Source organism: Kitasatospora griseola (assembly GCF_044999035.1).
Taxonomy (GTDB): domain Bacteria; phylum Actinomycetota; class Actinomycetes; order Streptomycetales; family Streptomycetaceae; genus Kitasatospora; species Kitasatospora griseola.
On the sequence record NZ_CP173360.1, the window covers coordinates 1622452 to 1678138 of the forward strand.

Sequence of the window (55687 nt, forward strand, 5' to 3'; positions counted from 1 at the left end):
TCGTTTCATGCGCGCACTCCTTCCGCTTTCGTGAAGGAACGTGTCGGCGCACGACGAGTAGAGCCCAACTCGCGGTCACCAACCAGGCGCATTCCGTGGTCCCGGAGTAGTCCCGCCCTCACGCGCAGTACGCTCACGGTCACCGTCGATGATGGGATTGGCCCGTGGACGACCAGATCCGACACCCCCTCGCATACGCCCGCGCGCTTCGCGGCTGGTCCCAGAGCGACCTCGCGGCCCGTATCCACCACGCCGCCAGAAACAGGCCCGAGGGCCTGCGCTCCGGCACCGACAAGGCCGCCGTCAGCAAGTGGGAGAACGGGCGCAAGACACCCAGCATCGAATCCCAGCTGCTGATGGCCGAAGCCTTCGACGTCCCGGCCGGCGACCTGGAAGCCTTCGAGTGGCCTCACTGGCTGCCCGGCCAGGACCAGCCGACGCCGCTCGGATCAGCGTTCACCGTCCACGCACTTCGAGACGCACAGAGGGCCGCAATGGACCATCGCCGCCGCACCTTCATGACCTTCAGCGCGCTCGCGCTGGCCGGGCTTTCAGCCCAGTGGGCCGCCCTCGAACCCGACCGGCTCACCACCGCCATGAACGGCAAACACGTCGACGGCGAACTGGTCGACTGGATGGAGGACACCAGCGCCAAGCTGACCGCCCTGCCCACCGAACAGCGACAGCACACTGCGAAGTTGATGGACGCCCAGTTGGAGACGGTCGCCGACCTGTTGGAACAGGGCCGGTACTCCGAACCCATCGGCCGACGGCTCCACCTGCTGGCCGCATCCCTGGCCGGCACCTGCGGCTGGCATCGCTTCGACCAGGGTCGGCACTACGCGGCGGGCAAGCTCTGGAACGCGGCCCTCACCAACGCGCACGCCGCCCGCGACCGCGACCTCGGTGCCGGCATCCTCTCCGACTTCGCCTACCAGTCGGTCTGGCTCGCCCAACCGGACGCCGCCGTCGAACCGCTCAGCCAGGCCCTCATCCACACCCGGCACCCCACCGCCCGCTCCTTGCTCCACCTCCGCCGGGCCCGCGCGCATGCCGCCCTCGGAGCCGCCGCCGACTGCCACCGCGACCTGGCCGCCGCCGAGGCTGCCCTGCTGACCGACAGTCCCGACCCGGCCCCCGACTGGTGCCGGTGGATGAGCACCGCGGACCTGGCCGTCGACTCCGGCCAGTGCATGCTCGACCTCGGCCGCACCAACGAAGCGCATGCCCGCATCAACCAGGGCGTGAGCCTGCTGCCCCGCTCCCGCGACAAGACCCGAGGGATCTTCCTGACCTACGAAGCCCGCAGCCTCCTGCAAGCCCGTGAGGTCGAACAGGCCGTCATCGTCGCGAACCAGTCACTCGACCTCGCCACCCGGATCGGTGCTGAACGCTGCGTCACCCTGGTACGCGAGCTCGCACCGGCGTTCAAGCACTACCGCCAGGTCGACGGCGTCCTCGATCTCATGGACCGCCTGAAGTCGGGCTGACCAGCGACCTGGTCGGTGTCTCCTGCGTCGCCGGCGGAGTGGACGAACTCCTACTGCCTGGGACGACCTGCCCGCCCGAGGCTCCGGCGGCACCGCAGATGTCGTCGCCTGTGCCAAGCAACGCGGCGTCCTGGTCCGGATCCAGCGGCCCGTCCCGGTAGTCACACCCGGCCAGGTCGCAACGCCGGGGGACCTCGACTTCGGTATGCGCCCGAACGCCTCCACGGAGACCACATGATCCTCGTCCGGCGGTCCGCGGATAGGCTCTGCGATCATGACACTCGTCCACGTGACCGGCCGAATGGCGCCGCGCGACAGCTTCGAGTCCCGCACACGGGACCGGACACCGGTCATCGTCGACTTGTCGATCAACTCGACGGACGGGAGCCCAGGAACCGAGTGCGGCCTCGGCGGGCCCACCGCGGTGGTGGCCGCGTGACCCGTCCGACCACCGGGATGCTGCACCACGTCGAGATCTGGGTACCCGACCTCGGCCGCGCCGTCGCCTCCTTCGGCCGGCTGCTGGAGGCCCTGGGCTACACGGTGTTCCAGACCTGGGACGGCGGCCGCAGCTGGCGGCTCGGGACGACCTATCTGGTCTTCGAACAGTCCCGGGCGCTCACCGCGGGCCAGCACGACCGGTGCCGGCCCGGGCTGAACCATCTGGCGTTCCACGTCCAGGGCCAGGGCACGGTGGACGCCTTGGTCACCAAGGCCCTGCGGCACGGCTGGACCCTGATGTTCCCCGACCGTCACCCGCACGCCGGCGGCGAACAGATCTACGCCGCCTACCTGGAGAACAGCGACGGGTTCGAAGTCGAACTCGTCGCCGTCAACCCGACCGAACTGGACTGACGACGCCCGACACTTGACCAGCCGGAGGAAGCTCGCGTCAGGCCAGGTCGAGGACGTCCGCGAGGCCCGCGGCGGCGAAGGCTGCGACGAGGGGCTCGCGGCCCTCCGTGAAGTGGGCCCAGCTGTCGAAGTGGACGGGGACGACGCGGCGGGCCCGGAGGAGGCGGGCGGCTTCGACGGCGCGGGCGCTGTCGAGGGTGAGGAGGGCGTTGTCGAAGAGGCCGCTGCGGGCCGCGCCGGCGAACAGGACGGCGGTGTCGACGGGGGCGTAGCGTCGGGCGATCCGTTCGACGACGTCGAGGGAGGCGTTGTCGCCGGAGACGTAGACGACGGGCAGGCCGGGGCCGGTCAGGACGAAGCCGATGACTTCGCCGATGACGGGCTCGCAGCCGTCGGGGCCGTGCTGGGCGGGGACGGCGGTGACGGTGATCGGGTCGCCGGTGGGGCCGGTCAACTCGACGCTCTGCCAAGGGGCGAGGCCCTTCGCGGTGCCGCCGAGGCGCTCCGCGCCGCCGCGGGTGGTGAGGGTGAGCGGGACGTCGGCGAGGAACTTCCGGCCGCTGTGGTCGAGGTTGTCGGGGTGCTCGTCGTGGGACAGCAGGACGGCGTCGATCAGGCCGAGGCCGGCGGGGTCGACGGCGCCGGGGTGGGTCTTGACCAGGGCGCCGCCGCGGGGGAGCGGGTACTCGCCGGGGGCGTCGAAGGTGGGGTCGGTGAGCAGGCGCAGCCCGCCGTACTCGATCAGTGCGGTGGGGCCTCCGAAGACCTGGACGGCGGGGCCAACAGCAGTCATGACGCACCTCACGGAAGAGAGAGTGATTTACCGTGAGAGGAATCTAACGGGTCATCACGAGGAACTGCAAGAGATTCCGTGAGAAGCGGCGGACGCAGCACTCCTCACCTGCGACGGAGGCCTCTACCATGAGGCCCATGAGCCAGCGCAGCACCGCCACCCCCGCCCACTCCCCCGCCCCGGGCGCCGAGCAGCACCCGGCGCTGGACTTCGCCAACTCGCTGCTCAGCCTGCCCACCGGCCCGCTCGACCTGATCGGCTCACCGGAGACGGCCACCACCTGGCTGATCAACCACGACCTCGCCCCGGTCGGCGGCCGGGTGTACCGGCCGTGCACCGACCGCATCCATCAACTCCGCACCGCGATAAGGGCGTTGATCAAGGCCAGGGCAGCAGGCCGACCGGCCCCCGCCGACGCCCTGGCCGCCGTCAACGCCGCGCTCACCGCCACCCCGTCCGCGCCGCTGCTGCATTGGGACGCCGAACGCGGCCTGCACCGCACCCTCCCCCATCCGGCGGACCGGATCGCCGACCATGCGATGGCCCAACTCGCCGCCGACGCAGCCGAGTTGCTCACCGGCCCGGACGCCGACCGGCTCGCGGCCTGCGGCGGCACCCCGTGCACCCGGTTCTTCGTCCGCACCCACGCCGCCCGCCACTGGTGCTCCACCCGCTGCGGCGACCGGGTCCGTGCGGCCCGCGCCTACGCCAAGAAGCGCGCCACCACCAGGGGTTGACGCGCAGTCGGAAGCCGAAAAGCACGGACCCCGCCCGGCCGGAAAGGCCGAACGGGGTCCGCGGGGAACCGCAGGGGGCAGCGTTACGCGGCCGGGCGGGGGAAGGTCGGGTACTCGACGCCGGAGACGTGCTGGACGACCCGGACGACCTGGCAGGAGTAGCCGAACTCGTTGTCGTACCACAGGTAGAGGATCGCGTTGTCGCCCTCGACCTTGGTCGCGCCCGCGTCCACGATGGAGGCGTGGCGGGAGCCGATGAAGTCGCTGGAGACCGCGTCGGGCGAGTCGATGAAGTCGATCTGCCGCTTCAGCGGGGAGGTCAGCGAGACGTCGCGCAGGTGGTCGAGGACGTCCTCGCGGGTGGTCTCGCGGGCCAGCTGCAGGTTCAGGATGGCGATCGAGACGTCCGGCACGGGGACGCGGATCGAGCTGCCGGTGATCTTCGCCTTGAGGTCCGGCAGGGCCTTCGCGACGGCGGAGGCGGCGCCGGTCTCGGTGATGACCATGTTGAGCGGCGCGGAACGGCCGCGACGGTCGGCCTTGTGGTAGTTGTCCAGCAGGTTCTGGTCGTTGGTGAACGAGTGGACGGTCTCCACGTGGCCGCGGAGCACGCCGTACTCGTCCTCCATCGCCTTCAGCGGCGGGACGATCGCGTTGGTGGTGCAGGACGCGCAGGAGATGATCTGCTCGTCGGGCTTGATCGTGTCGTGGTTGACGCCGTGCACGATGTTCGGGACGTCGCCCTTGCCCGGGGCGGTCAGCACGACCTTGGCGATGCCGGGGCGGAGGTGCTTCGACAGGCCCTCGCGGTCGCGCCAGCGGCCGGTGTTGTCGATCAGGATCGCGTCGTTGATCCCGTACGCGGTGTAGTCCACCTCGCTGGGGTCGTTCGAGTAGATCACCTGGATCGCGTTGCCGTTGGCGACGATGGTGTTGGTCGCCTCGTCCACGGTGATGGTGCCCTGGAACTGGCCGTGGATCGAGTCGCGCCGCAGCAGCGAGGCGCGCTTGACCAGGTCGTCGGCGCCGCCGCTGCGGACCACGATGGCGCGCAGCCGCAGGCCGCCGGCCTTCTCGACCAGCAGGCGGGCCAGCAGGCGGCCGATCCGGCCGAAGCCGTACAGGACCACGTCGCGGGGCGCCTGGCGCTCCAGCTTGCTCTCGCCGGTGGCGCCGGCCACGGCCTCGGCGGTGAACTCCTCGACGCTCAGGCCGCGGTCGTCCGCACGGTAGGCGGCGGCGAGCAGGCCCAGGTCGATCTGGGACGGGCCGAGGTCGAGGGCGGTGAGCGCCTGGAGGAACGGGAAGGTCTCGGTGATCGAGAGCTCCTCGCCGGCTATCTGCCGGGCGAAGCGGTGGGTCTTCAGGATGCTGACCACCGACTTGTTCACCAGGGAGCGGCTGTGCAGCAGGACGGTGACGTCCCGCTCGCGGTGCAGCCTCCCGATGATCGGGATCATCGACTCCGCGAGCTCCTCGCGGTTCTTCCAGTCCGTGAACACGTCGTCGTTGACAGTCACAATTCAACTTTCGAGGGTAGGCCGAGCTAGGCGCCCCCATGCTAGCTTCGGCCGACCGGTCGACGACGGGGTGGTCCCCTCGCTGACCAGCGGTGGTACGCCGGACGAGGCCGTTCGGACGTGATCACGGCCACACCCCTGACACTCTCCGCCCACTCCGGTGCAGCTCGGTACCGAATCTGACGGATCGTCAGCCCAATTCCGGCCCCGACCGGGCGTGACCAAGGTCACCCACGTCGAATTCATCACCCCCCGGGGTGATGTCTCGTCATTTTCGGCCACTTGGCACCTGTGGATGGAGGAGAGTGGGAGCCCCGGCCGGGCGGCCGCCCGTCACCGGGGTGCAGGTCCGGCCGTCCGAGGCCGGGCCGCCGCGAGGAAGGGACGGCCGTCCATGCCACACCTGGCCTACCAGCGGGCCGCGCTGGTGTTCACCCTGTTCGACGCCAACGACAACGGGGTGCTCGACGCCGAGGACTTCGACCTGATGACCGAACGCGTCCTGGAGGTCGCGACGGACTCATCGGAGGCCGACCGGCAGGCGCTGGCCGACAGCATCAGCAACTACTGGGAGGTGATGGCCAAGACGCTGGACGTCAACGGTGACGGCCTGGTCACCCCCACGGAGTTCCGCGGCTTCGTCCTCAACCCGGATCTGTTCGGCGCCAGCGCCGCCGTGTTCGCCGACGCGCTGGCCGCGCTCGGCGACCCGGACGGCGACGGCCTGATCGAACGGCCCCGCTTCCTCGCCCTGATGACCGCGATCGGCTTCGACGTGCCCAACATCGAGGCCCTGTTCGACGCCTTCGGCCCGGACGCCACCGATCGGATCACGGTGGCGGTATGGGCCCAGGGCATTCGCGACTACTACTCGCCCGAGAAGGTCGGCATCGCCGGCGACCGCCTGGTCCCGAATCCGGTCTGACCTCTCCACCCGCTGTGAAGGAGCCCGTTTTGACCGCACCGCTCATTGCCCTGGCCGTAGGCCGCGGCACCGGACCGGACCTCGCCCCCGTCTTCGAGCGGGTGCTCCACCGGATCACCCGACTGCACGGTGTGGAGGCCGAGTTGGTGCGGTCACCGCGGCTCTACCACTCGTACGTCTCGCTGCGCGCCGAGTGCGCCGACACCGCCGAGATCACCCGCCTGACGGCACAGGACGCCGCGCACTACGAGCAGTTCTGCCGCGAGCAGGCGGCGGCCGGCGTCCGGGCCGTGTTCCGCACCGCGATCAACGCCCAGTCGCTGTACTTGGTGCGCCAGCGCCTGGCCGCCGTCAAGGTCGAGCCGCTCGCCGCGGCCGGCGCCCGGCTGCTGCTGGTCCGCGACCAGGCCCAGGGGTTCTACACCGGCGAGAACCGGCACACCCCCGGCCGGGTGGTGCGCACCATGGAGTTCAGCCGCGCCGTCACCGAGCAGGTGGTGCGCTACGCGGTCCGCCGCGCCCGGGAGCTGTGGCCGGAGGGCCCCGCGCGGGTGCAGATGGCCTACAAGTTCCACCTGCTGGACGGCGCGCTGGACGACTGGGCCACCGCGCTGTCCGCCGAGCTCGGCATCGGGATCTCGCTGTTCCAGCCCGACACGGTCAACCGCAATCTGATCACCCACGGCCCCGAGGACCGCACCGTGCTGGTCGCGGGCAACGAATGGGCCGACATCATGCACGTGGTGCTGCTCGACCGGTACGGCTCGGAGCGGCAGGAGAATCGTTGCACCGAGAACGTGAACCTCCACCCGGAGCTGCACGGGCTGACGGAGTACCAGACCGTTCACGGCTCCGCCGACGACCTGGCGGGGCGCGATCTGGTCAACCCGGTCGCCACCGTCCGGGCCGCCGCCCGGATCGCCGAACGCCATGCCGGCTGTCCGGGTGCCGAGGCCGCCGTCGAGGCGGCGCTGGCCACCGCGCAGGCCCGCGGCGTCCTCACCCCCGACCTCGGCGGCGCCGCCGGGACCACCGAGGTGGTGGACGCGGTACTGGCCGAACTGAGCGTCGCGTTAAAGCCGTTCGTGCCCGCCGCCAGGTCGGCCTCGGCCCGGGTCGCCGCCGCTTCGGGCACCGATCGGGCGGGCGCCCGATGAGCACCGGCACCACCGCGACGGCGACGGCCCTGGTGGTCGTCGACCTGCAGAACGACTTCTGCGCCGGGCCGGTCGCCGCCGCCCGCTTCCCCGGCGATCCCGACCGGCTGGCCCGCGTCGCCGCCCGCACCGCCACCGCCGTCGACCGGGCCCGCGCGCTCGGCGTCGAGGTGCTGTTCGTCCGCTTCCTCGGCGACGTCGCCCTTCAGGGGCCGGCCTGGCAGCGGCGCGACGCGGTGCTCGGCAAGCGGCCCAAGTGCCTGGAGGGCAGCTGGGGCGCCGAGTTCCACGCCGCCGTGCCCCGCCCGGACGAGGCGGTGTTCACCAAGCAGGCCTGCTTCGACGCCTTCCTCGACCCGGCGTTCGAGCCGCACCTGCGCTCCCGAGGCATCCAGCACCTTGTGCTGACCGGCCTGTTCGCCGACGTGTGCGTGGACTCCACCGCCCGCACCGCCTTCCAGTTGGGCTTCCACCTCACCGTGCTGAGCGACTGCACCGCCGCACTCCACCTCGCCGACCAGGACGTCCTGCGTTTCATGGCCAAGGTGTACGGCGCCCGGATCACCGACCTCACCGACGGCCGGCCCTTCACCCTGCCGGAGCTGCCCGCACCGACCGCCGCGACCGACCGGGTGGGTCAGTCGTGCCTCTGACCGCCCCCGTCCTGGACGACCCCGGTGTCACCGCCGGCGTCGGCCGCACCGCTCTGCTGGTCGCGCACGCCCGCGCGCTGGAGGCCCGCCGGCCCGACGCGCTGGCCGTCGACGCGTTCGCCGAGCACTTCGTCCGCGCCGACCCCGGCTGCGCCGACTGGCCGCTGAACCCGGACGAGATCGCCCCGGGCGACCCGCTGTGGGGCCGGCTGGCCGCCTACTTCGCGCTGCGCACCCGGGTGCTGGACGCGCACCTGCTGACGGCCGTCCGGGCCGGGGTGCGCCAGGTGGTGCTGCTCGGCGCCGGGCTGGACTCCCGGGCGCACCGCCTGCCGTGGCCGCCCGGCACCACCGTGTGGGAGCTGGACCGGCCGGAGGTGCTGGCCTTCAAGCAGCGGGTGCTGGACGAGCTGGAGGCCGTCCCGACGGCCTGCCGCCGGACGGTGCCGGTGGATCTGCGCGGCCCGTGGCCGCAGGCGCTCACCGACGCCGGGCTGGACCCGCGGCAGCCGGTGGCCTGGCTCGCCGAGGGGCTGTTCCTGTACCTGCCCGCCGACGCCGAGCTGCGGGTGGCGGGCGAGCTGGACGAGCTCAGCGCGCCGGGCTCCACGCTGGCGTACGAGGTCAAGGTCGGCATGGAGGTCGCGAAGGTGCGCGCCAATCCGGTGTACACGGCCGCCCGGACCAGGATCGGCGTCGACCTGCTGTCGCTGTTCGCCCCGGGGCCCCGGCCGGACACCGCGGCGCACCTGGGCGCGCTCGGCTGGGCGACCACCGTCCGCACGCCGTTCGACCACGCGGCGGGCCTGCCGCGGGCGCCGCGCCCGGAGCGGGACGACGCGCTCGCCGCGAACCGCTGGGTCACCTGCGTCAAGGGCCGCTGACGTCGGGAGCGGGGCCGGGCAGTCGCTGCCCGGCCCCGCTCCCGTGCCGCCGGTCAGTACGGCTTGACCAGCACGTGCGCGGCGCCGGGGATGCCGATGGTGAGGAGCTCGTCCTCCTCCGGCGTGGTGGGCGTGCCGGTCTCCTGCTTGAGGATGGCCCGGGACAGCGACTGGACGAACATCGCGCGCGGGCGGCGGCGGTCCTCCCAGGCCTGCAGCGCGGCGGGCACCGAGTCGGCGGCGTCCAGCTCCTGGGCGAGCACCAGGGCGTCCTCGACGGCCATCGCTGCGCCCTGCGCCAGGTGCGGGGTGGAGGCGTGCGCGGCGTCGCCGGCCAGCGCCACCCGGCCGACGTGCCAGGGCGCGTCCACGGTGACCTGGGAGATCCGCGAGTAGACCACGGTGGACGGGTCGGTGATCTGCGCGAGCGCCTCGGCGATCGGGCCGGTGAAGTCGGCCAGCCGCTCGGCGAGCTGCTCGTGGGCGCGCTCCGGGTCGGGGCGGAAGTCCTCGGCCTCGGCGAACACCGAGCCCAGGTACATCAGCTCGTCGGTGATCGGGGTGAGCAGCGCCTTCGCGGCGAGGTTGCCGGTGCTCATCAGCACCCCCTGCAGGTCGGCCCGCCGGGGCAGGGTGACCCGCCAGTTGGCGAAGCCGGTGTACTCGGGGCGGAAGCGGTCGCCGTACAGGCGGGTGCGCAGCGGGGAGCCGATGCCGTCGAAGCCGACCACCAGGTCGTAGCGGCCGGTGCTGCCGTCGGAGAGCGTGACGTCGACGCCCTCGCCGTCGTCGGTGAGGTCCGCGATGGTGGTGCCGAACCGGACGGTCGCGCCGGCGTCGGCGACGGCCCGGCCGAGCACCTGGGCGAGCGCGGGGCGGGGTATGCCGTTGTTGGCGGGGGCCCCGTCCATCTGCGGCTGCGGGATCTTCGCGACGGGGTTGCCCGCCGGGTCGCAGATGGTCAGCACCTGCCATTCGAAGCCGACCGCGAGGCAGTCCTCCAGGAGGCCGATCTCGCGCATCACGTGCAGCGCGTTGGAGGGCTGGATGATGCCGACGCCGAGCGCGTCGAACTGCTCGCGGAGTTCGGCGACCTCGACGATGTGGCCGCGGCGGGCGAGCGCGACGGCGAGGGTGAGTCCGCCGATGCCGCCGCCGTGGACGAGGACACGCAGGGGTGTTGCCATGGTCTTCTCCGATGGTTCGGGGTTGGGGCGCGGGGCCCAGGGGTGTTTCAGCCGACGGGCAGCGCCATCAGGTGGTCGACCAGGGCGAGCAGCGCGTCCCGGCCGAAGGTCCGCTCGCGGACGTCGCCGACCATCATCGGCACGTGCGGGTCGAGGTCGAGCGCGGCGCGGATCTCCTCGTCGGTGCGGGTGTTGACGCCGTGGAAGCAGTTGATCGCGACCACGAACGGGATGCCGCGGCTCTCGAAGAAGTCGATGGACGCGAAGCTGGTCTCCAGCCGGCGGGTGTCGGCGATGACGACGCCGCCGAGTGCGCCGTTGACCAGGTCGTTCCACATGAACCAGAACCGCTCCTGGCCGGGCGTGCCGAACAGGTACACCACCAGCTCGGGGCTGACGGTGATCCGGCCGAAGTCCAGGGCGACGGTGGTGGTGGTCTTCTGGTCGACGCCGGCCAGGTCGTCCACGCCGACGCTGGCGGTGGTGAGGTACTCCTCGGTGCGCAGCGGGGCGACCTCGCTGACGGCGCCGACCATGGTGGTCTTGCCGACGCCGAAGCCGCCGGCGACCAGGATCTTGACCGCGGCGGCGCCCGCCTGAGTGATCGTCATCTCAAAGCCTCCTCAGTCCCTCACGTACGGCGGCCAGCAGGCCCCGGTCGGCGCCGCCCGCGGCCCGGGCCACCGAGATCGGGGCGCGGGCCGTCAGGAGGCCCTGCTCGACGAGGTCGCCGAGCAGGATCTTGGTCACGGACACCGGCAGGTCGAGGTCGGCGGCGACCTCGGCGACGGCTGCGGGGGTCCGGCACCGAACCAGGATCAGCCGGTGCTCGGGCTGCAGCCGGCCCGGCCGGATCGGCGTCCCGTAGGCGTCGACCGGCTCGGGCACGGCGGTGAGCAGGGTGATGAGGGTGAAGTCGTCCCGCTCGGGCGCGGTGCGGCCGGCGGTGATGGTGTACGGGCGGACCATGCTGTCCGCGCCGTCGTCGTCCTCGTCCTCGTCCCAGTAGCGGTTCACCCGCGCTGCCCGCTCCGGGCGGCGAACGCGTCGAAGTCGCCGCGCTGCGGGGTGCTGAGCTTCTGGCCGACCTGCTGGACCAGGTTGTGCATGGCCAGCGACATGACCTCGGCGTCGACGTCCTGGGAGGCGACGACGGCGAGGTGGGTGCCCTGGCCGGCCGCGATCACGAACAGCCACAGGTCGGCGAGTTCGACGATCACCTGGTGGACGGTGCCGCCGGTGAACAGCTGGCCGACGCCGCGGGCCAGGCTCTGCTGGCCGGTGGCGATGGCGGCGAGGCGCTCCGCGTCGGGGCGTTCGATGGTGCGGGAGTGGCTGACCACGAGACCGTCGTCGGAGAGCAGGACGGCGAGCCTCGTCCCGGCCACCGAGTCCACCAGGCCGTCCAGCAGCCAGTCGAGGTCCTGGTGGGTGGCGGTTGTGCGCGTCATGACCGGTCTTCTCTCGTCGGGATGATGTGGGTGTTCCAGGTGTCGCCGGGCTCGGGCCGCTCGCCGGGCTGCGGGGTGGTGTCCGCAGTCGACTTGGCGGCTTCGGCCCGCGCCTCTCTGGACCGCCGCTGGAACGCTCCGACCGCTGCCCCGGCCCGTCGGGGGGCCGGTCGGAACAGCGGGTTCTCGTCCCAGCGCGGCGGAGCGGGGGCGGCCGGCGCGGTGGCCGGGTCGATCCGCAGCTCGTCGGCCAGGCTGGCCTGGCGGACGCGGCGCGGCAGTGGCGGCTCGGCGCCGGGCAGTGCCGGGGTGAGCGGCACGTACGGGGCGGGGGCCGCCGGGGCGGGGTAGGTCTGGCCGGGGGCGGGGAACGGCGTGGCCGGCTCCGGCCGGTACGGCTCGGGCAGCCCGTACGGGGCGGGCGCGATCGGCGCGGGCGGCAGCTCGGTGGGGAACGGGTGTTCCTGGCCGGCCGCGGTGTGGTCCTCGCCCGGCCCGCCGAACAGCTCGTGCTGCGGGAACGGGTCGCCGGTGATGTACGGCGCCTCGATCGGCGTGGCCGGCCCGCCGACCGGCGGGTACGGGGTCTCGATCGGCGGGTACGGGTCGCCGAGCGGCGGGAACGGCGTCTCCTCGGGAGCCGCGTGCAGTTCCAGCAGCGCGTTCTCCTGGTCGGGCGTCCCGGCGAGCGCGGTGGCGGCGGCCAGCGCCTGGCCGCGGGCCCGGGTGGGCAGGCCGCCGGTCTGCGGGGCGGCGACCAGCGTCGGGCGGGTGTTCGGCGCGGGGACGATCAGCTCGTCGGGGATGAGCACCACGACGCGGGTGCCGCCGAACGCGGACTGGCGGAACTCGATCCGCAGGCCGTTCTGGTCGGCGAGCCGGGCGACCACGTAGAAGCCGAGGCGGATGTCGTCGCCGCGGGCCAGTACGTCGGCCTTGGGCGGACGGGTCATCAGCAGGTTGGCGTGGTCGATCTGCTCCTCGTCCATGCCGAGGCCGCGGTCCTCGATCTCGATGGCGACGCCGCGGCTGACCCGGCCGGCCCGGACCTCGACGGGGTTCGGCGGGCGGGAGAAGCTGAGCGCGTTCTCGATCAGCTCGGCGAGCACGTGGGCGACCGGGCCGACGACGCGTTCGGACACCCAGGGGCTGCCGTCCAGGTCGATGACGACCCGTCGGTAGTCCTGCACCTCGCCCTGGGCGGCGCGCATCACGTCCAGCAGCGGGACGGGCTTGCGCCAGCGCCGGTGCGGGGTGCCGCCGGCCAGGATGACCAGGTTCTCCTCGTAGCGGCGCAGGCGCGCGGTGAGGTGGTCGAGGTCGAACAGGCCGTCGAGGATCTCCGGGTCCTCGTGCTTGCGCTCCAGCTCGTCGAGCTTCTTCAGCTGCTGACCGATCAGCAGCTGGGTGCGGCGGGCGATGCGCTGCAGCAGCCGCTCGTAGGCGCGGTGCTGCTCGGCCTGGGCGACGGCGGCCTGCAGGGCGCTGGTGCGGGCCAGGTTGAACGCCTCGCCGAGCTTGGCGAGTTCGTCCTCGGTGTGGGCCCACGGGTCGGGCTCGATGGCGCGGGCCTGCGCCGCGACGTCGATCTGCTCGCCGTTGCCGAGCCGTTCGACCACGTCGGGCAGGGTGTTCTCCAGTTCCTCGGCCTGCTGCTGGAGGCCGCCGATGCGGCGGCGCAGCGTGCGGGTGAGGCGCCAGCTGGTGAGGCCGACCGAGACGAGGGCGATCAGGCTGGCGAGGGTGGTGAGGCCCAGCCGGACGGCGAGGTCGAGGGTGATGCGCTTGGCCTTCGCCAGGATGAATTCGGTGCGGTGCTCGATCAGGTCGACGAGCTGCGGGTTGACGGCGTCCATCGACTGGCGCCAGGCGTCCTTGTCGGTGGCGAGGACGATCCGGCCGCTGCGGTCGGGCGCGGCGGGCTTCAGCAGGTCCTGCTCGGCGCGGCTCTTGGCCTGCCAGGCGGGGCTGTCGACGATCTTCTGCCACATGGCGGCCTGGTCGGCCTCCAGGTTGGGCGTGACCTTGGTGCCGAACTGGAAGCCCTGTTCGGAGATGGCCTGCCGGACCTGCTGGTAGTCCTCGACGCTGAGCGAGCCGGTCGACCAGCCGCGGGCGAGCAGCGCGTCGGCGCGGGAGATCATCTCCTTGGCCCAGAACAGGTCGACGAGCGGCGCGGAGACGGTGGTGATCCGGCCGTCGTCGACGTGGCTGAGGGCGCCGAACAGCCGCAGGTCCACCGCGATCAGGTCGGTGTAGTAGCCGTACACCACGGCCTGCTGCTGGTCGCTGCCGCTGTCCACCAGCGCGCGCTGCGCGGGCAGCTGGTTGATCGCGGCCCGGGCGTCCCGGACGGCGTCGCGGACCTCCTGCGGCGCGCTGCCGGCCTCGGCGCCGGAGAGCTTCTGGAACGTGGCGACGGCCTGGTCGGTCTTGGTGCGCTGGCTGCGCAGCGCGTCGGTGACCCCGGCGCGGCCGGCCAGGGCTTCGGCGCTCAGGCGCCGTTCCTCCTGCAGGTTGTAGTACACGATGTTGGACGGCTGGCCGGCCTGTTCCGCGAGCATGCCCTGGGCGGCGAGTCGCTGGAAGGAGTACAGGAGCTGTCCGCTGGTGACCGCCCACAGGGCGGCCAGCGCCACCGCAGGAACGATGGCCAGCACGAGCAGGGTCGCCCGGAGCGACAGCCGGCCCTTGGTGATCCGCCGAGGCGCGCGCGTGCGCAGGACATTCTCCTTGGGGGCGACGCCAGTCGTTCAGAACTGGTCGAATCTGATGAGGACTCTGACGGAGGGATCTTAGTATCACCCCCATAACAGCCCAAAAGCCGCCATGGCGGCTCGGTGCCCGCACGGCACCGCGGCAGTTCCCCAACGCCCTTACCGGCCAGGCGCGATGGGCCGCCCGAGGATCAACTCAACGCTGCTCGGCGGCTGTTCACCGCCGACCCGTACCGGACCGCGCGAACTGCCTGCTCCCGCACCGGTCCTGAGGACCCGACCAGTGCCGGAGCGGCTCGCGGACCATCCGTCAGGGGCCGCCGGCCGAGCCGTTTCGGAGTCTAGCGTTCCCCTCAGCACACTGCGCAGTGACCCCGTCACAACTTCACGGAAACTGAACATGAACGGTCTGAATAGTCCCGAACCGTCCGGGAATCGCCGGTATCGGTCGGCGGCCCAGGTGTTGACGCCCGTTCATCTACCGACCGGTCAGGATCCGCTCCCGCCCCGGGTCGCCGGCCCGAGCTCGGCGATCAGCCGGCGGTAGGTCTCGAACGCGGCCTTGCGGGTGTGGTCGTCGCGCAGCAGGCCGAAGCCGTGGAACAGGGAGTCGCCGCGGCTGTCGGCGTCGCGCAGCGCGAACAGGGTGTAGCCGTCCAGGTTCAGTGCCGCCGCCTGCCCGGCGACCGCCCGGATCACCGTCTCCAGCACCCGGGCCTGGGACTGCTCCGACCGCCCGGGCCCGGTGGGCCAGCCGTTCTCGCAGATCCGGATCGGCACCGCCGCCGGGATGCCGGCCCTGGGCAGGTCGGTGCGCCGGAAGCCGTGCAGCACCCAGGCCACGGCGTCCGCCAACCGCTCCGCCGGGACGGGGGTGAACACGTCCGGGAAGAAGTCCAGGCCGACGTAGTCGAGGGCGTCCAGGAAGCGGGCGTCGGCGAGCGCGCCGAGCGCGTCCCAGAACGGTGCGGCCGGGCCGAAGGACGGCACCGCGTTGAAGCCGACCTCGACGGACAGGCCGAGCGCGCGCACCTCCTCCTTGGCGGCGACCACGCCCGCCACCAGCGCCTCCCGCACACCCGGGATGCTGCCGTCCAGCACCGGCAGGTCCGCGTTGGGCTCCTCGCAGATCTGCACCGAGCCGAGCCGCGCCCCGAGAGCGCGCACCTGCCCGCGCACGTACCGCTCCCAGCCGTCGCGGCTGCCGGTCGGCTCGCGGAACTGCAGCACCAGGTCGACCTTCCGCCCCGGCCGCCCGAGGTACGCCTCCCAGCCCTCCGGGGTCTGCCCCGGCGCGGTGACGGTGGACGCGAAGGACCGGTAGACCCGGACCAGGAACTCCGGCTCCGCGCCCTGCAGGTCGTCCAGCGCCTCCGCCACCCGCCGCGGGTCGTCGGGACTGACGGGGTGGAGGATCCCCTGCTCGTCGCCGAGCAGCGCCCCCGGGTAGATGCCGAACCTGAACTGCCGCCGCGCGTCGCTCATGTGGCCCCCTCGGGCGATATTTTTGGTGTGGCACCAATTTTTCAGTGACTCTACCATTCGGCCGGCCGGGCCCCGGGCCGGCCCTAGCATGGGCGGCATGGGCCTTCGTGAGACCAAGAAGCAGCAGACCCGGACCGCCATCGCGGACGCCGCGCTGCCGCTGTTCCTCGACCGCGGCTTCGACCAGGTCACCGTCGCGGAGGTCGCCCGGCACGCGAACGTCTCCACCAATACGGTCTTCAACTACTTCGCCACCAAGGAGGACCTGTTCTTCGACCGGCAGGCCGAGGTCGAGGCGCACCTCGCCACCGTGGTCCGCGAACGCCCTCCCGGCGCCTGCCCCGTGGCGGCCCTCCGCGACGACCTGCGCGCCACGCTGGCGGGCTCCGCCGCTCCCTCGCTCCGCCTGCACCCCGGCACGGCCGCGTTCTTCCGCGCCGTCGAGGCCAGCCCCGCGCTGCGCGCCCGCGAGCGCGAGATGGCCGAGCACGCCGAGGCCGCCCTGGCCTCCGCACTGCCGCCGTCCCCCGCCACGCCGTTCCTGGCCGCCGCGCTCGCCGCCACCCACCGCGCCGCGCTGCGCGAGCTGCGCCGCCGCGTCCTGGCCGGCGAATCGCCGCACACCGTCGCCGAGGACTTGGCGGCGACGAGCGCCACCGCCCACGACCTGCTCTGCCGCTGCCCCCAGCACCCCTGACAGGGATGCCGACCACCTCCACGGGCCCGGCCGGGGGGCCCGCCCAGGATCTCGGCCGTTGAACGGTCGGAATCGCCCCGAGCGGTCCGTTCCGTTCTTCCGTGCCGAGCTCGTGACACCGCTTCACCTGCCGACCGGTCGGCTCCCGTTCGCTCCGGGCGCAGGTCCGGCTACTGGTCGCGCGCGCCCAGCGCCTCGACCGGATCCCTGCGCAGCGCCAGCCGGCCGGTGAGCAGCACGGTGCCGACGCCCAGCACGGCGGCCCCGCCGAGCACCGCGGCCACCGGACCCGTGGGCAGCGACAGCGCGGCGGTGCCCGTGAGCGCGAGACTGACCGGGATCAGGACCGCGGCCGCGACCGCAGCGCCGAGGACGAGCGCCACGGCGACCGTGATCCCGCCCTCCCATGCCACCATCCGCAGCACCTGACGGTCCGTCGCCCCCACCAGCCGCAGCAGCGCGAACTCGCGCAGCCGCTCGACGGTGCTCATCACCAGCGTGTTGACCACCACGATGGCGGCGAACAGGCCGATCACCCCGAGCAGCAGCCGGCCGACCGCGGTGGCCGACTCCTGCTGCCGCCGGCGCTCCGCGTCGTACGCGGCCCGGTCGGTGGGCCGCGCCATCGGATAGTCGGCGCGCAGGCGCCGAAGCCCCTCGGCCAGCTGCCCGGGGTCGGCACCGGGCTCGGAGCGGACCAGCACGGTCGGCGCGAGCCGGTCCCGGGTGTGGGCGGCGGCGAACTCCGCGGGCAGCAGTGCGTCCGCGAACCGGACGTCCCGGTCGTAGACGGCGGCGACCGTGGCCGCGCTGCTGGTGCCGTCCTGCCACTCGACCCGGACGGTGCCGCCGAGGCGCGTGTCGAGCTTCTCGAACGCACGCCGTCCCAGGGCGACGGACTCGCCGCGCAGCTCGTGCAACGAGCCCGCGCTCACCCCCGGGTCGACCAGCTGCTCCAGGCTCTGCGGGTCGACGATCCGGGCGTCCGCCCAGGTGCCGGGGCTCCCGGCGCGGCCGGACACCACCACCTCGCCGGGCACCATCGCACCGACCGCCGCGATGCCCGGCAACTGCCGTACCGCACCGACGAATTCCGGCGGCAGGCCGACGCCGTCCGCCTGGACCACCTGGTCGGCCAGCAGCCGCCGGCCGTCCTCGGCCAGCTGGGCCTGCGCCTTGACCACCGGGACGAACAGCATCGTGCCGGTGAACGCCACCGCCAGCACCAGCGGGGTCACGGCGGCGGCGAAGCGTCGGTACTGGGACCGCAGCGCGGCGGAGGCGAGGAAGCCCGCGACCGGGAAGAGCCGGCCCACCGGCCCGCCGATCGCCACGCCGGCGACCCGGCCGATCAGCGGCCCGAGCAGCGCGACGCCGAGCAGCAGCGCCAGCACCATGCCCTCCGCCGTGCCCGCGCCGCCCCGGTCTCCGGCCGAGCCGGCCAGCACCGCGCCGCAAAGGAGTTGGGCCCGTCCCGGACGCCACCGTCGAGACCCTCGACGTCACCCCCTGGCTCCCCCGCAAACTCGCCGCCGTCCTCGCCCACCACTCCGAGGTCGTCCGCGGCGCCCTCCCCGGCCGCCTCGCCGCGGCCCCGTCGGGCGTCCGTGAGCGGCTGATGCGGACCGAGTGGTACCAGTCCCATCCGATCCCAACTCATCTGCTAGACAGTCGACATGCGGCATCCGCCCGCTGACCGCCGCCGTGAAGGAGCCTCGTGTCCGACCTCTCCCTCCGCCTCGCCGACACCGCCGACCGCCCCACCGTGGAACGACTCTGGCTGATGTTCAGCCACGACATGTCGGAGTTCCACGGCCACCTCCCCAACCCCGACGGCACCTTCCGCGACGAACGCCTCCACCAGGCCTTCGACGACCCCGACTGGGCGCCCTACCTCCTGACGACCGACACCGACCGCCCCGTCGGATTCGCCTTCGTCCGCGACCTGGCCGGTCCGACCCGCATCCTGAACAGCTTCTTCATCGCCCGCGGCGCAAGGCGTTCCGGCCTCGGGCTGCACGCCGTCCGCCAGGTCACCACCAGGCACCCGGGCCCCTGGCAGGTCGCCTTCCAGGACGCCAACACCCCCGCAGCCCACTTCTGGCGCACCGCCGCCACCCACCTCGCCGGCCCCACCTGGACCGAGACCCACAAGCCCGTCCCGGGCCGCCCCGACCTGCCCCCCGACGTCTGGATCTCCTTCACCACACCGCCCCAGACCTGACCCCCTCCCCCGGCCCCACACAGCAGACCCCGCCTCCACCCGCCCCCTCCCCGCCCTCGGGCCACGACGCGACACCGGCACCCCCCTCCGGCCTTGCGCAGCAAACGCATCGCCCCTCCCCATCCCCCTCCCCCACAACCCCACGCAGCGGACCCACCACCTCCCCTCAGACCCCGGATCCCCGACCTGACGCCCCATCCCCTCCTTCCAGCCCCACGCAGCGGACCCACCACCCGCTCAAACCCCCGGGCCCAGACGCACCCCCAATCCCCCTCCCTCAGCCCCGCGCAGCGGACCCGCCACCTCCCCTCGGACCCCCGGGCCTTGACGTGGCAGCGACGAGAAGCGAAGGTGAGCGGCACCATCTGACATGTTGCGTGTGAAATAACACCGGCAGCCCCACGTCACTCCGCGGCGTACTCGTGGCGGCCTGAACGCGAGGGGAGGGCCGGGCCCGTGGAGTTGGAGTTGCGGCACCTGCGAGTGCTGTGCGCGATCGCCGACACCGGCAGTGTCGGGCGGGCGGCGGCGGCCATCGGCGCGTCGCAGCCCGCGACCAGTACCCAACTGCGCAGGATCGAGCGCCACTTGGGCGCCGTCGTGTTCGAGCGGACGGCGACCGGTGTCGTGCCGACGACTTTCGGGGCGGAGGTCCTCGCCGCCGCCCGCGAGGTGCTCTCCCGGGTGGACCGTCTCGGTGACGCCGTCGCCGCCAACGGCGCGAGTCCGCACCGCGAACTGCGACTGGCCACCGACTGCCCGGCACTGCTGCCCGGCACCCTGGCCCGCGCCAGACAGCTCCGCCCGGAGCTCCGGTTCTCGCTTCCCACCGCCCCCGACGAGCCGTTCGATCTCGCGCTGGTCCTGGACCGCCCGGACTCCGGCCTGCGCCCCACGCCCGCTCTCGCCGCGCGCGTCCTCACCACCGAGCCGGTGTTCGTCGCGCTGCCCGCCGCCCACCCGCTCCGCCACCACGCGGAGCCGGCTCTCGCCGATCTGGCCGCCGAGAGCTGGCTGCTGCCGGTCGCCGACGGGGCGGTCCTCCGGGCGGCCCGCGACTCGGCGGCGTTTGCTCCGGCCACCGCCGTGCGTCAGCTCCCGTACGGGCGGCGGGAGGTGCTCGACCTGGTTGCGGCGGGGCTCGGGGCGACCCTGGTCCCGGCCAGCACACCGCCCGCTCCGGGCACGTTGATCAAGCCGCTGCTGGGCTCTCCGCTGTGGCTGCGGTACGTGCTGTTGTGGCGTCGAGCCGCTATCGGTCCGGCGCTCGCCGACACCGTGTTCGGTGCGGCCACCGCCGCCTATCGCGAACTCGCCGCCGAGGCACCGCACTTGCACGCCTGGGCGAGCCGGACGTTCCGTCCGCCCCGGGCCCGCTGACGTCCCGGCGGCCGGCCGGACGCCCAAGAAGTTCTCCTGGATGTTATGCCGCCGCAGTGCAATGTCATATGACCTGTGACATTGTTCTGACCCTCCCTCCGGTGTCACGATGCATGCGTTCGACCGCACCTCCCCCATCCCCTGCTCGGTGAACTCCCCCCAGCAACCCCCACCCCCACTCCCCCAGGAGAAGCAGTGCGCGTGCGCATGTCCCTCCCCGCGTTGGCAGCCGGTCTGCTGGCCGGTTGCGCCACGGCGGCCACCCTGCTGCCCGCCCCGGCCTTCGCGGCCACCGGCGGCCAGTCGAAGGCCGCCGCCACCCCGGCCACCTCCGCCGTCGCCTCCGCGATCGATGCGAACGCTCCCGGCGGCGCCGTCCCGAAGCCGCTCGGCCCGATCGTCGCGGCCGCCTCCCAGGACGCCCCGGCCCCGGTCTCGGCCAAGCTGCCGCCGGCCCTGCTCGGCCAGGTGGTGATGGGCCAGCCGGCCGGCACCACCGTCCAGACCACGCCCCGTCCGGCCGCCAAGCAGACCGGCCCGAAGGCGCTCAGCGGCCTGGCGGCCGCGCAGAGCTGCACCCCCGCCGACTTCGGCAGCCGCTCCGGCGCGGACCTGGTCGGCTTCGTCAAGGGGTCGACCACGGCCTGCATCGGCACGCTCTACAACGTGACGGGCAGTGACGCCGGGGCGATCTTCAAGCAGGCGAACATGCTGACCGTCGCGAACGCCTTCAAGGACCTGGCGGCTTCGTACGACGGCACCAACAACGCCAGCATCCTTCAGCTGGTGCAGTTCCTGCGGGCCGGCTACTACGTCCAGTCCTACAACTCGGGCGCGGTCGGCAGCTACGACTCGTCGCTGACCGCCGCCACCAAGGCCGGCCTGGACGCGTTCTTCGCCGGGCAGCGCTGGAAGGACGTCTCGGACGCCAACGGCATCGTGCTGTACGACGTGCTGGTGCTCACCGACAGCGCCAACGTGCAGGCGAGCTACCTGAACACGTACAAGCAGGTGCTGAACGGCTACAGCAACAGCTACAACGCGTACCCGAAGATGGTGAACGCGGTCAACGCGGTGCTGTTCGCCCCGCTGTGGCGCGCCAACTGGAACCCCGACTTCGTCAACGCGCTGAACGCCGACACCAGCCTGGTCACCACGCTCGGCAACTTCACGCTGAACCACAAGGACCTGCTGGGCACCGGCAACTCCTTCCTGGAGGTCAACGCGGGCAACGACCTGGCCCGGATGTCCGGCGTCAGCACCACCGTCGAGGCGGTGACCCGGCCGCTGATCAAGCAGATCCTCGACTCGACGCCGATCGTCGGCGCGACCGGGCCGCTGTACGTGCACACGGCGTTCCAGTCCAACGAGTTCAACCGCGCCCAGTGTTCGGGCTTCGGCATCTGCGACCTGCCGAACAAGCTGATCAACGCCGTCCTGCCGAACGTCCTCGTCTGCGACAACAAGACGCTGCGCGCCCAGGCGCTGACGGTGGCCCAGCTGGGGCCGGTGTGCGAGAGCCTGCGCGGCGAGGACGCGTACTTCCACAACCTGGTCAAGGACAACGGCCCGATCCCGGGCCAGTTCGGCTCCACCCTGGACCTGCCGGTGTTCGCCAGCGCGGCCGACTACCAGAACTACTCGTGGGCCATCTGGAACAACTCCACCGACAACGGCGGCGTCACCCTCATGGACCCGACCGACCCGACCAACAAGCCGGTGTCGATCATGTACCAGAAGTCGTGGAACGACGACTTCGCGGGCAACGTGTGGAACCTCAACCACGAGTACACGCACTACCTCGACAACATCTACGACATGAAGGGCAACTTCACCACCGAGACGTCCGTTCCGGACATCTGGTGGATCGAAGGCGTCGCCGAGTACGAGTCGTACGGGTACCGCGGTGTGACGGACACCCAGGCCATGACCGAGGCCGGCAAGCACACCTACAAGCTCAGCACGATCTTCCAGAACACCTACTACAACTCCGACTCCACCCGGGTCTACCCGTGGGGCTACCTCGCCGTCCGCTACATGATGGAGAAGCACCCGGCGGACGTCACCAACATGCTCGGCCACTTCCGCACCGGTGACTACCAGGGCGGGTACGCGGTCTACAACAACCTCGGCACCTCCTACGACGCCGACTTCGACGCCTGGCTGACCCAGTGCGCGGCCGGCGCGTGCTTCGCCACCGGCCCGACCGCGCTGTTCGACCAGTCGGTGAACGGCGCGACGGTGACCCTCACCGACCGCTCCGTGATCACCAACTCCCCGGCGCAGCTGACCTCCTGGCACTGGACCTTCGGTGACGGCAGCTCCTCCGACGAGCGCAACCCGTCGCACACCTACGCCACGGCCGGCACCTACACCGTCGCCCTGACCGTCACCGACTCCACCGGCCGCTCCACCGCGACCCCGGCGAGCGTCACCGTCAAGACCGGCAGCAACGGCGGCGGCACCACCCTGCCGACCTGCACCGACCCGCGGGCCGACGCGATGGCCCAGAACTGCCAGCGCACCGGCCGCACCCGCACCGCCGGCAACGTCGACTACCTGTACGTCTACCTGCCCGCCGGCACCAGCACCCTGAAGATCACCACCACCGGCGGCACCGGCACCGCCTACCTGTACTACAACGACGCCACCTGGGCCTCCCCCAGCGCCTTCACCGCGTCCTCCACCACCCCGAACAGCACCACCCAGACGATCACCGTCACCAACCCGCAGGCCGGCTACCGGTACCTGAGCCTGTACGCGGCCACCGACTTCACCAACGTCACCGTGGCCACGCAGTTCTAGCCCCCACCCCCCACCTGTTGACGGGCAGTCGCGGTCTCCCATCCGCGGCTGTCCGTCAACGGTTTCCGCCCGCGAGCCTCCGGGCGGCCGCCGCCCGCAGCTCCTCCGACTCCACCGGGCTCCCCTGCAACTCGGCGAGCCGGAACCGCAGTTCCGGCCCGTCGGGCGCATGCTTCACGGCGAACAGCCGGGACTCCTCCTCGCAGTCCCACAGCGACTCGGCCAGCTCGGCCCCCATCGCGCCGGGCCCGATCGCCGCCAACGCCCGCAGGTACGACGGCCGTTCACAGCTGTGCGGAGTCCGCTCCCAGAACCGCCGCAGCACCGGCGCAGCACCGACGGCCGCCGGGCCGAACCGGGCCAGGCCGTCCGCGAGGTCGTCCGACCCGCACCACTGCCCCGCCGCCCACTGCCGCTCCAACTCGGCCAGCAGCGGCGGGAGATCACGCACCTCGCCGTGTCGGGCCAGCACCGCAAGGCCGAGCCGGGCCAGCCAGGGCCGATCGGATGCGACCCACACCCGGGCGTCCCCCACCGCGAGCACTCCGAGGCGCTCCACCACGCGACCCAGCCGCGGCACCGGCCGCGCACCGAGTTCGGCGGGCACCGCGGTGAACAACTCCGGCACCAGTGGCAGGATTTCGGGCACGGGCGGCCGCCAGGCCAGCGCGCTCAGGGCCGCCGAACGCTCGGACACCGAACTTCCCCCGTCGGCCAGCACCGCAAGCAGCCGGACGTTCCCCGGGGCGAGCGCCTGCACGTGCCGCACCGACCGCCGCCGTTCGGGCACCAACTCCCGCCAGCTCAACCAGGGTTCACTACTCGGGTAGTCGGGCTCGGCCCCGTCGAGCCGACCCACCGCGACCTCGGCGAGATCGCCCCACCAGGGCGCGGGCCACCGCTCGCCGAGAGTGTCCAGCACGCCCTGCCACCACCGACCGCTCCGCACATACCGGCGCAGCACCTCCCGCGCCTCGACCGATCCCGTCAGCGCAAGGGCGGCGAGAATCTCCCGGGCCCGGTCGTGGTCGTCCTCGTCCGCACCGTCGAGCTGCTGCCGCAGCAGGTCGACCGGCAGCGCCAACTCCCGGACGAGCAGCGCATGGTAGTCATGGCGGGCATCGCACTGCCGGTCGTACCGGGTCTCCCGCCGCAGACAGTCCAGCACGGCCTCGGCCCCGGCCTCCCGGTCCTCCTTCACCCACAACCATCCCGCCCCGCGCCCGCGTTCGAGCAGCCCGAGCAGGGTGTCGACCGGTGCGTACTCCACGGGTTCGCTGCTCTCGTCCGTCACGACCGACGAGGATGCCTGCCCGACTCACCCGCCGCGAACGGTTTTCACCCGCCGCGAAGCTTCCCGGGCTCGGTCGCGGCCGCCGCCTTCTGCCGCCGGCGACGAAACGGGATGCCCCGCCGAGCCGCTCCGACGCCCCTGCTGCCGCCAACACCGAATCGCGGCGCTCGACTCGACTGCTGCGAGCGCCTTTTGACCCAAATCCGCCGGGGTGTTCAGGCGCGGCCGCGGACCAGGGGCAGGAACACCTCGTCGACGATCTCCCGCAGGATCTCGTCCGGGACGGCCGGGACGCCGCGCAGCAGGTATTCGGTGCGCAGCAGGGCCATGGGGGTGGCGGCGACCCGGGGGTGGACGGCGGCGGCGGGGGCCTCACCGCGAGTGGCGGCGCGGGTGAGGACGGCGAGCCAGGCTTCGTCGAGCGGGTCGGGGCGGTCGGGGTCGCGGAGTTCGGCGAGGAGTTCGGGTGCGCCGCCGGCGGCGGCGAGCAGGCCGCGCAGGATCTCGCCGTACGGGGAGGACCAGGTGCGGTTGGCGCGGCGCAGCAGGTCGAGGGCGTCGTCGCGGAGGCTGCCGGTGTCGGGGGGCCGGGTCTCGGCGGCGGCGAGGCGGCAGTACGCGGCGATGCCGAGCGCGGTGCGGTGGGGCCAACGCCGGTACAGGGCGTTCTTGTTGGTGCCGGCCCGGCGGGCGACTTCGTCCATGGTGAGTCCGGCCACGCCCTGTTCGAGCAGGAGTTCGCCGGCGGCGGTGAGGATCGCGTCCTCCAGTTCGGCGCCGCGCCGCCTGGTCGCCGCCACCTGCCACCTCCCGTCCGCTGCCCGCTGCTGGTCCCGGAGCGCATGCTACGCCCCTGCCGGAACAGGGTACCGGCCGTACCCAATTCGCCATAAGGTACGCCCCGTACCTTACTTCGCAAGGAGAGGACGGCTTCGCCGTGCGCGTTTTCGGCATCACCTACGACACCGGTTTCCGCAGCACCGCCGACACCACCACCCGGGAACCCTTCGACCCCGGGACGGTCCGCCGCGAGATGCTGGTGATCCGTCAGGAACTGCACTGCGACGCGGTGCGGATCACCGGCGCCGAGCCGGACCGGCTGGAGACCGCCGCCCGGTACGCCGCCGACGCCGGGCTGGAGGTCTGGTTCTCGCCGTTCACCAACGGACTCACCCAGCCCCAGCTGTTCGACCTGCTGGTCGACTGCGCCGAGCGCGCCGAGAAGCTGCGGGCGGGCGGCGCCGAGGTGGTGCTGCTCACCGGCTCCGAGATCTCGCTCTTCACGGACGGCTTCCTGCCCGGCGACGACCACCTCGCCCGGGCCGGCGTGCTCGCCGACCAGGACCGCTTCCGCGCCCTGCTGCCTTCGCTGCACCACTCGGTGAACGCTTTCCTCGCCCGCGTCCTGGCCGCGGTCCGGCCCCGCTTCGGCGGTCGGGTCGGCTACGCCTCACTGCCCTTCGAGGGCGTCGACTGGACGGCGTTCGACGTGGTCGCCACCGACGCCGGCTACCGCGACGCCACCAACGCCGACCGGCTCGCCCCCGGCCTGCGCGCCCTCACCGGCCAGGGCCGGCCCGCCGCCGTCACGGAGTTCGGCTGCGGCAGCTTCACCGGCGCCGCCGCGCTCGGCGCCCGCGGCGACCGCGCCGTGGCCTTCGACGAGGACGGCCGCGCCGTCCGGTTCGCCGAGCCGCTCGTCCGCGACGAGCAGGAGCAGGCCGCCTACCTGCTCGACCTGCTCGCCGCCTTCGAGCAGTCCGGCCTGGACGCCGCCTTCGTGCAGACCTTCGCCCACTACCACCTGCCCGGCTCCGACGACCCCGCCCGGGACTTCGACCGCGCCTCCTTCGGCATCGTCCGCCCCCTCCCGCCGGGCCGCCCCTCCACCACCCACCCCGGCCTGCCGTGGGAGCCGAAGGCCGCCTTCCACGCCCTCGCCGCCCACGGCCGCAACCGCCGGGCCCGCCTGACGCCCCGCCACGCCTGACACCCCGCCACCCCCGACGGCCGGACCTGCCGGTTCCCGTCCCGGTGGTCGGCCATGGCAGAAAAGGTGGGGCATGCGTCATTGCTGCCATCGCGGGCCGCTGCGAGGCTGGACGCATGACCGACCGCAGTGTGCTGTTCGTGCTCTTCGACGGGGTGCAGAGCCTCGATGTCACCGGCCCGTTGGAGGTGCTCGCGGCGGCCGGGTACCGGATCCGGACCGCCTCGCCGGGCGGGCTCGCGGTGCGAACGAGCAGCGGGCTGCGACTGATGCCGGACGAGGATCTGGCGGCCGCCGCGCCGCCGCACACGCTGCTCGTTCCGGGCGGGCCGGGCACCCGGGATCCTGCGGCCGAACTCGTCGGCCGGATCGCGGAGTTGGCCACGGGAGCGGAGAAGGTGGCGTCCGTCTGCACCGGGGCGTTCCTGCTCGCCGAGGCGGGCCTGCTGGCCGGGCGGCGGGCCACCACGCACTGGGCGCACTGCGAGGCGCTGGCCCGCCGGTTCCCGGACGTCACGGTCGACCCGGATCCGATCCACGTCCGGGACGGGCGGGTGACGACGTCCGCCGGGGTCACGGCCGGCATCGACCTGGCGCTCGCGCTGGTCGAGGAGGAGCTCGGCCGGGAACTCGCGCTGAGCATCGCCCAGCACCTGGTGATGTTCCTGCGCCGGCCGGGCGGCCAGGCCCAGTTCTCCACCCAGCTGGCCGCCCAGCTCGCCGTCCGTCGGCCGCTGCGCGACGTCCAGCGCTGGATCACCGACCACCCGGACGCCGACCTGTCCGTCGAAGCCCTGGCCCGTCGCGCCTCGCTGTCACCGCGCCAGTTCGCCCGGGTCTTCACCGCCGAGACCGGCACCACCCCCGGCCGCTACGTGGACGGCGTGCGGCTGGAGGTGGCCCGCCGTCGGCTGGAGGACAGCGACGACGGCATCGAACAGGTCGCCCGCCGCAGCGGCTACCGCAACCCGGAGGCCATGCGTCGCGCGTTCGCCCGCACGCTGGCCGTCAGCCCCGTCGACTACCGCCGCCGCTTCCGCACCGCGTCGTGACGGAGCGTCGGTCCCTGGAACGTCAACCCATCACGGAGAGGCACCCGATGAAGATCGCCATCCTGCTCTACGACCGGTTCACCGCCCTGGACGCCGTCGGCCCGTACGAGATCCTGGCCCGGATGCCCGACACCGAGGTGGTGTTCACCGCTGCGAAGCGCGGACCGGTCCGCGCCGACCTCGGCAGCCTCGCGCTCACCGCCGACGCCGCCCTCGACGAAGTCACCTCCGCCGACCTGGTGCTCGTCCCGGGCGGCCCGGGCTCGCGGGTGCAGCAGGAGCAGCCCGAGGTGCTCGACTGGCTGCGCGCCGTCGACGCCACCACCACCTGGACCACCTCGGTCTGCACCGGCTCGATCGTGCTGGCCGCCGCGGGTCTGCTCACCGGCCGCCGCGCCACCACCCACTGGTTCGTGCCGCAGGCGCTGGCCGCGTTCGGCGCCGAACCGGTGGACGAGCGGGTGGTGTTCGACGGCAAGTACGCGACCGCCGCGGGCGTCTCGTCCGGCATCGACCTCGCCCTGCACCTGGTCGGGCGGATCCACGGCGCCGAGACCGCCCAGGGCATCCAGCTGCTCACCGAGTACGACCCGCAGCCGCCCTACGCCGCCGGCTCCACGAAGACCGCCCCGCCCGCGGTGGTCGACGCCGTCCGCGCCCGGTTCGGAGCCGTCCCGAGCTGATCCGCCCGGGGTTCGACGTCGTCCCGCAGACCGGTCACCCCGCCACGGGGCCCCGTCCGGGCTGCGGGACGACGAAGAACTCGCTGACGAAGCCCACCACTCGGCCGTCCGCGGCGCGACCCACCCAGGTCGGGTAGTGGCCGTCGCCCCAGCCGGTGGTGAAGGCCGCCATGGTGTGGCCGGTCCCGGGGTCGGTGACGACGGCGGGGCGGTGGCGGGCGTCGTGTATGGCGTCGATGACGGGGTCGGCGTCCTGCTCGACCAGTTCGCCGATCGGGCCGACGGCGGAGGCGTCCAGGAAGCAGCCGGTGCCCGCGTCGACGCCGTACCCGAAGAAGTCGTCGGGGCCCAGTCGCTCCTCGTCCTGGCCTTCGCTCAGCGCCAGTTGCCACCGCACCGCCGCTTGCTCGCCGATCCGCAGCCGGGCGGCGGCGATCCGGGTGTCCGAGGAGCCTGGGCCGTACGCGTTGCGGACCTCGACCACGGCGAGCGTGACGGGGTAGCTGCCCGGGGGCACCACGGCGAGGAACGGCTCGTTCTCGTCCACCAGGCCCGCGACCGGGTCGCACGCCACCAACCGGCCGGTGGGCAGCGCCAGTTGCGCCTCGGGCAGGGCGAACACGGTGGCCGTGCGGTCGCCGCCCAGCTCGTACTGGCTGCCCGGGGTGAACAGTCGCGCCACATCGGGGGCCGCAAGGGGCATCAGGGGCTCGCTCTCGTCGCCGGCGTCGCTGCCGTCGCTTGTCGTCGCTGTCGTGACTCACGGGACCGGGGAAACGGACGGGCGTTCCGGACAGATCGTCGGACGAACACCACCCGTGCGCGGCCCCCACGGTAGCCCCCGGCCGGACCCCGCTCGGACACGGCCCCGTACCCGGCGGCCGGCGGCGGTGGGAGATCATTCTCGACATGACCCCCGTTCTGGTGTTCGGCATCGCCCTGCTGCTCTCGCTGCTGACCCGTCGGCGGTGGAACAACGGCGGGATCCCGGCGCCGGCACCGGCGCAACCGCCGACGGCCCCCACCCCCGACGGGTTCGATCCGGGGCGGTACGGGCTGGTGCCGAGCGCGGAGCTGGACCCCGGGCGCGCGGGACCGCCCCTGCCGCTGCTGCGGCGCAAGGAACTGGAGGCGCTGGCCGACTCCTGCCTGGCCGGCGGCTGGCGGGCGGCCGCGGCGTACGTGGCGGCGGCCGGCGAGGACTGGGACGAGCGGTGGTCCCGGCTGGACTTCCTGACCCGGGTGGCGGCCGAACGCGACGCCTGGCTGACCGAGTGGCGGGCGTCCGGCACCGAGGCGTGCGCCGCCGCCACCGTGTACGCCCGGCTGCTGGTGCAGCGGGCCTGGGAGGCCCGGGACAGCGCCCTCGCGCACCGCGCACCGGCCGGGCGGTCGAGCGACGCCGAGGGGCCGGCCGGGTTCAAGGCCGGGCTGGCCGAGGCGAACGCGGCCGCCCGGGAGGCCGCCGAGCTGGACCCGCGCGACCCCGGCCCCTGGGTGGTGCTGATCACCACGGCCCGCGGCGTCCCGCTGAGCCACCGCCGATTCCGCGCGCTGTGGCAGGAGTTGACGGCCCGCGCCCCGCACCACGTGGCCGGGCACTGGCAGGCCATGCAGTACTGGTGCGGCAAGTGGCACGGCAGCGACGCGCAGATGCTGCGCTTCGCCGAGCACGCGGTCCGCACCGCCCCGCCCGGCTCCGTGCTGCCCGGGCTGTACCTGCAGGCGCTGACCGAGCTGGAGCTGCGGCACGGCCCGCTCGGCCTGCCCGCTGCGGGCCGGTTGCACGAGCTGCTGCCCGCCGTGGCCTCGGCGCTGGCGGCCGTCCCGCCGCGGCACGACCAACTCCCGCTGTTGCGGCACCTGCTGGCGCACTTCGCGTTGGTCTCCCGGCAGCCCGCGCTGGCGCTGGAGCAGTTCCGCGAGCTCGGCCCCTGGTGCGGCGCCCACCCCTGGACCTCCACCCCGCACCCGGTGCGCGCCTTCGACCACGCCCGCGCTGTCGCCGCGACCCACGCCGCCATCGGCTGACGCCCGCCGGACCCCCGGCGCGCGCCGAGCGGTTCGCGCCCCCTCCGCCGCGCCCGCACGCCGCGCGCGGACGCCGAACCGGGCCGGACCGACGAGCGCCGTGACCGCCCCCGGGTTCGGTCGTTATCCCCGGACATGAGTGCCGACCCTCTGGCCCCGACGGGCGTTCGTGGCGAAACGATTCAGCAGGCCCCCCTCCATGCCGGGCCGGTGCCCCTCCGGCACCGGTCCAGTCGCACCACGCCCCCGGAACACGCCGCCGCACCCGCCACCCCGTCCGCGTCCGTCCACCCGAGGGAGACCCGGTGACCCGCCACTACACGTCGAGCACGTGGCTCCGCCCCGCCGACGGCCCGGACTGCGTCCTGCGGCTGGACGTCGTCGTCTCCCCGTGCCCAGGGCTGCAGGTCTCCGTCCCGGCCCGGCTGCGCTACCACCGGGCCGACCCGTACGCGGTGCACCTGGACTGCCACGCCGACCTGGACGAGCCGATCACCTGGCTGTTCGGCCGCGAGCTGCTCGCCGAGGGGCTGAGGGGGCGGGCGGGCATCGGCGATGTGACGGTCCGTCGGTCCGAGTCCGACCCGGAGCTGCTGGCGATCGCGCTCAACACGCCCGGCCACACCGTCGTCCTGCGCACCCCGGCCGCGCCCGTCCGTGACTTCCTACTGCTGTCGCAACTGCTGGTGCCGCCGGGGACGGAACACGAGCACCTGGACACCGGGGCGCTGCTGCGTCACCTGCTGGAGGACCGGCCCCGCCCCGAGTGAGCCCCGGTACCGCCGTCGCCGCACCGATTTCCGCTCCCGCGCGTTGAACAGGGGGCTTTCCGAAACCTGGTACTCGCCGCCGACGCCGACCGTACGACTTCCCGAGATCCGGGGGCCGGCCTCGCTGCGGTCCGCCCGAGGAGTTGTCGATGCCGCACGTCCGTGGACCCAATCTCGCGCTGCGCAGCCGCATGGCGGAGGCCGGATGGAACGGGCCCGCCCTGGCGGCGGCCCTCCAGAAGGTGGCCCGGGAGAGCGGGTTCAGCGTCGGCTACGACCGGACCACCGTCGCGCACTGGCTGTCGGGCACCCAGCCCCGGCACCCGGGTCCGCAGCTGCTGGAGGAGGCGTTCGCCCGGCGGCTGGGCCGTCCGGTGGCGCGGGCGGAGCTCGGCCTCCGGCCGGCCGACCCGACCGGCGGCGAGGACGGCGAGCCGGAGCCGGCGGACGTGCTGGCGGGGCTGCGCCGACTGCACTCCCGGCCGTATTCCGGCGACTGTTCGGACGAAACGTTTCAGCCTCCGCTGTTCCGAATCCGCCTGCTCCCCGCCCCCCGCAGCGCTCCCCCGTCGACGCCCTCCGGCGTCCCGGCCGGCCCCGCCGTGCCGCCCTCCCGGTTCGCGCCGGTGCTGCGCCGCTCCGGCCCGGAGCGGGTGGGGGCGCGGCAGGTGGAGGCGGTGCGGGAGATGACGGCGTTCGGGGCGCGGCACTACGACGGGTACGGCGGCGCGATCGCCCGCAGCCCGCTGCTGGGGTACCTGCGCGACCACGTGCTCCCCTGGCTGACCTCCTCGGCCGGCGATCTGCGGCACCGCGAACTCCTGGTCGCCGCCTCCCAGTTGGTGCGCCTGGTGGGGCGGACCTACACCGACGACAACCGGCACGGGGAGGCGCAGCGGCACTACCGGTTCGCGTACCGGCTGGCGGCGGAGGCGCAGGACGGGCAGGCGCAGGCGATGGCGCTGCGCGACCAGAGCACCCAGGCGGGGGCGCTGGGCCATCAGGCGTACGCGTCCCGGCTGGCGGACGCGGCCGCCGAGCACCTGCCGTCGGACGCGGCGCCGGGGGTGCGGGCGTTCGTGCTGGCGCAGCAGGCGGTGGCGGCGGCCCGGCTCCGGCAGTCGGACGAGGCGCTGCGGCTGCTGGAGGCGGCCCAGCAGTGGGCGACCCGGTCCGCGTCGGAGGGCGGCCCGCACCGGTACCCGGAGCCCGCGCTGCTGTACCAGGCCGCGCAGGTCCACCACTCGCTGCGGGCCACCGAGCTCTCGCTGTCCTACCTGCGGGCCTCGCTGCGGGCCCGGCCGACGGAGGAGCACCGGACCATCGGGGTGTCGCTGCTCCAGTTGGCCCACCTGGAACTGGACGCCGGCAACATCCACCAGGCCCGGCGGGCGTACACCAGCTTCCGGGAGCGGCACGACGCGCTGCGCTCGCCGGCCACCTCCGCGCAACTCTCCCGTCTGGAGGGCCGGTTCACCCGCCTGGGCGGGTAGCCGCGGGGCGGTGGCGGGCGGGGCCGGCGGGGTGAGCGGCCGAGCGGGTTGCTCGGCGGGCCGGGGCTGCCGCGTGGTCAATGGTGACATGAACGATCCTTCGTACTACCCGATGGTGACCCCGCCACCCCGTTCCCGGGCCGCGCCGCCACCCGCCGCGCCACCCCCTCCCGGCGCCGCGCCGCAGCCGACTGCGGCGCGCCGGTGGGGGCGGCCTCCGAACCTGGTCAGGCCCGATGCCGTGGGCCCCGCCGGCGGGCCGCCGGCCTCCTGCTGAAACCGGACCCGGCCCCGGGTCGGACGTCCTGCCCGGGGCCGGGTTCGGGCCGTTGCGCCATTCCCCGAGGGAGCAGAAAGGGTTTTCCCAATTTTTTCCTCGGGGATGGTCAGGAAGCGCGGCCGCCCATGGCGGGGACCCGGAGCCGGGCGGTGGCCGGGACGGGGACGCGGCCGACCGGGGCGACGGTGGAGAGCGGTCCGACGGGGCGGACCCGGTAGCGGTTCAGGTGCCGTCGTTCCGCGTCGCGCAGCGGTCGGCTGCGGCCGGTCCCGGCGTCGGTCGGCACGGTGACCGTGCGGGCCTCGAAGACCAGCTCGCCGTCGCGGCGCGCCTCGCAGGTGGTGCCGATGGACGCCCTGCCGAGACGTTCCACCCAGATCTGGACGGGGAGCGGGGCGGGACAGTGGTAGAGCGGCGTGCGGTAGTCGATCTCGTGACGGGCGATCATGAAGCCGTCCTCGAACAACCCCTGGCCCTCGCTCTCGTCGTACAGCAGGCAGTAGACGGCCTCCTGCACGTACTGCAGCACCTTCAGGTTGTTGATGTGCCCGAAGGCGTCCATGTCGCCCCAGCGGGTCCGGCACAGGTAGGTGTACAACGGTCAGCCGTCCGTTCGGTGTTCGGTCCCGAAGCCGAGAGTGCGGCGCAGGTAGCCGTAGGCGTACGGGGAGCGGTGCAGCGCGGCGTCGTCGCCCTGCTCGTAGACCTCGCTCGCGGTGTCCAGGACGGCGAGGCCGAGGATCTTCTCCGTCCGCCGGCAGAGGTGTTCGAGTTCGGTGAGTCGCTGGGATGCGGGCAGGCCCGCGAGGGCTGCGCACTCCTTCTCCACCTGATCGACCCCGCCACGGTACTCAGTCATCGGTTCCTCATTTCCTGTCGGACTTGATGTGTGTAGGGCCTCATCCGCCGAGGGGAAGGACAGGCGGATCCGTTGACGCCAAGGTCCTTCCGGTGATCAAACTCGGTCCCCCCGCAACCGGACATGGTGGGGCTCCCTGTGTTTGGTTGAAGATCGCTGCGTTGTCGGACTCTTTCAACACAGCCCTCCACCTGACCCTGTTTCAGCGGTGGCGAACCTCTTGAACCGTACGTACACCAACCCAGAGGATGCGGCCGACACCCGGGGCCGACCCGGAACGAACGACCATAGGGTGATCACATGACCGGGCGTCAGCCCCGCCGGGCGGCCGTCCAGTCGCCGGCGAGCAGCCCCAGCAGGACCTGGTCCAGGAACTCCCCCATCACCCAGGCCGAGGACCGCAGGATGCCCTCCCGGACGAACCCGTTGCGCTCGGCGGCCCGGATCATCGCGTGGTTGTCCGCCAGCGTGTCGACCTGGAGCCGCTGCAGCCCGCGCACCGTGAACCCGTACTCGCACAGCGCGGCGACCACATCCGTCCCGTACCCCTTGCCGCGGCAGGACGGCAGCAGCCCGAGCCCCAGGTGCGCCGACCGGTTGTGGTTGTCGATCCCCCAGACACTGGCCGTCCCGATCAACGCGCCGGTCTCCAGCTCCACCGCCGCGAAGACCACCGCGCTCGGATCGTCGTCCTTGATCCGCGGCTCCGGCCCCCCGACCGCGACGGGCCGCCACGGCCGGCCCTCGGCCCGCGCCGAGACCAGCACATCGTTGGAGAGCTCGCGCTGAAGGATCGGCTGGTCGTCCTCGTGCCGGGCCCGCAGCCCGATCTTCTCGCCTCGAAGCATCCAACCTTCCTATCCGACCGATCCGCCGCCCGGCAACCGTTCTGCCCGGGCTGTTGCGGAACACCGGGCGCTCCGCGATCCGTTGACCCGGAGTCCGACCTGATCACCCCACCCCGACGCGAGCGGAGCCCCCCGAGTGACGACCATCGAGCACGCCTGCTTCGGACGGCTGGAGACCGGCGCGCTCCGCGACCCGGACGTCGTCCGGCAGGGCACCGCACAGCTCCCGGACGGCGAGGTCGAGGTCCGCCTGTGGGCCGGCCCCTCCAGCGCGCCGGACGCCGAGGAACTGGACGCACTCGCCGCCCGCCTCACCGACCTGCCCGCCCTCGACACGGCGGCGCGCCACGCCCTACGGGCGCACCTGCACGAGGACCGCGGCTTCATCGACTTCCACCTCGACGAGCTCGACGACAGCGAGACGGTCGACCGCCTGGTCCGCGAGGCGGCAGGCGAGGAGGTCGGGGCGGACGCCTTCGTGGCGACCATGCGCCTGAACTCCGTCGGACTGCGGCTGAGCGACCCCTCCGGCGAACCTCCGGTCGTCCTGGACTACACGTTCGAACCCGATCTCGGCGACCAGATCCTCGCCGTCAGGGCCACCCGGGACGGGGCGGTCGCCTCGGTCGCCTGGGAGAGCTGACGAGACCTCGCCCGCCCCGGTCAGCAGGACGGCCGCTCACCGCCGCCCTCCGGCCGCCGCGCCTCCGCCATCACGGACATGGCCGCCAGCACCTCGGAGAACAACAGCGCCCCGAACACGAGCACCTGCACGTCCGGCGAACTGTCCGCGCAGTACTCCGCGACGAACAGGAACGCCGCCGTCGCGGCGCCGCCGAGAACGACCAGACCCAAGGTCAGCCGGACGGCGAGCGGGAGACGAACCGGCCCGGACGCCCCGGGCTCCTCCGGCAGGCCGATCACCCCGCCCTCCGCCCGGCCGCGCCGGCCCGGGTGTTGAATTCGCACCGGTGCAACGCCTCCGCCAGGTCGAAACTCCCCTCGGCCGCGCCGCCCGCAGGCGGGTCCGCCTCGTCGGACTCCACGGGCTCGGCGTCCGGCTGATGTTCCGTCATGATCACTGCTCCGCACTGCTGTTGCCGATCGAACGGCGGTCACCGTCCGTGCTCCAAGCGTCGCCGTCCGACGCTACGCTGAACAGCACCGGCATGTTGGGGACTGATCCCGCAACGTGCGGTCGCTTCGGTGCCGTTGCGCAGAACGTCCCGCAACATGGAGGAGCAGCCGTGGGCTGGCAGGAACGCGAGGTGGATCCGAGCAGAAGTGCGCGCCACTTCTACGGGGCCGAGACCAGGCGACGACGTACCGAGGTCGGCTGGTCGCTCGCCAGGCTCTCGGGTGAAGTCCACTTCTCCCAGAGCACGTTGTCGCGCGTGGAGAACGGCGACATCCGGGTCCCCGACGGCCTCTCGGAGGAACTGGACAGAGTGTTCGGGACCGGCGGGTTCTTCGTCCGCCTCCTCCCGCTCGTCCTGCGGGAGGCCCATCCGGCCAAGTACCGGGAGATCCTGACCACGGCGGACCGAGCCGTCGTCGACGAGTCCTACAGCCCCATCGTGCACGGCTTGCTCCAGACCGACCGGTACGCCCGGCACGCCCTGCGCATCGGACTTCCCTACGCGCCGGAGGGCGAGGTCGAGGAACGGGTTCGCGCCCGGCTGGGCCGGCAACTGCGCATGCGCAGCGCGGAGTGCCGGTACTGGTTCATCCTGGACGAGGGCGCTCTCCGCCGGGCGTACGGCGGTCCCGAAGTGATGGCCGAGCAGCTGCAGGTGATCCTCGACGCGGCGACCCTGCCCAACGTCGTCGTGCAGGTGCTGCCGTTCACCGCCGGAGGGCACTCGGAGACCTCATCGCTCTGGCTGCTGACGCTGGCCGACGGTCACCAGGTGGCGTACGAGGAGAGCAGCCGCGCCGGAACGATCTTCGAAGAAACCCAGGCCGTCGCGGAACGCCGGGCGCTCTACGATCTGCTGAGGGCTCAGGCGTTGTCCCGTCGGGAGTCTGTGCAACTGATCGGATCCGTACTGGAAGGACTGACCACCGATGTCTCATGACCACGAGAACCGCCGTTGGCGCAAGAGCAGTTACAGCAACACCGACGGCGGCGGCTGCATCGAGGTGGACGACGCCAACCCGGGCCACGTCCGCGACTCCAAGGACCCTGCCGGACCCGTCCTGACGTTCGCCCCCGAGGCGTGGGACGCGTTCGTCGGCGCTGCCGTCACGGGCGAGTTCGGCGAGGTCTGACAGGGGCTGGTCGTTGACGCGGCCCGTGGTGGTTCAGCGGGTGTCGCGGGCCGCGCGGAGGATGAGGTCGGCGACCGCGGCCGGGTGGGAGACGGCGACGGCGTGGGAGGCGTTGTCGATGGTGACGGTCTTGGCGTGGGCGCGGTCGGCCATCCACTGCTCGGCCTTCGGCGGGATGTTGTAGTCCTGGCCGGCCGCCGAGTTCCCCGGCAGCGCCCTGAGCGAGACCTTCAACAGCAGCTCCTGCCCACCACCCGTTCCCGCTCCGCCTGTGCCCGCAGCGCACGCGTTCCGGCCGGTCCGCGTAATCGTCGCCACCGCCCGCCACGTCTCATCGAGCCCCGCTCTCCTGGTCACCGACGAGGTGCTCCGCCGGCTGTGAGCTGTGCGCGGGCGACTTCCCGGGCATGGACAGGTACACCGGGACAGCGAGCACCGCCATCCCGGCCCCGTAGAGCAGGAAGGTGCCGGGGGTTCCGAGCCGGCTCTGGACGAGGGCTCCGATCGCCGCTCCGACGGGCATGGATCCCATGATGATCGTGCGGTACGCCCCGCCGACGGCGCCCCGGATCCCGGGCGGTGTGAGTCGTTGGCGCAGCGAGACGGTGACGACTCCCCACATGCCGCCGAGGCCGCTGCCCGCGGTCATGGCGACCCAGAGCCACGGGCCGCGGAACAGCACGGGCGCGACGAACATCAGGCCCCAGCCGATCCGGGAGGCGCACAGCACCGGCGCGCTGCCCAGCCGCCGTTCGGCGCGGTGCGCGGTCAGGGAGCCGAGGGCGGTGCCGACTCCGACGGAGCTGAGGAGGAATCCGTAGCCGGCGTCGCCGAGCTGCAGTGGACCCGAAGTCGCGTACACCACGAGCAGGGCGAGGAAGGAGGTGTTCGCGAGCGTGGTCAGCGCGCCCGTGAGGGTGATCATCCGGATGGTCCGGTGGCGGAGCACGAAGGCGACCCCGGTCCAGATCCTCGTGGGCTCCTTCTCGCGCGACGGTACGCGTCCGACGTCCTTCGGCAGCAGGGCGAGTTGGAGCATCGAGCCGAGGTAGCCCGCTCCGGCGCCCAGGAAGGTGAGGGGCATGGCGACGGCGGTCAGCCAGCCGGCGAGGGTGGGGGCGACGAACTGGCTGGTCACTCGCATGGAGGTGTTGAGTCGACCGTTGGCCTTGGTGAGGTCACCGGGCGCGACGATGGTGGGGAGCACGGTCTCGCTGCTGGTGTTGAACACCGTCTCGGCGATGCCGACGAGGAACGCCAGTACCAGCAGCACGGGCAGCGTCAGGACGTGGGCGACCGCGGCGATGCCGACCGTCGCGATGAGCGCGGCGCGGGCCCCGTCGGCGGCGACCATCGACACCTTGCGACTGGTCCGGTCGGCGAGCACGCCCGCGGGAACTCCGAAGATCAGCCACGGCAGCGTCGTCACCACCATCACCAGGGAGGACGCGCCGCTGGAATGCGTGAGCCGGGCCGCCACGAGAAGCAGCGCCATCCGGAAGACGCCGTCCGCCGTATTGGCCAGGACGGATGCACCGAGGACCGCGCGGAACGGCCCCGGCGCGAGCCGCTTCCGGCGGGCAGGAGGCCACGTGTCGGCCCTGCCCGCGCTCGCAATCTTGTTTGACATGCCCCGACCGTAGCGCCGCCGATCGACACACCGGACGACCCCGTCCGATTCGGGGACATCAGGGCAGGTCAGAGGCCCCGACGGCGGTTGCCGGTCGGGGTTGACGGGCTGCTGCGAGTTCCACCACCCTTCCACTAATTCATTAGTGGAAGGGTACTTTCGCGATGCCTTCAGCCGTCTCCACCCCCCTGCCTCCACCGGCCGCCGCCGCTCCCCCGCCCGTCGGCGTCCTGCGCCTGGTGCTCGCGCGGGTCTCACCCGCCGTGCTGGCGTGGGGACTTGGCGTCCTGTTCGCGGCGGTGTACTGCTGCGTCTCGCTGAATCGGCACCGCCGGTTGGAGAGTCAGGCGTACGACCTGGGGATCTTCGAGCAGGCGGTGCGGGCGTACGCGCACGGGCGGGCGCCGGTCGTGGCGTTGAAGGGGCCTGGCTACCACCTGCTCGGTGACCACTTCCATCCGATCCTGGCCACGCTCGCGCCCGTGTACCGGCTGTTCCCGGACGCCCGGACGCTGTTGGTGGCGCAGGCGGTGCTGATGGCGCTGGCGGTGGTGCCGGTGGCCCGCTGGGCGGGCGAGGTGGGCGGGCGCCGGCTCGGGGCGACGGTCGGCTGCCTGGCCGGGCTGTCCTGGGGAGTGGCCTCCGCGGTCGGCGACGATTTCCACGAAATCGCCTTCGCGGTACCGATGTCGGCGTTCGCGGCGGTGGCGCTGGGACGCCGCCGGCCGGTCGCGGCGGTGTGCTGGGCACTGCCGCTGGTGCTGGTGAAGGAGGACCTGGGGCTGACGCTCACGGCCGTCGCCCTGCTCGCGTTCCGGCGCGCGCCGGCCGGCAGTCGGGCCCGCGTACTGGCGGTGGGGGCGGCGCTGTTCGGCGTGGCGGCGACGGTGGTGACGGTCTGGCTGGTGGTGCCCGCGTTCAACCCGCACGGGGGCTTCGACTACGGCGGCCAGCTCTCCGCCGGGCAGGCCGCGTCCGCGCCGTGGACGGTGGTGCTGCGGCCGTTCTGGCCGCCGTTGAAGTGGCTGCTGCTGGGGCTGCTGGCGGCGACGGCCGGGTTCGCGGGCCTGCGTTCGCCGCTGGCGCTGATCTGCGCACCGACCCTGGCGTGGCGGCTGCTGGCCGACAACCAGCACTACTGGGGCGTCAGTTACCACTACAGCGCAGTGCTGATGCCGCCGCTGCTGGCCGGCCTGGTGGAGACCGTCACCCGGATGGAACGCCGCCGGGCGCGTCGCACGCTGGCCCTCGCCGCGCTCACCGCCGTCCTGACGCTGCCGCTGTACCCGCTGCGCGAGGCGGTGCTGCCCTCGGCCTGGGGGACGTCCGAGCGGGTGGTGAAGATCCGCGCCGCGCTGGCGCGGATACCGGACGGCGCGAGCGTGGTGGCGACCAATCACCTGGCGGCCCAGCTCGCCGGACGGACCGACGTCGCCCTGGTGTGCCGCGAGCCCGAGCCGCCGTTCGGCGCGCTGCGGCCGGACGGCGTCCGGGAGGGCGGCCCGCAGTGGGTGGCGGTCGACCTGGCCGACCCGAGCGTGCACGTGCCGTGCCCGGTCGCCGACACCTGGCGGATGCTGGTCGGCTACGAACAGCGCTTCGGGTACCGGGTGGTGGTCGACGACGGCGACCTGGTACTGCTGCACCACCCCTGACACCTCCCGAAGGTCTCGGCTTGACCGCCGCGCCCCCGTCCGCCACCATTCCACTAATCAACTAGTGAAAGGGTGGTGCGGCGTGATCGAGTACCGCCTCGATCGGCGCAGCGGCGTCCCCACGTACCAGCAGATCGTGCAGCAGACCAAGCAGGCGCTGCGGCTCGGCGCGCTGCAGCCCGGGGACAAGCTCCCGACGGCCCGGGAGGTGGTGGAGCGGACCGCGGTCAATCCCAACACGGTGCTCAAGGCGTACCGGGAGTTGGAGCGGGAGGGCCTGGTCGAGCCGCGTCCGGGGCTGGGCACCTTCGTGCTCCGTTCGCTGTCCCGGCCGGGCACGGCCGAGGACGGGCCGCTGCGGGCCGAGTTGACGGCCTGGGTGGACGGGGCGCGGCAGGCCGGGCTGGACCGGGAGGACATCAGCGCGCTGGTGGCCTCCGTACTGGATCAGCGCTTCGAGTCGGGGGTTCCCCCGGTGGCGCGGGAGACGAGGAGTGAAGGGGAGCGATGACCGAGGTCACGGGCCCCGCGCCCGCGGTGCATGCCGTGGGGCTGGGCAAGAGCTACCGTCGCGGCCAGTGGGCGCTGCGGCACTGCGGGTTCGCCGTTCCGGCGGGCCGGGTGTGCGGCGTGGTGGGTCCGAACGGTGCGGGCAAGAGCACGCTGTTCGGGCTGATGGCGCATCTGTTCGCGCCGTCGGAGGGCGAGTTGCGGGTGTTCGGCGAGCCCGCGGGCACGCCTGCGCTGCGGGCCCGGATCGGCAGCGTGACGCAGAGCAGGCCGCTGTACCCGTCGTTCACCGTCGAGGAGACGCTGCGGCTGGGCCGGGAGCTCAACCCGGGCTGGGACGAGGCCTGCGCACAGCGGGTGATCGAGCTGGGCGGGCTGTCTCCCCGCGCCCGGGTGGGGTCGCTGTCCGGCGGACAGCGCAGCCGGGTGGCGCTGGCGCTGGCCATGGCCAAGCGGCCCGAACTCCTGCTGCTGGACGAGCCGATGGCCGATCTGGACCCACTGGCCCGGCACGACCTGATGGGCCTGCTGCTGTCGGACGCCGCCGAGCGCGGCACCACCGTGATGATCTCCTCGCACCTGCTGGCCGAGCTCGACGGCGCGATCGACCACGTGCTGCTGGTGCAGTCCGGCCGGGTCCGGCTGGCCGGCGACCTGGACGAGATCCTCGACGGCCACCGGCTGGTGACGGGCCTCGCCGACGCGCCGCGCCCGCCCGGCGACGCGGTGGAGTGGCGGGTGACGGGCCGTCAGGTCACCGGCCTGCTGCGCACCGACTCCCCGGTGCCGGACGCGTGGGAGCCGAGCCGCCCGCAGCTGGAGCAACTGCTGCTCGGCTACCTGCGCAACCCCGACGCCCCCGTTCCGTCCGCCCCCAGCACCTGCGAGGCCGCCGCATGACCACCGTCGAGCTGTCCCGCGGGAGCGCCGCCCCGTCGCGGCTGTCCGTGCTGCGTCCGCGCGGCCCGTTCTGGCCGGCCTGGCGGCAGAGCCGTCCGCTGCGCCGGGTGGCGGTCGGGGTGCTGCTGGTCGCCGCGGTCGGCCTGGTGACGATGAATCTGCTGCTGCTGGACGCGGACCACGGCCTCGTCGGCAGCCGGTGCGCCCTCCCGAACCGCTGCGCGGATCTGAACTCCCGGATCTTCATGCTGAACACGGTGTTCACCAATGTGGTGCAGCCTGCGATGGTCGCCGTCCCGGTGCTGGTGGGCATGTTCGTGGGCGCGCCGCTGCTGGCCCAGGAGTACGAGCGGGGCACGGTGCAGCTGATCCGGGCGCAGTCGGTCTCGCCGGCGCGCTGGCTGACGGCCCGGCTGGTCGTTCCGGCGGTGGTGGTGGCGCTGTCGGCGGGCATCCTGTCGGCGCTCACCACCTGGGTGTGGCGCACCGGCATCGCCGGCCACCGGTTCTTCTTCGACTCGCCGTACCCGGGCTTCACGTACCACGCGCTCGACCTGGCCCCACTGGCCTGGTCGCTGTTCGGGCTGGCGCTGGGCACGGCGGTCGGCGTGCTGCTGCGGCGCACGATCGCGTCCATCCTGGTCAGCGGTGTGCTGCTGCTGCTCGCGGAGCTGCTGATGCGCTTCGCCCGGCCGTACTTCCTCCCGCTGGTGCACGGCTCGGCGCCGAACAGCCGCAACTACCTCGGCTTCTTCATCCAGCCGTCGCAGTCGTGGCTGGTGAACAGCGGCGCGGTGCTCGCGGACGGCACCCGGCTGTCCGCGGCCGACTGCTCCCGCAACTTCCAGGTCTGCCAGGACGCGCCGACGGTGTGGGGCGAGTACCACCCGGTGTCGCACTTCGTGCCGATGCAGCTGGTCGAGTCGGGCGTGCTGCTGGTGCTGACGGCCGCGCTGGTCGGGCTGGTGTACCGCCGCGTAACGCGTGCCGCGCTCTGAGCGCACCCGCTCCCCCGGCCCCGGACGGTCCTCGACCGCCCGGGGCCGACGCGCTATCCGACCAGGGCCGACGCGTCATCCGACCAGGGTGAGCGCGAGGACGGCTTCCGGCAGGGCGACGACCACCAGGCCGTCGGGGGTGACGGCGAGGGAGCGGACGGGCGCGCCGAGGCGGATGTCGGCGCCGCGGTGGCGTTCGCCCCAGCGACGCAGGCGGAGCAGGCCGTCGGACCACGCGGCGGCGAGCAGCAGGCCGCCGGGGGTGGCGCCGAGGGCGGTGGCGGTGACGGGGTGGGGACGCCGGTCGACGGGGGCGGGCAGCGGGGGGCGGCCGGGCATCCAGGTCCAGACCCGGCCGTCCTCGCCGCCGCTGACCACCAGGGTGCCGCCGTCCGCGTCGGTGACGCCGAGCGCGGTGACGGGGCCGTCGTGCAGCGGGGTCCCGGGGCGGTGGGTGACGCCCGTGGAGAGCGTGCGGTGGCTGGTGGATCCGTCGGGGTGGCCGAGCACCAGGGCGTCGTGGTGGCCGGCCACGGCCGTGCAGGGGCCGAGCGCGTCCAGGGCGCCGGGCGGTGCGCCGCCCGCGCCGTCCGCGGTGAGCGGGCGCAGGATGCCGGACGCGTCGAGCAGCAGCGCCCCGCCGAAGGGGGCGGCGGCGAGCGAGTGCGAGTGACGCTCCGTCAATTCGACTGTGGTGTCGACGATTTCTCCGGTGGCGGGGTCGGCGAGACCGAGGGCGGTCCCGTCGGCGAGCAGCAGCGAGCCGGCCGTCGGGCCGACGCCGAGCGCGGTCATGCAGGGGCCGGCGGCGGGGCGGTTCCAGACGGTGTGCCAGCGGGCGGCGGCGAGGTGGGCGCAGTGCGCGGCGGACTGGTCGTCGCGGCCGGTGAGCCAGGCGTGCAGGACGGCGGCGCGGTCGGCGGGGCGGGCCAGGGCGTGCCGGTCGGGGGCGGCGAGCCGCCATGCCTCGGCGAGGGCGGTGGCGGGTGCGCCGGCGTCCTCGGCGCGCTGGAACGCGGCGGTGACGGTGGCGGGTTCGGCGTGCAGCAGCAGGTCGAGTTCGTCCAGCATCGGCGTGGCCGGGTCCGCGGCGGCGGCGTGCCGCAGCAGCAGTGCGAGGCGTTCGGGGTCACTGCCCGCCAGGTCGGGTCCGCCGTCGGCGCGGACGGGGATGCCGCCGGCCACCTCCCACATCATCGCGCCGTGGTCGACGGGCAGCCGGTCGGCGGCGACCCGGTGGGCGACCTCGTCGGGGCGCAGCCGCCAGCGGTCGGCCATCGGCGGCGGGGGCAGCAGGTCGGCGGCGGACTTGACGACCTGTTCGCCGCCCGCGCCGGGGAGGGTGGCCCACAGTTCGGTGCTGAGCGGGCCGTCGGCGGTGGACAGGGCGGTCAGCGCGCCGCGTTCGGCCTCGGGCAGCGCGGTCCACCAGGTGTCGGCGAGGGCGGTGGCGCGTTCGGCGGGCGTCCGGGCCGGGTCGAGGACGGCGCCGGGGGTGCGGGCGGCAAGCTGGGCGAGCCCGGGGCTGGGGTGGGTGGTGGCCGGGTCGACCTGATGGCCGGTCAGCCGGGCGCACCAGGCGGCGTACTGCGCGGGGTCGGTCCACTGCGGCTGGTCGAGGTCGAGGACGGCGCCGCCGGGGGCGGCGGCGGTGAGCAGGTCGGCGGCGGGCCCGTGGGCGGCTTCGACGACCAGCAGCAGCCACGGCACGGACAGCAGCGGGGCGAGCAGTTCGGCGGCCACCCGCTCGGGGGTGCCGGGCAGGCCCGGTCCGCCGGCCCGGTCGAGGTCGGTGACGACGACGGTGCGCGGGGTGCCGTCCTGGAGCGCTTCGAGCAGGTCGGCGGGGGTGCCGGCGGTGAGGCCGAGCAGGTCGGCGAGCCGGGTGGCGGCCGAACGGACCGTCAGCCCCTCGACGTCCAGCAGCGCGTGGACCCGGCGTCCGGGCCGCGGATGGTCGGGCGGGCAGGCGGCGGCCAGCCAGGTCAGCAGGTGGGTGCGGCCGCTGCCGGAGGAGCCGGCCACCCGGCACAGGCGGGGGCCGCGGGCGTCCTCCAGCCAGGCGAGCAGGCCGCGGCCGGCGGGCCGGCGGCCGGCCCCGAGCGGAGGCAGGCCGGGCGGCGGGGCGTCGGCAGGGACGGGGTCGGCGAGCGGGCGGCCGTGGCGCGGGTGCGGCCGGTACGCGGCGTCCGCACCGGGCGGCCAACTGCCCTGCACCGCATGGACGGGGACCCGTCCGGCCGGGTCCGTTCCCTCGTCGAGGAGGTACCGCCAGGCGGCGCCGCCCCCGTCCTGCCCGTGGTCCTGGCCCTGCGTTCCGGTGTGCTGTTCGGCGCCGTTCACTGTTGCGCTGTCCTTCGCGTCCTGTCCGTCCCCGTGTGCCGGCCCCCACCCGCGGGGCGGCACGGCCCGGCGGCTCTCGCCCCGCGCGGCCCGTCCCCCCGGACGTCTCCGGCGGCCGTCAGCCTACTGGAGGTGCGGATACGTCCGTTCGACCGGAAACCGCTCCCCCGCGCGGCGCTCCGAACCCGCCGCACTGCGAGCTGGGCCACATTGCGCGCCGCCGTGTCACTTTTCGCGGTCCGGTGGTGCTCTCACCTCCGACACGACCAGCGGAGAGGAAACCCGGGATGACCGAGGAGCAGGCGACACAGGCGGCACGGACGGCCTCCGACGACGCCACGCGGGAGTACGCGGAGCACCGGGAGCTGCTGTTCTCCCTGGTCTACAACCTGCTCGGCAGCGTCGCCGACACCGAGGACGTGCTGCAGGACACCTGGCTGGCCTGGGTGGCGCGGCGCGCGGACGCGGCGGCGGAGCCGGTGGAGCAGCCGAAGGCGTACCTGGTGCGGGTGGCGGTGAACCGGGCGCTGGCGCAGCAGGCGGCGGTGAGCCGGCGGCGCGAGACGTACGTGGGGCCGTGGCTGCCGGAGCCGCTGGTGGGCCCGTCGGCGGAGCCGGGCGCGGTCGGGGACGGGCAGGCGGAGGTGGAGCGGGCCGAGTCGGTGTCGATGGCGCTGCTGGTGGTGCTGGAGACGCTGTCGCCGCTGGAGCGCAGCGCGTTCGTGCTGCACGAGGTGTTCGGGTACAGCGGCGCGGAGATCGCCGGCATCCTGGGCCGCAGCCCGGCGGCGGTGCGGCAGTTGACGAAACGGGCGCGGGAGCACGTGCAGGCCAGGCGGCCCCGGTACGAGCCGGAACCGGCGGTGCGGCGGCAGGTGACGGAGCGTTTCCTGGCGGCGGCCCTCGGCGGTGACCTGGCGGCGCTGCTGGAGCTGCTGTCGCCCGAGGTGACGCTGTGGGGCGACGGCGGCGGGAAGGCCCCCGGGGGGCTGCGTCCGCTCACCGGCCGGTCCAAGGTGGCGCGGCTGCTGGCGGGTCTGGCGCCGAGGACCGGCCGGGGCCTGGAGTTCGACTGGCGGACGGTCAACGGCGCGCCGGCCGTGGTGCTTTCGGCCTTCGGCCGGACGTTCGCGGTGCTGGTGCTGGACCTGGTGCCGGACGGCGACCGGATCTCCGGCATCTACGCGGTGTCGAACCCGGACAAGCTCGGAGGCGTGGCGTGAAGGGCACCGGTGCGAAGGGGTCCGACCTGCGCGGGTCCGGCCTGAAGGGCTCCGACGTGAACGGCTCCGGCGCGAAGGGGTCCGGCCCGAGCCGGGCCGCCGCGTGGTTGACGGTGCCCGCCGGTCGGCGCGGCAAGTGGGTGGTGCTGGCGCTGTGGGCGCTGCTGCTGATACCGGCCCTGCTGCTGGCGGGGCGGCTCGGCGAGGCGGAGCAGAACGACAACGCGGCATGGCTGCCGAGTGGAGCGGAGTCCACCGCCGTGGTGCAGCGGGCCGCCGCGTTCGGGGCGGCGGACACCGTTCCGGCGATCGTCCTGTACGACCGTCCGACCGGCATCACAGCCTCCGATCTGACGAAAGCACAGGCCGACGCTGCGGCGTTCGGCTCGGTCGAGGCCGTGGTCGGCGCCGTGCAGGGCCCGGTCGCCTCGCCGGACGGGAAGGCCCTGCAGACGGTCGTCCAGCTCCGCAAGGGCAAGGACGGCTGGGAGGGGCTGGGCCACAGCGTGGACGCGCTGACCGCGATCGGCGCCGCGCACGCGGACGGCCTCGGGTTCCACGTCACGGGGCCCGCCGGGTACGCCTCCGACTCGATCAAGGCGTTCGGCGCGGGCGGCAGCCTGACCACCATCACCGCGATCGTGGTGGTGGTGATCCTGCTGCTCACCTACCGCAGTCCGTGGCTGCCGCTGCTGTCGCTGGTCACCGTCGGCGGGGCGCTGGCGGTCGCCGAGGCGGCGGTGTTCCTGCTGGCCCGGTACGCCGGACTGGTCGTCAACAAGCAGACCGGGTTCATCCTGGTGGTGCTGGTGTTCGGCGCGGCCACCGACTACGCGCTGCTGCTGATCGCCCGCTACCGCGAGGAACTGGCGGTCCATCAGGATCCGCACGAGGCGATGGCCCGGGCGCTGCGCCGCTGCGCCCCGGCGATCACCGCCTCGGCGGCGACCGTCGCGGCGGGACTCCTGCTGCTGGTCCTGGCCGAGCTCAACTCCACCCGCGGCATGGGGCCGGCCTGTGCGATCGGCGTCCTGGTCGGCTGGCTGGCGATGCTCACCCTGATGCCCGCCCTGCTGGTCGCCTGCGGACGCCGCGCGTTCTGGCCGCGCCGCCCCGAGTTCGGCGCGGCCGCACCGGACGGCGGCCGGATCTGGACCCGCCTGGGCGACGCGATCGCCCGCCGCCCGCGCACCGTCTGGATCGGCACCGCGCTCGCCCTCGGCGCGCTCGCCCTCGGCTCCTTCTCGCTGCGCGCGGACGGCCTCGCCGACACCGAGCAGTTCACCGGACACCCGCAGACCGCCGTCGGCAAGCAGATCCAGTCCGCGCACTTCCCGGCCGGCGCGGGCGACCCGCTGTACGTGGTGGCCGGGGTGGACGCCGCCGAGCCGGTCCGCGCGGCACTGGCCGGCGTACCCGGTGTGCGGGCCGTCTCCCCGCCGCTCCCGGCCGGCTCGCAGATCCTCCTGTCGGCCGAACTGTCCGCGGACCCGAGCAGCCGGGACGCGATGCACACCGTCGCCCTCGCCCGCACCGCGGTGCACGCCGTACCCGGCGCGGACGCGCTGGTCGGCGGGACGACCGCGATCGCCCTGGACACCCGGGACGCGGCCGCCCACGACGACGCCCTGATCATCCCGGTGGTGCTGCTGACGGTCCTGCTGATCCTCGCCGTCCTGCTCAGGTCGGCCGTCGCCCCGCTGCTGCTGATCGGCACCGTGGTGCTCTCCTTCGGCGCGGCGCTCGGGGTCTCCGCCCTGGTCTTCCGCCACCTGTTCCACTTCGCCGGGACGGACGCCTCGTTCCCGCTCCTCGCCTTCGTCTTCCTGGTCGCCCTCGGCGTCGACTACAACATCTTCCTGGTCACCCGCATCCGCGAGGACGCCCGCACCCTCGGCACCCGCCGCGCCGCCCGCACCGCGCTCACCGCCACCGGCGGCGTCATCACCTCCGCCGGCCTGGTCCTCGCCGGCACGTTCGCCGCGATGGCCTCGCTCCCCCTGGTCTTCGCCGCCGAACTCGGCTTCACCGTCGCCTTCTGCGTCCTCCTCGACACCCTGATCGTCCGCTCCGTCCTCGTCACCGCCCTCACCCTCCACACCGGCCCCCGCCTCTGGTGGCCGGCCCGCCACCCCTGACCCACCCGCCCCGGCCGGCGTCGCGGCTCCTCGCCGCCCGCGCCGGCCGGCCTCCGGGCCTCAGCTCGCGGACTGCACGAAGACCTGTTCGCCCTCTCCGTCCGGTTCCTCGAAGTCGGCCACGTACCGGTTCGAAAAGTTTCTGATCCACCGTCACCGCATTGGCGCCCTCCTCGCCGTTGCGCACGGCGAGCCGGCGCTCCAGCGTCGTCCGGTCGGCCTTGAGATGGATCAACTCCCAGCAGCCGCCGTGGCTTTCGACCAAGGCCTTGTAGTCGTCACGGGCGGCGCGGCTCCAGAAGCTGTAGTCCACCACCACGTCGCGCCCGGCCCGCACCAGTTCGACCAGTTCGTCCCGCCGAATGCGGCGGACCTCGTCCTTGAGCCGGTCGTACGCATCGGCCTCCAGCGCCAGGCCGGCATCGCGCTCCCCGAGCCGCTGCCAGACCACTTCGTCGATCGACAGCCGGACGAAACCGCGCCGCACCAAATCCTGCGCGTAGGTGGTCTTCCCCGCTCCGGGAAGCCCGCACATCAGCACCACTGTGCTCGATCGACCTGTCATCCGGTCAGGTTAGAACCCGGAGTCTCATGGCAGCGTCGATCCGGGTTGTTTACCTGGGCTATGACGATCCGAAACCCCGCTCGCACCGTTCGTTCCTGCATGCGGTGGGCTGTTGCCCGAAAGTTCACCGATACGGGCGAACTGACGATTCGTCGGGAACGGCCCCGCCCGGCCGCGCCTGTGGTGTGGTGCGGTCGAACGGGGCCGTGGACGTCCGTCGGCCGGTGGGCCTATTGCCGTCAGACCAGGTGGTCGAAGGCGCCGGCCTTCGCGCCCTGAACCATGGCCCGGATCTCGTCGCGCGTGTAGACGAGCGGCGTCTGCTCCGGCCGCTTGGAGTCACGGACGGCGATGAACGCGCCGACCACGCCGAACTCCACGCAGTTGTCGTTGCCCCCGCTGAACGGGGACTTCTCCCAGACGACCGCTGAGTAGTCCAGTTCGGCGGGGACGGGCTTGGTGGTGCTCAACTCTTACAGCTCCTTGAGAATCTTGCTGATCCGGCTGCGGGTCTCGGGTGGGCCGAGGGCACGGGCCCGCAGATGGTCGAAGACCTCGGTGTAGCGCTCCACATCCTCAGATCCCTCGAAGTACACCGAGTTGGTGAGATTCTCCACCCAAACCACCTCCGGATTCGAATCCGGGAAACCCATCAGCATGAACGATCCGTACAGTCCGGGATGGAAACCGGCCGCGAACGGCAGCAGCTGAAGCGTGATGCCCGGACGCGGCGAGAGCTCGAGCAGGTGCTCCAACTGCCCTTTGAAAACAGTTCGGTTGCTCCCGATCCGCGCTATCGCGGCTTCGTCGATCACCGCCCAGAGCTTCGGAGCGCCTTCACGGTCCAGCAGCTTCTCCTGCCGCTCCATCCGCACCGCGACCAACGCGTCGATCTGGCGGTCCGTCAGATCCACCCGCATCTCGGCGATCACCCGGCGCGCGTAGTCCGCGGTCTGCAACAGGCCCGGCATCAGCTGCGGTTCGTACGACCGCAGGCTGGTCGCGCTGGACTCCAGCGCCAGATAGCCGCCGTACTGCGTGGTGTTGATGACCGCCGAGTACTTCTTCCACCACTGCTGACGCTGCGCCTGGTCGGCGCGGACCAGGTCGAGGATGTCCTCCCGCTCGGCCGGGTCGGTGACCTGGTAGCAGTCCAGCAGGGCCTTCACCAGCAGCGGGGTGGTGCCCCGGTCGCCGTTCTCGATCCGGCTCAGCGAGCTCTGGTTGACCTCCACCACCTCGGCGACATGACTTAGCGTCAGTTCCCGCTCGTCCCTCAACTCCTTGAGCTTGGAAGCGAGCTGACGACGGTAGACCGACTTGGGCGTGGGGTTTCTCTTCGCCATGGGCCGCAGTCTCCACCGAGCCGAGACCGCACAGCAACTAGATCGAGGGAAATCGGGCTGGGCATATTGCCCAGTCGGTAATCATGGAGGCATGCTGACTCCCGGTAGCGCGCAGTGACCTCATTGTCGCTCCTCGTGGCACCGAACGCCGCGTGCCCCGACGCCGACACGACCGCCGAACCCTTGAGCGAGCCATCACCCTTCGGTGGCCGACGACTCGCTCCACCGCCCGGGAGCCCGCCATCCGCGAAGACCTCGCCCCCTCACCGCACAAGTCCGGCTCCACCCAGGGCTTCTACCTCTCGCCGCGCCCCGACGGATTCGTCCTGCACATGAACGCCAGTGCCGCACACCTGGTCGACATGCGCGCCCACGTCCTCAAGACCGTCACCTCGGCCGGCGGCACCGAGGAACTCGCCGACGCCGCCCGGCTGGTGGCGAGCGAACTCGTCGGCAACGCGGTACGCCTGTGCGGCCCGCACGCACCCGTCGTCGTCCTCCTCGCCCACACCGAGCAGGACGTCGTCGTCCAGGTCCACGACCCCGAACCGGCGGCCCTCCCCTGCCGCTCCACCGAGCCCCCGGACAACCCCCGCGCCAACACCGGCCGCGGCCTCTGGATCCTCGACACCCTCGCCCCGGGATGGACCGTCACCCCCACCCCCCTCGGCAAACAGATCACCTGCACCCTCCCCCGCCACTGACGACCACCCACCCGGCCGCAGGCCGCTCTCACCAACTCCGGCGCGCTGCCAGCGGGTTGCGCAGGTGGTTGACCAACTCCCGGCGGAGCGCACGGTCCTGCGCGGTCTCGGTGGGCAGGTCGAGTTGCACGATGTCGACGCCGGCCGCGCGCAGGAGGTTGATGCGGGACGCGACGGTCGCGGGGGAGCCGGTGTAGGCGTTGGCGAGGTTGCGGCGGATGTAGGAGGCGATCTGGTCGGGGCCGGCGAGGCCCCGCTCGCGGTCGCGGTCGAGCGCGACGGCGTCGAGGTGACGGGCCGCTTCGGGCCCCGCCGCCAGGCGGATCGCGTCGCGGCGGAGGCGCCGCAGGTGCTGCTGCGCAGCGGTGTCGGTGTCGGCGAGGACGACGGTGACGTGCCGCCAGATGCGCAGGGTGCGCCCGTGGCGGGCGGCGACGGCGCGGGCTTCGGCGATCCGCCGCCGGGTGTCGGGCAGCGGCAGCGCTGGCACCGCGTACACCTGCGCGTACTTCGCGGCGAGTTCGACGCCCTGTGGCGACGATCCGCCGAAGGAGAGCAGTTCGCCGCGGGGCGCGGGCCGCAGGCCGGGTCTGGCGGCGCGCAGGGTGTAGTACTCGCCGTGGTGGTCGAGGTCGGTCTCGGTGGCGAGGTACCGGGTGAGGACCGAGAGGTACTCCTCGGCGCGTCGGTAGCGCTCCGCCTTGGGCAGGGTGTCGCCGTCCCGGGCGACGTCCGTGTCGCTGGAGCCGATGATCAGGTGGGCGCTGATCCGGCCGCCGGAGAGCCGGTCCAGGGTCGCGAGCGCGCGGGCGGCGGTGGTGGGCGAGGTGGTGCCGATGCGGTGGGCGGCGGCGATCCGCAGGCGGCTCGTGGCCGCGAGCGCCCAGCCGGCCACCAGCCACGGGTCGGGCCAGGAGGAGGACTGGACGACGAGCGCGCTGTCCAGGCCGTCCTCCTCCAACTCCCTTGCGGTGCGGCTGATGTGGGCGGGGTCGGCGGTGCGCTCGCGCGGGTCGGGCGCCCAGCGCAGGGCCTGCCGTTCGGCGGGGGTGTCGCCGAGCACGGGGGCGGCGCGGACGCCGCCGCGGAGTTCGAGTTCCATCGAGGGTCTCCAGGTCGGACGGATCGAGGTGGTGGGCGGGCCGCCGAGGCGCGGCCCGCCGCGGAACAGTCGGCGGTCACCTCGCGGTGGGCCCGAGCCGGGCGAGGGTGTCGAGCAGGCGGGTGCGGCTGGTGAACACCTCGGGCGGCAGCGAGACGTACAGCTGGATGGCGGTGACGCCGGGCTGCTGGTAGCGCAGGATCTGTTCGCGGCACTCCTCGGGCGAGCCGCTGAGGAACAGCGTGTCGACGACCTCGTCCGGCAGCGCGCGCTGCGCGCCCTCGTGGTCGCCGTCGGCCCACCGCTTGTGCGTCTCGGCGAGCAACTCGCCGTTGCCGAGCCACTGGTGGAACTTGCGGTAGGGCTCCCGGTTGAGGATCCAGGCGAGGAACGGCCGGCTGGCGCGGTGCGCGTACGCGGTGTCCTCGGTGGGGCAGACGAACACCTTGACGACGAGTTCCTTGCCGGGCGGCTGCGGTCCGACCGCGTCGAGCACCTTCGGCAGGTCCTGGGCGCCGAGCAGGTTGGTGATCGCCCCGTCACCCTCGGTGAAGCCGAGCCGGAGCATGCCGGGTCGCAGCGCGCCGAGGATGACCTTGACCGGCTCGGTGGGCGGGTGCGGCAGGCGGTAGCCGGTGATGGAGAAGGTGTCGAACTCCCCGGCGACGTGCTCTCCGCGCAGCGCGGCGGTGAGGAAGCGCAGGACGTCGCGGGTGCGCTTGAACGGCTCGTCGAACGGGATGCCGTTGATGTCGGTGACGTGCGCGGGCACCGACGCCCCGATGCCCAGCAGGACGCGCCCGGGCGCGAGTTGGGCGAGCGTGGCGGCGGTCTGGGCGAGCACGGCGGGCCCGCGGGTGTGCACGGGGACGATGCCGGTGGCGATCCGCAGGTGCGGCGACCAGGCGGCGGTGGCGGCGAGCGGCGTGAACGCGTCGGTGCCGCCGCCCTCCGCGCTCCACACGTCGCTGTAGCCGAGCTCCGGCAGCCGTTCCACCAGGAAGCGGTGCCGGTCGATGGTGAGTCCGGGCAGCGGCAGGGTGATGCCCCAGGCCGGCGCGGACCGGTGGTTCTGCATGGTCGATCAACTACCTTTCTGTCTCGCTGGCCTGACTGCCAGTCACTTCCCGACCCGGACGGTGGTGAGGTCGAGGAACCAGGACTGCGGCTGGACGAGTCCGTGGACGGTCGGCGCGAGGGCGCGCGGGTTGCGGTCGTTGACCACGAACAGCCACGGGGCGTCCTCGGTGACCTTCCGCAGCGCGCTGCGGTAGTCGGTCTGCCGGGCCGCCCGGTCCGGCTCGGCAGCGGCGGCGGCGATCAGGCCGTCGACCGCCGGGCTGGCGTAGTGCCCGGTCCAGAACGGGCTGTTGGAGCCGACGAACAGCGGCAGCAGCGCCTCGGACTGGAACAGCGTGGTGGACTGGGCGATGGCGTCGGAGCCGAGCGCGACCTGCCCCTTGGCCTCGGCGCCGATCAGGGTGGTCCAGTCGGTGGTGCGGATCTCCACCTTGATGCCGACGGCGGCGAGGTCGCGCTGCAGCGCCTCGGTGATCGGGACGGGCAGCAGGTTGCCGGAACCGCCGGTGGGCACCGTGACCGAGGTGCTGAACCCGTTCGGGTAGCCGGCCTCGGCGAGCAACTTCCGCGCCTTGTCCGGGTCGTGGGAGTACCGGTTGCCCGCCGGGTCGTAGGCGGCGGTGGCCCGCGGCGCGGCCTGGTACGCGGGGTCGGCGGTGCCGTGCAGCAGCTTGTCCGCGACGGCCTGCCGGTCGATCGCGAAGTTCGCGGCCTGCCGGACGCGCACGTCCGCCCACGGCCCCTTGGCGGTGTCGAGGATCCAGTACCACAGGTGGTCGTAGCTGTTGGTGAGGATCTGCGCGCCGGAGGCCTTCAGGCTGTCCAGGTCGTCGGGGTTCGGGTACTCGATCCAGTTCACGCCGCCGGAGCGCAGCGCGGCGGTGCGGGCCGCCGCGTCGGGCAGCGCCTTGACGATCAGCCGGTCGAGCTTGGGCGCGCCGCGCCAGTACGTCCGGTTGGCGGCGAGTTCGACCTGCTGGCCCTCGGTCTGCGAGACGAACCCGAACGGGCCGGTGCCGACCGGGTGTTGGGCGAAGTCAGCGCCGCTCTTGCGCACGGCGGTGGGGCTGGCGATCAGCACGTGTGCGAGGTCCTCCGGGAAGTGCCCGTTGGGTGCGGTGGTGACCAGTTCGATGTGGGTGTCGTCGGTCTTGCGGTACGAGGCGATGTCGCCCGCGTACTCCTTGGCGGCCGCGCCGAGCGCGTCGGTGTACTCGGGGCTGGACCTGTCCAGGTAGCGGTGCAGGTTGAACAGCACCGCGTCGGCGTCGAACGGCGTGCCGTCCTGGAAGGTGACGCCCTGGCGGAGGGCGAACGTCCAGGTCAGCCGGTCCGGCGCGACCTGCCAGGACTCGGCGAGCGCGCCCGTCACCTGCGGCGGCCGGTCGGTGTCCTTCAACAGCTCGTACCGGGTGAGTCCTTCGTAGATCTGGAAGCTCAGCAGGCGCTTGCCCTCGAACCCGGCGCCGCCGATCACGGTGTCCAGGTTGGGCAGCTTCCCGGTGGCCCCGATCACCAGCGTGCCGCCACCGGCTCCGCCGGCCCCGTCCCCCGCCCCGCCGTCCGCGGTGGCGCAGCCGGCGCTCGCCAGCAGGACGGCGGTCGCGGCAAGTGCGGCGGCTCTGGAACGGGTACGGGCGTAGGTGCTCATGACGGTCCTTCGTTCGGTTCGACGGTGGTGCGGACGTTCGGGTCGCGCAGCGCGACTTCGGGGCCGGAGGCGGCCAACAGGGCTTGGGTGTAGGGGTGTTGTGGTGCGCTCCAGAGGGTGTCGGTGGGGCCCTGCTCGACCACTCGGCCGGCCCGCAGCACCAACGTGCGGTGCGCGAACCGGGCGACGGCGGCCAGGTCGTGCGAGACGAACAGGTAGGCGGTGCCGGTGCGTTCGCGCAGTTCGGTCAGCAGGTCCAGCAGCCGCCGCTGGGTGGCGGGGTCGAGCGCGGACGTCGGCTCGTCGCACACCACCAGGGCCGGTCCGGTCGCCAACGCGCGCGCCACCGCGACGCGTTGCAGCTGCCCGCCGGAGAGCTCCCGGGGGAACCGGCGGGCCAGCTCCGGTGCGAGACCCACCTGCCGGAACAACTCTCCGATCCGGTCGGCCCGTTGACGCCTGGGCACGCCGTGCGCCCGCAGCGCGAACCCGACTGCCTCGCCGGCCCGCAGCGCCGGGTTCAACGAGCCGCGCGGATGCTGCGGCACGAACTGCAGCCGCCCCCGCACCTCCCGGTCGGCCCGCGCCCGCAGCCGCGCCGGATCCCGCCCCTCGAACGCCACCGCCCCGCCGTCCGGCCGCAGCAGCCCCAGCGCGAGCCGCGCCAGCGTCGACTTCCCCGACCCCGACTCCCCCACCAACGCGACGGCCTCCCCGGCGCGCACCTCCAGACTCACCCCGCTGACGGCGGGGCGCCCGGCCCAACTCTTGGAGACCTCGTCGAGTCGGAGGAGTGGGACGTCGTCCGGGGACGGCTCGGTGGGCGTGTCGGTCACCGGTGGGCTCCTGTCGGGCTGGTGCCGGTCGGGACCAGGAGGGTCTCGACCGGGCCGGTGACGGTGAGTCGGCCGTGCCGGAGGACGGCGAGGGTGCCGCCGATCCGGACGGCGGCGGAGAGGTCGTGCGTGACCAGCAGCAGCGCGAGGCCCTGCTCGGTGCGCAGCGTGCTGAACAGGTCGAGGATGTGGGTCCGGACCAGGGCGTCCAGGGCGGTGGTCGGCTCGTCGGCGATCAGCAACTCGGGCCCGCACGCCACCGCGAGAGCGATCGCGGCACGCTGCCGCAGCCCCCCGGACAGTTCGTGCGGGTACGCGGCAGCCACCCGCGACGGCTCCGGCAGCCCGGCCGCGGCGAGCACCGGCAGCGCGGCCGCCCGGGCGGCCTTCCGGCTCTCGGCGAGGCCGTGCCGGCGCAGCACCTCGGCCAGCTGGGCGCCGATCCGCCGCAACGGGTCGAGCGTCGCGGACGGGT

General features: G+C 73.2%; 55 protein-coding genes (1 of these 55 cut by a window edge). 27 read left to right on the forward strand and 28 right to left on the reverse strand.

The window, feature by feature from the left end:
• The first annotated feature begins 164 nt into the window (after positions 1 to 164).
• Both ACI1MP_RS07580 and ACI1MP_RS07585 read left to right on the forward strand, forming a co-directional pair.
• Positions 165 to 1490: a helix-turn-helix transcriptional regulator gene (locus ACI1MP_RS07580; protein WP_404868119.1), complete on the forward strand. Its 1326-nt coding sequence runs from the start codon at positions 165 to 167 to the stop codon at positions 1488 to 1490.
• A 456-nt stretch (positions 1491 to 1946) separates the two neighbouring features.
• A complete protein-coding gene (locus ACI1MP_RS07585; RefSeq protein ID WP_380333213.1) occupies positions 1947 to 2345 on the forward strand; it encodes a VOC family protein in 399 nt (132 codons plus the stop codon).
• 37 nt (positions 2346 to 2382) lie between these two features.
• Here ACI1MP_RS07585 and ACI1MP_RS07590 read toward each other — a convergent pair whose 3' ends face one another.
• A complete protein-coding gene (locus ACI1MP_RS07590) occupies positions 2383 to 3138 on the reverse strand; it encodes an MBL fold metallo-hydrolase (protein WP_404868120.1) in 756 nt (251 codons plus the stop codon).
• Positions 3139 to 3275: 137 nt separating this feature from the next.
• On the opposite strand from ACI1MP_RS07590, the gene ACI1MP_RS07595 reads away from it, so the two are divergent.
• Positions 3276 to 3875: an ABATE domain-containing protein gene (locus ACI1MP_RS07595; protein ID WP_404868121.1), complete on the forward strand. Its 600-nt coding sequence runs from the start codon at positions 3276 to 3278 to the stop codon at positions 3873 to 3875.
• A gap of 83 nt (positions 3876 to 3958) precedes the next feature.
• Here the strand turns inward: ACI1MP_RS07595 and ACI1MP_RS07600 are convergent, their stop codons facing one another.
• Positions 3959 to 5395 (reverse strand): glyceraldehyde-3-phosphate dehydrogenase, encoded by a 1437-nt coding sequence (locus tag ACI1MP_RS07600; RefSeq protein WP_100586368.1) that lies wholly within the window; start codon positions 5393 to 5395, stop codon positions 3959 to 3961.
• A gap of 394 nt (positions 5396 to 5789) precedes the next feature.
• Between ACI1MP_RS07600 and ACI1MP_RS07605 the strand changes: the two genes are divergently transcribed.
• From ACI1MP_RS07605 to ACI1MP_RS07620, 4 genes are read left to right on the forward strand one after another with little or no spacing between them, the layout of a single operon-like run.
• Positions 5790 to 6320, forward strand: coding sequence for an EF-hand domain-containing protein (locus tag ACI1MP_RS07605; protein ID WP_043910738.1), 531 nt, complete (start codon positions 5790 to 5792; stop codon positions 6318 to 6320).
• A gap of 29 nt (positions 6321 to 6349) precedes the next feature.
• On the forward strand, positions 6350 to 7477 hold the full coding sequence (locus tag ACI1MP_RS07610; protein WP_404868122.1) for an isocitrate/isopropylmalate family dehydrogenase: 1128 nt from the start codon (positions 6350 to 6352) through the stop codon (positions 7475 to 7477).
• Positions 7474 to 8130: a cysteine hydrolase family protein gene (locus tag ACI1MP_RS07615; RefSeq protein WP_404868123.1), complete on the forward strand. Its 657-nt coding sequence runs from the start codon at positions 7474 to 7476 to the stop codon at positions 8128 to 8130. The genes ACI1MP_RS07610 and ACI1MP_RS07615 overlap by 4 nt, the downstream gene beginning before the upstream one ends.
• Entirely contained in the window at positions 8121 to 9014 is an 894-nt protein-coding gene (locus ACI1MP_RS07620; protein ID WP_380333163.1) for an SAM-dependent methyltransferase, read from the forward strand. Before ACI1MP_RS07615 ends, ACI1MP_RS07620 begins: the two co-directional genes overlap by 10 nt.
• A gap of 53 nt (positions 9015 to 9067) precedes the next feature.
• On the opposite strand, the gene ACI1MP_RS07625 is transcribed toward ACI1MP_RS07620, so the two are convergent.
• The 6 genes from ACI1MP_RS07625 to ACI1MP_RS07650 all read right to left on the reverse strand — a co-directional run bounded on the left by ACI1MP_RS07625 (position 9068) and on the right by ACI1MP_RS07650 (position 15854).
• Positions 9068 to 10201, reverse strand: a complete 1134-nt coding sequence (locus ACI1MP_RS07625; RefSeq protein WP_404868124.1) for an FAD-dependent monooxygenase — start codon at positions 10199 to 10201, stop codon at positions 9068 to 9070.
• A gap of 47 nt (positions 10202 to 10248) precedes the next feature.
• A complete protein-coding gene (locus tag ACI1MP_RS07630; protein WP_043910733.1) occupies positions 10249 to 10812 on the reverse strand; it encodes an ATP/GTP-binding protein in 564 nt (187 codons plus the stop codon).
• A gap of 1 nt (position 10813) precedes the next feature.
• Entirely contained in the window at positions 10814 to 11170 is a 357-nt protein-coding gene (locus ACI1MP_RS07635; protein ID WP_404870772.1) for a DUF742 domain-containing protein, read from the reverse strand.
• A 44-nt stretch (positions 11171 to 11214) separates the two neighbouring features.
• On the reverse strand, positions 11215 to 11652 hold the full coding sequence (locus ACI1MP_RS07640) for a roadblock/LC7 domain-containing protein (RefSeq protein WP_043910731.1): 438 nt from the start codon (positions 11650 to 11652) through the stop codon (positions 11215 to 11217).
• Positions 11649 to 14312 carry a nitrate- and nitrite sensing domain-containing protein gene (locus ACI1MP_RS07645; RefSeq protein WP_404868125.1) on the reverse strand — a complete coding sequence of 888 codons (2664 nt, stop codon included), beginning with the start codon at positions 14310 to 14312 and terminating at the stop codon, positions 11649 to 11651. The genes ACI1MP_RS07640 and ACI1MP_RS07645 overlap by 4 nt, the downstream gene beginning before the upstream one ends.
• A gap of 546 nt (positions 14313 to 14858) precedes the next feature.
• Positions 14859 to 15854: a hypothetical protein gene (locus ACI1MP_RS07650; protein WP_380333166.1), complete on the reverse strand. Its 996-nt coding sequence runs from the start codon at positions 15852 to 15854 to the stop codon at positions 14859 to 14861.
• Positions 15855 to 15951: 97 nt separating this feature from the next.
• On the opposite strand from ACI1MP_RS07650, the gene ACI1MP_RS07655 reads away from it, so the two are divergent.
• The gene (locus tag ACI1MP_RS07655) at positions 15952 to 16551 is read left to right on the forward strand and encodes a TetR/AcrR family transcriptional regulator (RefSeq protein ID WP_404868126.1); all 600 of its coding nucleotides are present in this window, start codon (positions 15952 to 15954) and stop codon (positions 16549 to 16551) included.
• A gap of 170 nt (positions 16552 to 16721) precedes the next feature.
• On the opposite strand, the gene ACI1MP_RS07660 is transcribed toward ACI1MP_RS07655, so the two are convergent.
• The gene (locus tag ACI1MP_RS07660) at positions 16722 to 17999 is read right to left on the reverse strand and encodes an ABC transporter permease (protein WP_404868127.1); all 1278 of its coding nucleotides are present in this window, start codon (positions 17997 to 17999) and stop codon (positions 16722 to 16724) included.
• 269 nt (positions 18000 to 18268) lie between these two features.
• Here ACI1MP_RS07660 and ACI1MP_RS07665 point away from each other — a divergent pair, with 269 nt between their 5' ends.
• From ACI1MP_RS07665 to ACI1MP_RS07675, 3 genes are all read left to right on the forward strand, one after another.
• Entirely contained in the window at positions 18269 to 18775 is a 507-nt protein-coding gene (locus ACI1MP_RS07665) for a GNAT family N-acetyltransferase (RefSeq protein WP_404868128.1), read from the forward strand.
• A 456-nt stretch (positions 18776 to 19231) separates the two neighbouring features.
• Complete coding sequence (locus ACI1MP_RS07670; RefSeq protein ID WP_380333171.1) at positions 19232 to 20155, forward strand: LysR family transcriptional regulator; 924 nt, start codon at positions 19232 to 19234, stop codon at positions 20153 to 20155.
• A 195-nt stretch (positions 20156 to 20350) separates the two neighbouring features.
• A complete protein-coding gene (locus tag ACI1MP_RS07675; RefSeq protein WP_404868129.1) occupies positions 20351 to 22960 on the forward strand; it encodes a collagenase in 2610 nt (869 codons plus the stop codon).
• 55 nt (positions 22961 to 23015) lie between these two features.
• Here ACI1MP_RS07675 and ACI1MP_RS07680 read toward each other — a convergent pair whose 3' ends face one another.
• Positions 23016 to 24254, reverse strand: coding sequence for a hypothetical protein (locus ACI1MP_RS07680; RefSeq protein WP_404868130.1), 1239 nt, complete (start codon positions 24252 to 24254; stop codon positions 23016 to 23018).
• Between the two features lie 215 nt (positions 24255 to 24469).
• Positions 24470 to 25054: a TetR/AcrR family transcriptional regulator gene (locus ACI1MP_RS07685; RefSeq protein ID WP_404868131.1), complete on the reverse strand. Its 585-nt coding sequence runs from the start codon at positions 25052 to 25054 to the stop codon at positions 24470 to 24472.
• Positions 25055 to 25191: 137 nt separating this feature from the next.
• Between ACI1MP_RS07685 and ACI1MP_RS07690 the strand changes: the two genes are divergently transcribed.
• The 3 genes from ACI1MP_RS07690 (at position 25192) to ACI1MP_RS07700 (ending at position 27979) form a co-directional block, all read left to right on the forward strand.
• Entirely contained in the window at positions 25192 to 26244 is a 1053-nt protein-coding gene (locus tag ACI1MP_RS07690; protein WP_404868132.1) for a hypothetical protein, read from the forward strand.
• 116 nt (positions 26245 to 26360) lie between these two features.
• On the forward strand, positions 26361 to 27296 hold the full coding sequence (locus ACI1MP_RS07695) for a GlxA family transcriptional regulator (protein WP_404868133.1): 936 nt from the start codon (positions 26361 to 26363) through the stop codon (positions 27294 to 27296).
• Between the two features lie 47 nt (positions 27297 to 27343).
• On the forward strand, positions 27344 to 27979 hold the full coding sequence (locus ACI1MP_RS07700) for a DJ-1/PfpI family protein (protein ID WP_100586352.1): 636 nt from the start codon (positions 27344 to 27346) through the stop codon (positions 27977 to 27979).
• Between the two features lie 34 nt (positions 27980 to 28013).
• On the opposite strand, the gene ACI1MP_RS07705 is transcribed toward ACI1MP_RS07700, so the two are convergent.
• Positions 28014 to 28682, reverse strand: a complete 669-nt coding sequence (locus tag ACI1MP_RS07705; protein WP_043910711.1) for a DUF4241 domain-containing protein — start codon at positions 28680 to 28682, stop codon at positions 28014 to 28016.
• Positions 28683 to 28888: 206 nt separating this feature from the next.
• Here ACI1MP_RS07705 and ACI1MP_RS07710 point away from each other — a divergent pair, with 206 nt between their 5' ends.
• The 3 genes from ACI1MP_RS07710 to ACI1MP_RS07720 all read left to right on the forward strand — a co-directional run bounded on the left by ACI1MP_RS07710 (position 28889) and on the right by ACI1MP_RS07720 (position 32273).
• Positions 28889 to 30010 carry a hypothetical protein gene (locus ACI1MP_RS07710; protein WP_404868134.1) on the forward strand — a complete coding sequence of 374 codons (1122 nt, stop codon included), beginning with the start codon at positions 28889 to 28891 and terminating at the stop codon, positions 30008 to 30010.
• Between the two features lie 305 nt (positions 30011 to 30315).
• Positions 30316 to 30780, forward strand: coding sequence for an SsgA family sporulation/cell division regulator (locus ACI1MP_RS07715; protein WP_380333178.1), 465 nt, complete (start codon positions 30316 to 30318; stop codon positions 30778 to 30780).
• Between the two features lie 149 nt (positions 30781 to 30929).
• Entirely contained in the window at positions 30930 to 32273 is a 1344-nt protein-coding gene (locus ACI1MP_RS07720; protein ID WP_100586348.1) for a hypothetical protein, read from the forward strand.
• A 386-nt stretch (positions 32274 to 32659) separates the two neighbouring features.
• Here ACI1MP_RS07720 and ACI1MP_RS07725 read toward each other — a convergent pair whose 3' ends face one another.
• From ACI1MP_RS07725 to ACI1MP_RS07735, 3 genes are all read right to left on the reverse strand, one after another.
• Entirely contained in the window at positions 32660 to 33151 is a 492-nt protein-coding gene (locus ACI1MP_RS07725; RefSeq protein ID WP_380333179.1) for an acyl-CoA thioesterase, read from the reverse strand.
• A gap of 3 nt (positions 33152 to 33154) precedes the next feature.
• The gene (locus ACI1MP_RS07730; RefSeq protein WP_043910708.1) at positions 33155 to 33412 is read right to left on the reverse strand and encodes a hypothetical protein; all 258 of its coding nucleotides are present in this window, start codon (positions 33410 to 33412) and stop codon (positions 33155 to 33157) included.
• 311 nt (positions 33413 to 33723) lie between these two features.
• Complete coding sequence (locus tag ACI1MP_RS07735) at positions 33724 to 34260, reverse strand: GNAT family N-acetyltransferase (protein WP_380333180.1); 537 nt, start codon at positions 34258 to 34260, stop codon at positions 33724 to 33726.
• A gap of 136 nt (positions 34261 to 34396) precedes the next feature.
• Here ACI1MP_RS07735 and ACI1MP_RS07740 point away from each other — a divergent pair, with 136 nt between their 5' ends.
• On the forward strand, positions 34397 to 34903 hold the full coding sequence (locus tag ACI1MP_RS07740; RefSeq protein ID WP_380333181.1) for a DUF2004 domain-containing protein: 507 nt from the start codon (positions 34397 to 34399) through the stop codon (positions 34901 to 34903).
• A 20-nt stretch (positions 34904 to 34923) separates the two neighbouring features.
• Here ACI1MP_RS07740 and ACI1MP_RS07745 read toward each other — a convergent pair whose 3' ends face one another.
• Both ACI1MP_RS07745 and ACI1MP_RS07750 read right to left on the reverse strand, forming a co-directional pair.
• On the reverse strand, positions 34924 to 35184 hold the full coding sequence (locus ACI1MP_RS07745; protein ID WP_380333182.1) for a hypothetical protein: 261 nt from the start codon (positions 35182 to 35184) through the stop codon (positions 34924 to 34926).
• Positions 35181 to 35336 carry a hypothetical protein gene (locus ACI1MP_RS07750; RefSeq protein ID WP_380333183.1) on the reverse strand — a complete coding sequence of 52 codons (156 nt, stop codon included), beginning with the start codon at positions 35334 to 35336 and terminating at the stop codon, positions 35181 to 35183. Before ACI1MP_RS07750 ends, ACI1MP_RS07745 begins: the two co-directional genes overlap by 4 nt.
• A gap of 171 nt (positions 35337 to 35507) precedes the next feature.
• On the opposite strand from ACI1MP_RS07750, the gene ACI1MP_RS07755 reads away from it, so the two are divergent.
• Complete coding sequence (locus ACI1MP_RS07755; protein WP_380333184.1) at positions 35508 to 36338, forward strand: Scr1 family TA system antitoxin-like transcriptional regulator; 831 nt, start codon at positions 35508 to 35510, stop codon at positions 36336 to 36338.
• On the forward strand, positions 36328 to 36531 hold the full coding sequence (locus ACI1MP_RS07760) for a DUF397 domain-containing protein (RefSeq protein WP_380333185.1): 204 nt from the start codon (positions 36328 to 36330) through the stop codon (positions 36529 to 36531). Before ACI1MP_RS07755 ends, ACI1MP_RS07760 begins: the two co-directional genes overlap by 11 nt.
• Before the next feature lie 33 nt (positions 36532 to 36564).
• Here the strand turns inward: ACI1MP_RS07760 and ACI1MP_RS07765 are convergent, their stop codons facing one another.
• Both ACI1MP_RS07765 and ACI1MP_RS07770 read right to left on the reverse strand, forming a co-directional pair.
• Positions 36565 to 36888 (reverse strand): alpha/beta fold hydrolase, encoded by a 324-nt coding sequence (locus ACI1MP_RS07765; protein WP_380333186.1) that lies wholly within the window; start codon positions 36886 to 36888, stop codon positions 36565 to 36567.
• Positions 36863 to 38161 carry an MFS transporter gene (locus tag ACI1MP_RS07770; protein WP_380333187.1) on the reverse strand — a complete coding sequence of 433 codons (1299 nt, stop codon included), beginning with the start codon at positions 38159 to 38161 and terminating at the stop codon, positions 36863 to 36865. The genes ACI1MP_RS07765 and ACI1MP_RS07770 overlap by 26 nt, the downstream gene beginning before the upstream one ends.
• A 164-nt stretch (positions 38162 to 38325) precedes the next feature.
• Here ACI1MP_RS07770 and ACI1MP_RS07775 point away from each other — a divergent pair, with 164 nt between their 5' ends.
• The 4 genes from ACI1MP_RS07775 to ACI1MP_RS07790 all read left to right on the forward strand — a co-directional run bounded on the left by ACI1MP_RS07775 (position 38326) and on the right by ACI1MP_RS07790 (position 42224).
• Positions 38326 to 39816 (forward strand): DUF2079 domain-containing protein, encoded by a 1491-nt coding sequence (locus ACI1MP_RS07775; protein WP_380333188.1) that lies wholly within the window; start codon positions 38326 to 38328, stop codon positions 39814 to 39816.
• 82 nt (positions 39817 to 39898) lie between these two features.
• Positions 39899 to 40327, forward strand: a complete 429-nt coding sequence (locus ACI1MP_RS07780; RefSeq protein WP_043910699.1) for a GntR family transcriptional regulator — start codon at positions 39899 to 39901, stop codon at positions 40325 to 40327.
• Positions 40324 to 41226 carry an ABC transporter ATP-binding protein gene (locus tag ACI1MP_RS07785; RefSeq protein ID WP_380333189.1) on the forward strand — a complete coding sequence of 301 codons (903 nt, stop codon included), beginning with the start codon at positions 40324 to 40326 and terminating at the stop codon, positions 41224 to 41226. The genes ACI1MP_RS07780 and ACI1MP_RS07785 overlap by 4 nt, the downstream gene beginning before the upstream one ends.
• Entirely contained in the window at positions 41223 to 42224 is a 1002-nt protein-coding gene (locus tag ACI1MP_RS07790; protein ID WP_404868135.1) for a hypothetical protein, read from the forward strand. Before ACI1MP_RS07785 ends, ACI1MP_RS07790 begins: the two co-directional genes overlap by 4 nt.
• Positions 42225 to 42299: 75 nt before the next feature.
• On the opposite strand, the gene ACI1MP_RS07795 is transcribed toward ACI1MP_RS07790, so the two are convergent.
• Positions 42300 to 44567 carry a hypothetical protein gene (locus ACI1MP_RS07795; RefSeq protein WP_404868136.1) on the reverse strand — a complete coding sequence of 756 codons (2268 nt, stop codon included), beginning with the start codon at positions 44565 to 44567 and terminating at the stop codon, positions 42300 to 42302.
• Positions 44568 to 44854: 287 nt separating this feature from the next.
• On the opposite strand from ACI1MP_RS07795, the gene sigJ reads away from it, so the two are divergent.
• Positions 44855 to 45790 carry an RNA polymerase sigma factor SigJ gene (gene sigJ, locus ACI1MP_RS07800; RefSeq protein ID WP_404868137.1) on the forward strand — a complete coding sequence of 312 codons (936 nt, stop codon included), beginning with the start codon at positions 44855 to 44857 and terminating at the stop codon, positions 45788 to 45790.
• Positions 45787 to 47928 (forward strand): MMPL family transporter, encoded by a 2142-nt coding sequence (locus tag ACI1MP_RS07805; protein WP_404868138.1) that lies wholly within the window; start codon positions 45787 to 45789, stop codon positions 47926 to 47928. The genes sigJ and ACI1MP_RS07805 overlap by 4 nt, the downstream gene beginning before the upstream one ends.
• Here ACI1MP_RS07805 and ACI1MP_RS07810 read toward each other — a convergent pair.
• The 3 genes from ACI1MP_RS07810 to ACI1MP_RS07820 all read right to left on the reverse strand — a co-directional run bounded on the left by ACI1MP_RS07810 (position 47879) and on the right by ACI1MP_RS07820 (position 49839).
• A complete protein-coding gene (locus tag ACI1MP_RS07810; protein WP_404868139.1) occupies positions 47879 to 48493 on the reverse strand; it encodes an AAA family ATPase in 615 nt (204 codons plus the stop codon). The genes ACI1MP_RS07805 and ACI1MP_RS07810 overlap by 50 nt on opposite strands.
• A gap of 239 nt (positions 48494 to 48732) precedes the next feature.
• A complete protein-coding gene (locus ACI1MP_RS07815; RefSeq protein ID WP_100586335.1) occupies positions 48733 to 48963 on the reverse strand; it encodes a DUF397 domain-containing protein in 231 nt (76 codons plus the stop codon).
• 3 nt (positions 48964 to 48966) lie between these two features.
• Positions 48967 to 49839, reverse strand: coding sequence for a helix-turn-helix transcriptional regulator (locus ACI1MP_RS07820; RefSeq protein ID WP_380333195.1), 873 nt, complete (start codon positions 49837 to 49839; stop codon positions 48967 to 48969).
• Positions 49840 to 49991: 152 nt separating this feature from the next.
• Between ACI1MP_RS07820 and ACI1MP_RS07825 the strand changes: the two genes are divergently transcribed.
• Positions 49992 to 50543 (forward strand): ATP-binding protein, encoded by a 552-nt coding sequence (locus ACI1MP_RS07825; protein ID WP_380333196.1) that lies wholly within the window; start codon positions 49992 to 49994, stop codon positions 50541 to 50543.
• Between the two features lie 28 nt (positions 50544 to 50571).
• Here ACI1MP_RS07825 and ACI1MP_RS07830 read toward each other — a convergent pair whose 3' ends face one another.
• The 5 genes from ACI1MP_RS07830 to ACI1MP_RS07850 form a co-directional block, all read right to left on the reverse strand.
• Positions 50572 to 51645, reverse strand: coding sequence for an LLM class flavin-dependent oxidoreductase (locus ACI1MP_RS07830; RefSeq protein ID WP_380333197.1), 1074 nt, complete (start codon positions 51643 to 51645; stop codon positions 50572 to 50574).
• A 76-nt stretch (positions 51646 to 51721) separates the two neighbouring features.
• A complete protein-coding gene (locus ACI1MP_RS07835) occupies positions 51722 to 52723 on the reverse strand; it encodes an LLM class F420-dependent oxidoreductase (protein WP_043910687.1) in 1002 nt (333 codons plus the stop codon).
• 42 nt (positions 52724 to 52765) lie between these two features.
• A complete protein-coding gene (locus ACI1MP_RS07840; RefSeq protein WP_380333198.1) occupies positions 52766 to 54376 on the reverse strand; it encodes an ABC transporter substrate-binding protein in 1611 nt (536 codons plus the stop codon).
• Positions 54373 to 55212 (reverse strand): ABC transporter ATP-binding protein, encoded by an 840-nt coding sequence (locus ACI1MP_RS07845; RefSeq protein WP_380333199.1) that lies wholly within the window; start codon positions 55210 to 55212, stop codon positions 54373 to 54375. Before ACI1MP_RS07845 ends, ACI1MP_RS07840 begins: the two co-directional genes overlap by 4 nt.
• Positions 55209 to 55687 carry the 3' portion of an ATP-binding cassette domain-containing protein gene (locus ACI1MP_RS07850; RefSeq protein ID WP_404868140.1) on the reverse strand. The gene runs 277 nt beyond the window's last position, so only the last 479 of its 756 coding nucleotides appear in the window; its start codon lies off the right edge, out of view — the gene reads right to left on this strand; its stop codon occupies positions 55209 to 55211. Before ACI1MP_RS07850 ends, ACI1MP_RS07845 begins: the two co-directional genes overlap by 4 nt.

Coding starts and splice junctions, on each gene's coding strand:
- ACI1MP_RS07735 (WP_380333180.1), bottom strand. CDS start 34,260: ATGCTTCGAGGCGAGAAGATCGGGCTGCGGGCCCGGCACGAGGACGAC.
- ACI1MP_RS07585 (WP_380333213.1), top strand. CDS start 1,947: ATGCTGCACCACGTCGAGATCTGGGTACCCGACCTCGGCCGCGCCGTC.
- ACI1MP_RS07605 (WP_043910738.1), top strand. CDS start 5,790: ATGCCACACCTGGCCTACCAGCGGGCCGCGCTGGTGTTCACCCTGTTC.
- ACI1MP_RS07625 (WP_404868124.1), bottom strand. CDS start 10,201: ATGGCAACACCCCTGCGTGTCCTCGTCCACGGCGGCGGCATCGGCGGA.
- ACI1MP_RS07835 (WP_043910687.1), bottom strand. CDS start 52,723: ATGCAGAACCACCGGTCCGCGCCGGCCTGGGGCATCACCCTGCCGCTG.
- ACI1MP_RS07775 (WP_380333188.1), top strand. CDS start 38,326: ATGCCTTCAGCCGTCTCCACCCCCCTGCCTCCACCGGCCGCCGCCGCT.
- ACI1MP_RS07830 (WP_380333197.1), bottom strand. CDS start 51,645: ATGGAACTCGAACTCCGCGGCGGCGTCCGCGCCGCCCCCGTGCTCGGC.
- ACI1MP_RS07720 (WP_100586348.1), top strand. CDS start 30,930: ATGCCGCACGTCCGTGGACCCAATCTCGCGCTGCGCAGCCGCATGGCG.
- ACI1MP_RS07615 (WP_404868123.1), top strand. CDS start 7,474: ATGAGCACCGGCACCACCGCGACGGCGACGGCCCTGGTGGTCGTCGAC.
- ACI1MP_RS07655 (WP_404868126.1), top strand. CDS start 15,952: ATGGGCCTTCGTGAGACCAAGAAGCAGCAGACCCGGACCGCCATCGCG.
- ACI1MP_RS07820 (WP_380333195.1), bottom strand. CDS start 49,839: ATGGCGAAGAGAAACCCCACGCCCAAGTCGGTCTACCGTCGTCAGCTC.
- ACI1MP_RS07700 (WP_100586352.1), top strand. CDS start 27,344: ATGAAGATCGCCATCCTGCTCTACGACCGGTTCACCGCCCTGGACGCC.
- ACI1MP_RS07595 (WP_404868121.1), top strand. CDS start 3,276: ATGAGCCAGCGCAGCACCGCCACCCCCGCCCACTCCCCCGCCCCGGGC.
- ACI1MP_RS07785 (WP_380333189.1), top strand. CDS start 40,324: ATGACCGAGGTCACGGGCCCCGCGCCCGCGGTGCATGCCGTGGGGCTG.
- ACI1MP_RS07590 (WP_404868120.1), bottom strand. CDS start 3,138: ATGACTGCTGTTGGCCCCGCCGTCCAGGTCTTCGGAGGCCCCACCGCA.
- ACI1MP_RS07840 (WP_380333198.1), bottom strand. CDS start 54,376: ATGAGCACCTACGCCCGTACCCGTTCCAGAGCCGCCGCACTTGCCGCG.
- ACI1MP_RS07650 (WP_380333166.1), bottom strand. CDS start 15,854: ATGAGCGACGCGCGGCGGCAGTTCAGGTTCGGCATCTACCCGGGGGCG.
- ACI1MP_RS07635 (WP_404870772.1), bottom strand. CDS start 11,170: ATGGTCCGCCCGTACACCATCACCGCCGGCCGCACCGCGCCCGAGCGG.
- ACI1MP_RS07630 (WP_043910733.1), bottom strand. CDS start 10,812: ATGACGATCACTCAGGCGGGCGCCGCCGCGGTCAAGATCCTGGTCGCC.
- ACI1MP_RS07810 (WP_404868139.1), bottom strand. CDS start 48,493: ATGACAGGTCGATCGAGCACAGTGGTGCTGATGTGCGGGCTTCCCGGA.
- ACI1MP_RS07760 (WP_380333185.1), top strand. CDS start 36,328: ATGTCTCATGACCACGAGAACCGCCGTTGGCGCAAGAGCAGTTACAGC.
- ACI1MP_RS07705 (WP_043910711.1), bottom strand. CDS start 28,682: ATGCCCCTTGCGGCCCCCGATGTGGCGCGACTGTTCACCCCGGGCAGC.
- ACI1MP_RS07730 (WP_043910708.1), bottom strand. CDS start 33,412: ATGACTGAGTACCGTGGCGGGGTCGATCAGGTGGAGAAGGAGTGCGCA.
- ACI1MP_RS07640 (WP_043910731.1), bottom strand. CDS start 11,652: ATGACGCGCACAACCGCCACCCACCAGGACCTCGACTGGCTGCTGGAC.
- ACI1MP_RS07770 (WP_380333187.1), bottom strand. CDS start 38,161: ATGTCAAACAAGATTGCGAGCGCGGGCAGGGCCGACACGTGGCCTCCT.
- sigJ (WP_404868137.1), top strand. CDS start 44,855: ATGACCGAGGAGCAGGCGACACAGGCGGCACGGACGGCCTCCGACGAC.
- ACI1MP_RS07695 (WP_404868133.1), top strand. CDS start 26,361: ATGACCGACCGCAGTGTGCTGTTCGTGCTCTTCGACGGGGTGCAGAGC.
- ACI1MP_RS07710 (WP_404868134.1), top strand. CDS start 28,889: ATGACCCCCGTTCTGGTGTTCGGCATCGCCCTGCTGCTCTCGCTGCTG.
- ACI1MP_RS07750 (WP_380333183.1), bottom strand. CDS start 35,336: ATGACGGAACATCAGCCGGACGCCGAGCCCGTGGAGTCCGACGAGGCG.
- ACI1MP_RS07790 (WP_404868135.1), top strand. CDS start 41,223: ATGACCACCGTCGAGCTGTCCCGCGGGAGCGCCGCCCCGTCGCGGCTG.